Annotated in this window: 50 protein-coding genes and 2 tRNA genes (1 of these 52 running past the window's edge); 42 read left to right on the forward strand and 10 right to left on the reverse strand. The window is 60.0% G+C overall.

Annotated elements, in window-relative coordinates:
* The 8 genes from VJR29_11875 to VJR29_11910 form a co-directional block, all read left to right on the forward strand.
* The coding region (locus tag VJR29_11875; GenBank protein HKY64105.1) for a cbb3-type cytochrome c oxidase subunit I at nucleotides 1-891 on the forward strand (891 nt) is incomplete at its 5' end.
* The gene (locus VJR29_11880) at nucleotides 891-1,436 is read left to right on the forward strand and encodes a heme-copper oxidase subunit III (protein ID HKY64106.1); all 546 of its coding nucleotides are present in this window, start codon (nucleotides 891-893) and stop codon (nucleotides 1,434-1,436) included. The genes VJR29_11875 and VJR29_11880, both read left to right, overlap by 1 nt.
* On the forward strand, nucleotides 1,427-2,281 hold the full coding sequence (locus tag VJR29_11885) for a cytochrome c oxidase assembly protein (protein HKY64107.1): 855 nt from the start codon (nucleotides 1,427-1,429) through the stop codon (nucleotides 2,279-2,281). Before VJR29_11880 ends, VJR29_11885 begins: the two co-directional genes overlap by 10 nt.
* Nucleotides 2,278-2,505 carry a hypothetical protein gene (locus VJR29_11890; GenBank protein ID HKY64108.1) on the forward strand — a complete coding sequence of 76 codons (228 nt, stop codon included), beginning with the start codon at nucleotides 2,278-2,280 and terminating at the stop codon, nucleotides 2,503-2,505. Before VJR29_11885 ends, VJR29_11890 begins: the two co-directional genes overlap by 4 nt.
* On the forward strand, nucleotides 2,498-2,977 hold the full coding sequence (locus tag VJR29_11895) for a Rieske (2Fe-2S) protein (protein HKY64109.1): 480 nt from the start codon (nucleotides 2,498-2,500) through the stop codon (nucleotides 2,975-2,977). Before VJR29_11890 ends, VJR29_11895 begins: the two co-directional genes overlap by 8 nt.
* Complete coding sequence (locus VJR29_11900; GenBank protein ID HKY64110.1) at nucleotides 2,974-4,374, forward strand: cytochrome b N-terminal domain-containing protein; 1,401 nt, start codon at nucleotides 2,974-2,976, stop codon at nucleotides 4,372-4,374. Before VJR29_11895 ends, VJR29_11900 begins: the two co-directional genes overlap by 4 nt.
* Nucleotides 4,375-4,434: 60 nt before the next feature.
* Nucleotides 4,435-5,316 (forward strand): GTPase Era, encoded by an 882-nt coding sequence (gene era / locus VJR29_11905; GenBank protein ID HKY64111.1) that lies wholly within the window; start codon nucleotides 4,435-4,437, stop codon nucleotides 5,314-5,316.
* A 210-nt stretch (nucleotides 5,317-5,526) separates the two neighbouring features.
* Nucleotides 5,527-7,326 carry a DUF4215 domain-containing protein gene (locus VJR29_11910; protein ID HKY64112.1) on the forward strand — a complete coding sequence of 600 codons (1,800 nt, stop codon included), beginning with the start codon at nucleotides 5,527-5,529 and terminating at the stop codon, nucleotides 7,324-7,326.
* A gap of 180 nt (nucleotides 7,327-7,506) precedes the next feature.
* On the opposite strand, the gene VJR29_11915 is transcribed toward VJR29_11910, so the two are convergent.
* Both VJR29_11915 and VJR29_11920 read right to left on the reverse strand, forming a co-directional pair.
* Entirely contained in the window at nucleotides 7,507-7,779 is a 273-nt protein-coding gene (locus VJR29_11915) for a hypothetical protein (protein HKY64113.1), read from the reverse strand.
* Between the two features lie 32 nt (nucleotides 7,780-7,811).
* Entirely contained in the window at nucleotides 7,812-8,111 is a 300-nt protein-coding gene (locus tag VJR29_11920; protein HKY64114.1) for a hypothetical protein, read from the reverse strand.
* Between the two features lie 88 nt (nucleotides 8,112-8,199).
* On the opposite strand from VJR29_11920, the gene VJR29_11925 reads away from it, so the two are divergent.
* The 17 genes from VJR29_11925 (at nucleotide 8,200) to VJR29_12005 (ending at nucleotide 34,927) form a co-directional block, all read left to right on the forward strand.
* Nucleotides 8,200-11,007 carry a hypothetical protein gene (locus VJR29_11925; protein ID HKY64115.1) on the forward strand — a complete coding sequence of 936 codons (2,808 nt, stop codon included), beginning with the start codon at nucleotides 8,200-8,202 and terminating at the stop codon, nucleotides 11,005-11,007.
* Nucleotides 11,008-11,009: 2 nt separating this feature from the next.
* Entirely contained in the window at nucleotides 11,010-13,688 is a 2,679-nt protein-coding gene (locus VJR29_11930) for a hypothetical protein (GenBank protein ID HKY64116.1), read from the forward strand.
* A 57-nt stretch (nucleotides 13,689-13,745) separates the two neighbouring features.
* Nucleotides 13,746-16,340, forward strand: coding sequence for a DNA mismatch repair protein MutS (gene mutS / locus VJR29_11935; protein ID HKY64117.1), 2,595 nt, complete (start codon nucleotides 13,746-13,748; stop codon nucleotides 16,338-16,340).
* 133 nt (nucleotides 16,341-16,473) lie between these two features.
* Complete coding sequence (glnD, locus tag VJR29_11940) at nucleotides 16,474-19,209, forward strand: [protein-PII] uridylyltransferase (GenBank protein ID HKY64118.1); 2,736 nt, start codon at nucleotides 16,474-16,476, stop codon at nucleotides 19,207-19,209.
* On the forward strand, nucleotides 19,202-19,420 hold the full coding sequence (locus VJR29_11945) for a hypothetical protein (protein HKY64119.1): 219 nt from the start codon (nucleotides 19,202-19,204) through the stop codon (nucleotides 19,418-19,420). The genes glnD and VJR29_11945 overlap by 8 nt, the downstream gene beginning before the upstream one ends.
* Nucleotides 19,421-19,512: 92 nt before the next feature.
* Entirely contained in the window at nucleotides 19,513-19,857 is a 345-nt protein-coding gene (locus tag VJR29_11950) for a hypothetical protein (GenBank protein ID HKY64120.1), read from the forward strand.
* Nucleotides 19,858-19,890: 33 nt separating this feature from the next.
* A complete protein-coding gene (locus VJR29_11955) occupies nucleotides 19,891-21,108 on the forward strand; it encodes an aspartate kinase (protein HKY64121.1) in 1,218 nt (405 codons plus the stop codon).
* Between the two features lie 32 nt (nucleotides 21,109-21,140).
* A complete protein-coding gene (cimA, locus tag VJR29_11960) occupies nucleotides 21,141-22,727 on the forward strand; it encodes a citramalate synthase (GenBank protein ID HKY64122.1) in 1,587 nt (528 codons plus the stop codon).
* 195 nt (nucleotides 22,728-22,922) lie between these two features.
* Nucleotides 22,923-25,265, forward strand: a complete 2,343-nt coding sequence (locus VJR29_11965; protein ID HKY64123.1) for a VCBS repeat-containing protein — start codon at nucleotides 22,923-22,925, stop codon at nucleotides 25,263-25,265.
* 298 nt (nucleotides 25,266-25,563) lie between these two features.
* Complete coding sequence (locus tag VJR29_11970; protein ID HKY64124.1) at nucleotides 25,564-26,883, forward strand: OmpA family protein; 1,320 nt, start codon at nucleotides 25,564-25,566, stop codon at nucleotides 26,881-26,883.
* A 229-nt stretch (nucleotides 26,884-27,112) separates the two neighbouring features.
* Nucleotides 27,113-29,254 carry an ATP-dependent DNA helicase RecG gene (recG, locus tag VJR29_11975; protein HKY64125.1) on the forward strand — a complete coding sequence of 714 codons (2,142 nt, stop codon included), beginning with the start codon at nucleotides 27,113-27,115 and terminating at the stop codon, nucleotides 29,252-29,254.
* A 61-nt stretch (nucleotides 29,255-29,315) separates the two neighbouring features.
* Nucleotides 29,316-30,488, forward strand: a complete 1,173-nt coding sequence (locus tag VJR29_11980) for an aminotransferase class I/II-fold pyridoxal phosphate-dependent enzyme (GenBank protein HKY64126.1) — start codon at nucleotides 29,316-29,318, stop codon at nucleotides 30,486-30,488.
* On the forward strand, nucleotides 30,485-31,798 hold the full coding sequence (locus VJR29_11985; GenBank protein HKY64127.1) for a homoserine dehydrogenase: 1,314 nt from the start codon (nucleotides 30,485-30,487) through the stop codon (nucleotides 31,796-31,798). The genes VJR29_11980 and VJR29_11985 overlap by 4 nt, the downstream gene beginning before the upstream one ends.
* A 134-nt stretch (nucleotides 31,799-31,932) precedes the next feature.
* Entirely contained in the window at nucleotides 31,933-32,982 is a 1,050-nt protein-coding gene (gene thrC / locus VJR29_11990; GenBank protein ID HKY64128.1) for a threonine synthase, read from the forward strand.
* A 160-nt stretch (nucleotides 32,983-33,142) separates the two neighbouring features.
* Nucleotides 33,143-34,102: a class II fructose-bisphosphatase gene (glpX, locus tag VJR29_11995; GenBank protein HKY64129.1), complete on the forward strand. Its 960-nt coding sequence runs from the start codon at nucleotides 33,143-33,145 to the stop codon at nucleotides 34,100-34,102.
* A gap of 14 nt (nucleotides 34,103-34,116) precedes the next feature.
* A complete protein-coding gene (locus VJR29_12000) occupies nucleotides 34,117-34,545 on the forward strand; it encodes an SRPBCC family protein (GenBank protein HKY64130.1) in 429 nt (142 codons plus the stop codon).
* 13 nt (nucleotides 34,546-34,558) lie between these two features.
* On the forward strand, nucleotides 34,559-34,927 hold the full coding sequence (locus VJR29_12005; GenBank protein HKY64131.1) for a hypothetical protein: 369 nt from the start codon (nucleotides 34,559-34,561) through the stop codon (nucleotides 34,925-34,927).
* 6 nt (nucleotides 34,928-34,933) lie between these two features.
* Here the strand turns inward: VJR29_12005 and VJR29_12010 are convergent, their stop codons facing one another.
* Complete coding sequence (locus VJR29_12010) at nucleotides 34,934-36,262, reverse strand: radical SAM protein (GenBank protein HKY64132.1); 1,329 nt, start codon at nucleotides 36,260-36,262, stop codon at nucleotides 34,934-34,936.
* A 171-nt stretch (nucleotides 36,263-36,433) separates the two neighbouring features.
* Between VJR29_12010 and VJR29_12015 the strand changes: the two genes are divergently transcribed.
* Nucleotides 36,434-38,017, forward strand: a complete 1,584-nt coding sequence (locus tag VJR29_12015; protein ID HKY64133.1) for a radical SAM protein — start codon at nucleotides 36,434-36,436, stop codon at nucleotides 38,015-38,017.
* A gap of 10 nt (nucleotides 38,018-38,027) precedes the next feature.
* Here the strand turns inward: VJR29_12015 and VJR29_12020 are convergent, their stop codons facing one another.
* The 7 genes from VJR29_12020 to VJR29_12050 form a co-directional block, all read right to left on the reverse strand.
* Entirely contained in the window at nucleotides 38,028-39,335 is a 1,308-nt protein-coding gene (locus tag VJR29_12020) for a radical SAM protein (GenBank protein ID HKY64134.1), read from the reverse strand.
* A 55-nt stretch (nucleotides 39,336-39,390) separates the two neighbouring features.
* On the reverse strand, nucleotides 39,391-40,908 hold the full coding sequence (locus VJR29_12025; GenBank protein HKY64135.1) for a radical SAM protein: 1,518 nt from the start codon (nucleotides 40,906-40,908) through the stop codon (nucleotides 39,391-39,393).
* Nucleotides 40,908-41,972, reverse strand: a complete 1,065-nt coding sequence (locus VJR29_12030) for a hypothetical protein (protein HKY64136.1) — start codon at nucleotides 41,970-41,972, stop codon at nucleotides 40,908-40,910. Before VJR29_12030 ends, VJR29_12025 begins: the two co-directional genes overlap by 1 nt.
* Nucleotides 41,969-43,003, reverse strand: coding sequence for a hypothetical protein (locus tag VJR29_12035; GenBank protein ID HKY64137.1), 1,035 nt, complete (start codon nucleotides 43,001-43,003; stop codon nucleotides 41,969-41,971). The genes VJR29_12030 and VJR29_12035 overlap by 4 nt, the downstream gene beginning before the upstream one ends.
* Before the next feature lie 15 nt (nucleotides 43,004-43,018).
* Nucleotides 43,019-43,867 carry a hypothetical protein gene (locus tag VJR29_12040; GenBank protein HKY64138.1) on the reverse strand — a complete coding sequence of 283 codons (849 nt, stop codon included), beginning with the start codon at nucleotides 43,865-43,867 and terminating at the stop codon, nucleotides 43,019-43,021.
* Between the two features lie 25 nt (nucleotides 43,868-43,892).
* Nucleotides 43,893-44,366, reverse strand: a complete 474-nt coding sequence (locus VJR29_12045; GenBank protein HKY64139.1) for a hypothetical protein — start codon at nucleotides 44,364-44,366, stop codon at nucleotides 43,893-43,895.
* A gap of 84 nt (nucleotides 44,367-44,450) precedes the next feature.
* Entirely contained in the window at nucleotides 44,451-44,867 is a 417-nt protein-coding gene (locus VJR29_12050; protein HKY64140.1) for a hypothetical protein, read from the reverse strand.
* A 324-nt stretch (nucleotides 44,868-45,191) separates the two neighbouring features.
* On the opposite strand from VJR29_12050, the gene VJR29_12055 reads away from it, so the two are divergent.
* From VJR29_12055 to VJR29_12130, 16 genes are all read left to right on the forward strand, one after another.
* On the forward strand, nucleotides 45,192-45,398 hold the full coding sequence (locus tag VJR29_12055; GenBank protein ID HKY64141.1) for a hypothetical protein: 207 nt from the start codon (nucleotides 45,192-45,194) through the stop codon (nucleotides 45,396-45,398).
* A gap of 53 nt (nucleotides 45,399-45,451) precedes the next feature.
* On the forward strand, nucleotides 45,452-46,819 hold the full coding sequence (locus VJR29_12060) for a radical SAM protein (GenBank protein HKY64142.1): 1,368 nt from the start codon (nucleotides 45,452-45,454) through the stop codon (nucleotides 46,817-46,819).
* 66 nt (nucleotides 46,820-46,885) lie between these two features.
* Nucleotides 46,886-47,833, forward strand: coding sequence for a methylmalonyl Co-A mutase-associated GTPase MeaB (gene meaB / locus VJR29_12065; GenBank protein HKY64143.1), 948 nt, complete (start codon nucleotides 46,886-46,888; stop codon nucleotides 47,831-47,833).
* Between the two features lie 345 nt (nucleotides 47,834-48,178).
* Nucleotides 48,179-48,252 (forward strand) — tRNA-Val (locus VJR29_12070).
* 99 nt (nucleotides 48,253-48,351) lie between these two features.
* Nucleotides 48,352-50,097 carry a threonine--tRNA ligase gene (thrS, locus tag VJR29_12075; protein HKY64144.1) on the forward strand — a complete coding sequence of 582 codons (1,746 nt, stop codon included), beginning with the start codon at nucleotides 48,352-48,354 and terminating at the stop codon, nucleotides 50,095-50,097.
* 27 nt (nucleotides 50,098-50,124) lie between these two features.
* On the forward strand, nucleotides 50,125-50,655 hold the full coding sequence (gene infC, locus VJR29_12080) for a translation initiation factor IF-3 (protein HKY64145.1): 531 nt from the start codon (nucleotides 50,125-50,127) through the stop codon (nucleotides 50,653-50,655).
* Nucleotides 50,656-50,682: 27 nt separating this feature from the next.
* Nucleotides 50,683-50,877 (forward strand): 50S ribosomal protein L35, encoded by a 195-nt coding sequence (gene rpmI / locus VJR29_12085; GenBank protein ID HKY64146.1) that lies wholly within the window; start codon nucleotides 50,683-50,685, stop codon nucleotides 50,875-50,877.
* Nucleotides 50,878-50,980: 103 nt separating this feature from the next.
* On the forward strand, nucleotides 50,981-51,331 hold the full coding sequence (gene rplT, locus VJR29_12090; GenBank protein ID HKY64147.1) for a 50S ribosomal protein L20: 351 nt from the start codon (nucleotides 50,981-50,983) through the stop codon (nucleotides 51,329-51,331).
* Nucleotides 51,328-52,359, forward strand: a complete 1,032-nt coding sequence (gene pheS, locus VJR29_12095; protein ID HKY64148.1) for a phenylalanine--tRNA ligase subunit alpha — start codon at nucleotides 51,328-51,330, stop codon at nucleotides 52,357-52,359. The genes rplT and pheS overlap by 4 nt, the downstream gene beginning before the upstream one ends.
* 195 nt (nucleotides 52,360-52,554) lie before the next feature.
* Complete coding sequence (pheT, locus tag VJR29_12100) at nucleotides 52,555-54,951, forward strand: phenylalanine--tRNA ligase subunit beta (protein ID HKY64149.1); 2,397 nt, start codon at nucleotides 52,555-52,557, stop codon at nucleotides 54,949-54,951.
* A gap of 17 nt (nucleotides 54,952-54,968) precedes the next feature.
* Nucleotides 54,969-55,247 (forward strand): integration host factor subunit alpha, encoded by a 279-nt coding sequence (locus VJR29_12105; GenBank protein HKY64150.1) that lies wholly within the window; start codon nucleotides 54,969-54,971, stop codon nucleotides 55,245-55,247.
* Nucleotides 55,248-55,316: 69 nt separating this feature from the next.
* Complete coding sequence (locus VJR29_12110; GenBank protein ID HKY64151.1) at nucleotides 55,317-55,742, forward strand: MerR family transcriptional regulator; 426 nt, start codon at nucleotides 55,317-55,319, stop codon at nucleotides 55,740-55,742.
* A 146-nt stretch (nucleotides 55,743-55,888) separates the two neighbouring features.
* A tRNA-Pro gene (locus VJR29_12115) sits at nucleotides 55,889-55,962 on the forward strand.
* 203 nt (nucleotides 55,963-56,165) lie between these two features.
* Entirely contained in the window at nucleotides 56,166-56,912 is a 747-nt protein-coding gene (gene surE / locus VJR29_12120; GenBank protein ID HKY64152.1) for a 5'/3'-nucleotidase SurE, read from the forward strand.
* 13 nt (nucleotides 56,913-56,925) lie between these two features.
* Nucleotides 56,926-57,600 carry a protein-L-isoaspartate(D-aspartate) O-methyltransferase gene (locus tag VJR29_12125; GenBank protein HKY64153.1) on the forward strand — a complete coding sequence of 225 codons (675 nt, stop codon included), beginning with the start codon at nucleotides 56,926-56,928 and terminating at the stop codon, nucleotides 57,598-57,600.
* A protein-coding gene (locus tag VJR29_12130) for a M23 family metallopeptidase (protein ID HKY64154.1) crosses the window boundary here: on the forward strand, nucleotides 57,581-57,671 show its 5' portion. The gene runs 467 nt beyond the window's last position; the window shows 91 of its 558 coding nt (coding positions 1-91); the start codon lies at nucleotides 57,581-57,583; the stop codon falls past the right edge of the window. The genes VJR29_12125 and VJR29_12130 overlap by 20 nt, the downstream gene beginning before the upstream one ends.

The following is a 57,671-nucleotide window of genomic DNA, read 5'->3' on the forward strand; positions in this document are numbered from 1 at the left end:
TCCGAGGTCATCCCGGTCTTCTCGCGCAAGCCGATCTTTGGCTACGAGTTCATCGCCGGCTCGACCCTGGCCATCGCCTTCCTGAGCTTCGGCGTCTGGGCTCATCACATGTTCACGGTCGGTTTGGGGCAGGGGCTCAACTACGTCTTCGCCTTGGCCAGCATGCTGATCGCGGTCCCAACCGGGGTGAAGATTTTCAATTGGATCGCCACGATGTGGGGCGGGAAGATTCTCTACAGCACGGCGATGCTTTTCGCCATCGCCTTCCTGCTCGAGTTCACCATCGGCGGCTTGAGCGGCGTGGCCTTCGCGGCGGCGCCCATCGACCAGCAGCTCACCGACAGCTACTTCGTCGTCGCCCATTTCCATTACGTCATGTTCGGCGGCTCGGCCTTCGCGGTCTTCGCCGGCACCTATTATTGGTATCCCAAGGCGACCGGCCGCATGATGAGCGAGCGCCTTGGCCGCTGGCATTTCTGGTTGATGGTGCTCGGCTTCAACCTGACCTTCTTCGTCCAGCATTTCCTGGGCCTGCTCGGCATGCCGCGCCGGGTTTACACCTATTTGTCCGATCCCTGGTGGAACCTTTTCAATCTGCTCTCCAGCGTCGGCGCGATCTTGATGGGGCTGGCGACCTTGATCTTCGTGGTCAATTTCCTCTGGAGCCTGAAGCGGGGCCCCAAATCCGGCGACAATCCCTGGAATGGCTGGACCCTGGAATGGCTGACCGCCTCGCCGCCGCCCGAGACCAATTTCGACCGGGTGCCGCGGATTCGGGGCCGCCGTCCGCTTTGGGATCTAGCCCATCCCGACCAAGCCGATTGGAAGTCTTTCACCCTCCCCCCTGGCGGGGGAGGGTGGCCGGAGGCCGGGAGAGGGGGAGACGGGTGATGGATAAAAACAAACTTGCCATGCTGCTCTTTCTCGGCTCGGAGGCGCTCTTCTTCCTGCTGCTGATCTTGGTTTACGGGATTTTCCACGGCACGCCGGGCTGGGGCAGGGGAGGGAGCGAGCTGCTCGACCCGGGGCGGACCGCGATCTTCAGCGCCTTCCTGATCGCCAGCAGCCTGACCGTCGGTTTGGCCCACCGGGCTTGGCGAGAGAAGCCCAGCCGGGCGGTGTCCTTCTGGCTGCTGGTCACGATTTTGCTCGGCGCGGTTTTCCTTTATGGCCAAGCCACCGAATGGTGGGAGCTGGTGCACCGCGAGGTGAGCGTGAGCCGGGATCTCTTCGGCGCCAGCTTTTTCACCTTGACCGGCTTCCACGGCTTCCATGTCCTGATCGGCCTGACCATGATCGGCATCCTGCTGGCCTTTTCGCTGAGCCCCCAGGCCCAAAGGGTCAAGCCGGCGGCGGTCGATTCGATTTCGATGTTCTGGCATTTCGTCGACGGAGTTTGGATCGTCATCTTCACGGTGGTGTATCTATGGTACTAGCCCATTTATCGGCCCATCCGCCGGCCCTCGAGCCGGGATTTTGGGAGCTGCTTCGCCAAGGCTGGTTCCGCGAGCCCTGGGCGGTGGCCGGAATTCTGGCGACGGCCTTGATCTACTTCGGCTTGCGCCGCGGCACTTGGGATCGCCACTCGCTCCACTTTAGTTTGGGCTGCGGGGTCCTCTTCCTGGCCCTGGCCTCGCCGATCGCGGCCATCGCCGAGGATTATCTCTTCAGCGTCCACATGCTTCAGCATCTCCTGCTGGAAGTGGTCGCGGTGCCCTTGCTCCTGATCGGAATCCCCAAGTCCGGCGCCCGCCGGCTCTTGCGCTATCCCTGGCTTCGGAAGGTGGCCGGGATCCTCGGCGATCCGATCGTCGCTTGGACGATCGGGGTCGGCATGATGTGGATTTGGCACTGGCCGGCGCTCTTCAACTGGACCTTGGAGAGCCGGGCGGCCCATGCCTTCGAACACTTCTGCTTCATCGCCGCCGCCACCGTCTTTTGGAACGCCGTTCTCGATCCCATCGAGAGCTTTCGGCTCAAGCCTTTCGCGGCGGTGGCTTATCTGTTCAGCGCCTGCGCCGCTCACACGCTGTTGGCGGTGCTCATCACCTTCGCCCCGCCGGGCCTCTATCCGAAGTACAGCCAGCTCGGCGATCCGCTCGGCCTGGGCGCGATGCTCCGCCAGCGCTGGGGCCTCGATCCGGCCACCGATCAGCAGCTCGGCGGCGCTTTTCTCTGGATGATGGGCTGCTTCATCTTCATTCTTTTCATCTTGGCGGTCTTGGCCCGTTATTACCGCCAACCGGAGCGGGATTTGCCGCTGGAAGGGAGCCGACCATGAGCCACGAATTCACCGCCGCCGAGCCGGTCCCCCAGGAAGACCCGGAATGGGCCGAGCCCTTGCCCGAGAAAATTCCGCCGCCGAGCTATGCCCCCGCGGTGCTGGCGCTCGGCTTGGTCCTCATCCTCTGGGGATTGATCGCGGGCTGGATGATCTCGGTGGTGGGCGCGTTTCTGACGGTGTTCGCGCTGTCCTATTGGATTCGGGAGTTGCTTTATGGTTGAGCCGGGGCGCCGCCGCTTCCTCTATATATTCAGCACCGCCTTGGCGGCCTTGGCCGGCTTGATCGCCGGCCTGCCGATCGTCTCCTTCTTCATTGCGCCGGCTTATCGCAAGCAGCCGCGGGAGTGGCGGCCGGTGGGCAAGGTCGACGGCTTCAAGATCGGCGAGACCGTCCAGGTGAAGTTCCTCGAATCCGATCCGCTGCCCTGGGTCGGCCAGGTCGGCACCAGCGCGGCTTGGCTGCGCCGAGTCGACGAGACGGAGTTCATCGCCTTCGCGATCAACTGCACCCACCTCGGCTGCCCGGTGCGCTGGTTGCCCAAGGCCGAGCTTTTCATGTGCCCTTGCCACGGCGGGGTTTTCTACAAGGACGGCGCGGTCGCGGCCGGGCCGCCGCCCCGGCCGCTGCATCGTTACGAGATCCGAGTGGTCGGCGACCAAGTGGAGATTCGCACCAGCCCGGTGCCGATATGATCAAACGACTGAAAAAATTTCGGGCCTGGCTCGATTCGCGGGGGGGCTTGCTCAAGATGGCCGAGCCCTTGCTGAATCACCCGGTGCCGCCGCGGCTGGGCTGGATGTACGTCCTCGGCTCGATGACCTTGATCGCGCTGGTGATCCAGATCTTCACCGGCATCGCCCTGGCGACGATGTATATCCCCTCGGTCTCCCAGGCCTACGAGACCTTGCAGTTCCTCACCAATGAGGACGCCACCGGCCGTCTGCTCCGGGGCATGCACTATTGGGGCGCTTCGGCGATGGTGCTCTGCGTGGGGATGCACATGATCCAGGTCTTCCTCACCGGCGCTTACAAATATCCGCGGGAGCTGAATTGGATCAGCGGCGTGATCTTGCTTTTCCTGATCCTGGCCCTCGGCTTCACCGGCCAGCTCCTGCGCTGGGACCAGAACGCGGTCTGGTCGGTCATCGTGGGCGCCAAGCAGGCCGGCAAGGTGCCGGTGGTCGGCGACGCGATGGCGCGGTTCATCCTCGGCGGCGAAAACTTGGGCGGCACCACCTTGAGCCGCTTCTTCTCGATCCACGTCTTCATCCTGCCGGCGACGATGATTTTGCTGCTCACCTATCATCTCTACTTGGTGATCCGGAACGGCATCAGCGAGCCGCCCAAGATCGGCCGGCCGGTCGACCCCCAGGAATACAAGGCCTGGTATCACCGGCTCTTGAAAGAGGAGGGCGTGCCTTTCTGGCCCGATCCGGCCTGGCGCGACCTCATCGCCTGCGCCGGCGTGATCATCTCGGTGGCGCTCCTGGCCTGGTTTTTGGGCCCGCCCGAATTGGGCCAGCCACCCGACCCGACGCTGGTCGCCGCCGACCCGCGGCCCGACTGGTATTTGATCTGGTACTTCGCCTTGCTGGCCCTGGCTCCGCCGGAGCTGGAAAACCTGATCATCGTCGGCGCGCCGGCGCTGGCCGGCATCGTCCTCTTGGCGCTGCCGCTCTTGTTCAACAAGGGCGAGCGCCACCCGCTGCGCCGGCCCTGGTCGGTGGCGGTAGTGATCCTGACCTGCCTGGCCATCGCCACTCTTTGGGTGAAGGGCCAAGAGTCCCACTGGTCGCCCGATTTCGACACCAAGCCCTTGCCGGTCGCCGTGATCGGCGTCGACTCCGGCCCGGCCTTCGAGGGCGCCCGCGTCTTCCACGAGCGCGGCTGTCAGTACTGCCACGCCATCGACGGCTACGGCGGCAAACGCGGTCCCGACCTCAGCACCATCGGCGACCGGTTGGATGCGGCCCAACTGACGCTGCGCATCCTCAACGGCGCGAATAACATGCCGGCTTATGCGTCGAGCCTTTCGCAACGGGATCTGGAGCTGCTGGTGGATTTTCTGCTGACCAGGAAAACCAGGTAATGGAATTCCGAATTCAAGATGAGTCTTGCGAAAGCCCCAATCCTCGACTAGGGACGCGAAATGTTCCACTCCGGCTACATCGCCATCGTCGGCGTCCCCAACGTCGGCAAATCGACCCTGCTCAACGCCCTGCTCGGCGAAAAACTCTCCATCGTCACCGACAAGCCCCAGACGACGCGCCACCGCATCCTCGGCATCCTCAATCGCCCCAAGGCCCAATTGCTCTTCCTCGACACCCCCGGCATCCACTCTTCGGCCAAGCTCTTGAACGAGACCATCGTCGACACCGCCCTCCAGGCGATGGGCGACGCCGACGTCGTGCTCCACCTGGTGAACCCCAAGCCGGAGCTGAACGAAGCGGACCAAAAGATCGCCGCCCGCGCCAAGGACTTGGGCAAGCCCCATCTCGTCGTCATCAATAAAGTCGACCGGGTCGCCAAGGAAGCCCTGCTGCCCTTGATCCAAAAAATTCAGGAAGAATGGTCGCCGCAGGAAATCATCCCGGTGTCGGCCCTGCAGCGCGACGGCCTCGAGATCGTCGTGAAGGCCATCGTCGCCCGCTTGCCCGAGGGGCCGGCCTACTACCCGACCGACATCTACACCGAGCACGACCTTCGCTTTCTCTCGGCCGAGATCGTCCGCGAGAAGGCGATGGACCTGCTGCACCAAGAATTGCCTTACTCCCTGGCCACCCAAACCGAGGCCTTCGACGAATCCGGCAAGATCCCCCATATCAACGTCGCCCTGATCGTCGAGAAGGACTCGCAGAAGGGCATCGTGATCGGCGCCAAGGGAGCCATGATCAAGCGCATCGGCGAGCTGGCCCGGCCCGACATCGAGGCCATGGTCGGGAAGAAGGTTTTCCTCGAGCTCTTCGTCAAGGTGGTCGACGATTGGACCAAAAGCCAGCATCGGCTGCGCGAGCTCGGCATCCTGTCTTAGCCTTCGCCAGAAAACGCCAGAAAACACTTAGGCATCCCCAGCCGGGTCCGGCCGTTGACATTTCGCGTCACACCGAATAACGCGCTGCGAAATTCGGCGCGATCCAGTGTCGAATGTGACGGGCTAAGGAATAAAATGACTAAGGATCTCGACGTTTTCCGAGCGGGGCGACGCACTTCTGCATTCAAACTTTTCTTCACGGCATTCGCCGTGGCTACCGTATGGCTGGGAATTCCGGCCTTAAGCGAGGCGGCGGTTCGAGCCTGCTTCTGCCACAATATCCTCAATAACCCGAACGAGATTTGCACCGACAACCAGGCGCTGATCGAAGGCCACGGCAATCACGTCCTCGACGGGACCGACACCCGTGGCAAATGCAACGGCTGCGGCAACGGCGTCCTCGAGCCCGGCGAGTCCTGCGACGACACCAACAACCAGAACGGCGACGGTTGCGACGAGAACTGCGAGCTCGAGGCCTGCGGCAACGGCACCGTCAACGTCTATGAGGAATGCGACGTCGGCAGCGGCGCCGCCGACACCTGCGACCCCGGCACCACCTGCGTGGCCCCGGGGCTCTCCGGCGAGTGTAGCTGCCAAGCTCCGCCGCCGGCCTGCGGCGACGGCAATGTCGACGCCGGCGAGCAATGCGACGACGGCGGGACCGCTCCCGGCGACGGATGTAACGAGCTTTGTCAGAGCGAGGCTTGCGGCAACGGCGTCCTCGATGCCGGCGAGTCCTGCGACGATGGCAATCTCTCCGATGGGGACGGCTGCCTCTCGACCTGCGTGCCGGCCAGCTGCGGCGACGGCTTCGTCGAAGCCGGAGTGGAAGGCTGCGATGACGGCAACTCCGATAACAGCGACGCTTGCCTCGATACCTGCGTTCCCGCCGACTGCGGCGACGGCGAAGTCGAAGCCGGAGTCGAGGAATGCGACGACGGCAACGCCGACGACAGCGACGACTGCCTTAGCATTTGCGTGGCCGCCTTCTGCGGCGACGGCTCGGTTCAAACCGGGGTCGAGGAGTGCGACGACGGGAACGTGGATGACAGCGACGCTTGTCTCTCCAATTGCGTCGCGGCCAGCTGCGGCGATGGAGTGGTTCAGGTCGGCATCGAAGCTTGCGACGACGGCAACGCCGACGAGACCGACGATTGTTTGAGCAGCTGCGCCCAAGCCGGCTGCGGCGACGGCCAAGTTCAAGCCGGAGTCGAGGCATGCGATGACGGCAACGCCGACGAAACCGACGGCTGCCTCAGCACCTGCGAGTCGGCCAGTTGCGGCGACGGCGAAGTTCAAGCCGGAGTCGAAGCCTGCGACGACGGCAACGCCGACAACACCGATGACTGCCTCGACAATTGCGCGCTTCCGGCCTGCGGCGACGGCAACGTTCATGCCGGGGCGGAGGAGTGCGACGACGGCAACGCCGATGACGACGACGCCTGTCTTTCCAACTGCGAATCGGCCTTCTGCGGGGATGGGGTGGTCCAAGCCGGGGTCGAGGCCTGCGACGACGGGAATTCCGACGACGGCGACCTTTGCCTGTCGAATTGCAGCTCGGCCAGCTGCGGCGACGGGGTGGTCCAGGGCGGCTTCGAGGAGTGCGACGACGGCAATGCCGACAACACCGACGGCTGTCTCGACAATTGCTTGGCCGCCCGCTGCGGCGACGGCGCGGTCCAAAGCGGCGCCGAGGAATGCGATGGCGAGGCTAACCTGGCCTGCGGCGGCTTGGGCTGCGACGTCGATTGTAATTGCCTGACGCCGGTCGATCCGACGCCGACCCCCACTCCAACGGCCACTCCGAGTCCCAGCGCCGAGCCCGAGGAGCCGGGTGAGGAGCCTTCCGACGGTTCCGAGGACCCGCTCCAACCGGGAGCGCCGGCTCCATTCACGGCGTTGATCGAGGGAGGCGGCTGCAGTTTGGCTGCTCTGCCGGCGGCTTCACTTTCCGGCGATGCTTTGGCCCTGGCCATCGCCGGACTGTGGTTCCTGCGTCGCCGACGCTAAAATTGTTTCTTGCTCAGGGGCGGCCTTCGGGCCGCCTTTTTTTTGGGGGCCCTCTACGAGCTTAAGTCTCGGATTGCAGCAACCTTTCTTCCGGGCTAGCGATAAGGTCGCGAAGGCTCGGGACAGGGGTCCCGAAAAGCAGCTCACCACCTTTTCTCCCCCCTGAAAATTCAGATTGGATCATTCATGGGCACTTCTGTCGCGCCAAGCCGTGGCGCTCGACCTTTCGACGTCCTTTGGACTCATTTCGAAACGGCTCCCGAAGCCTTGAATCCTGGCCAGAAAGCGGAGCTCCAAGCTCTGCTCAAGGAAAAGGACCCGGAGCTTCTCGCCGAGGGCTTGTCCAACCTCGCCTCGCGCTTGGAGAAGGCCGGCCGAGCCGAAGCGGCGGTTCAAATCTACAGCGCCGTTCTCGAATCGCTGCCGGAAGGAGCCGATTCCCGTTTCCGTCATAAAGTCCGAAGCCGTCTGGAAGGCATCCAAGGTCAGGGCGCTTTGGGGCCCCGAGCCGAGTTTCTTCTCAATCGCTTCACCAAGGACGCCTTCGATCCCAAGGTCATCGCTCCGATGATGCTGGGAACCTCGGTCTTCTCCCTGACCCGGACCTTGGCTCTGGGCCGCTTGGGATCTTCGGCCTTGTTTCGCGCGGTCGGTCCGCGCTTCGCGGCTTCGAGCTTGGGCTTTGCCGCCGAAGTCCCGGCCTTCGCGCTGAGCAGCCGGGCGCTGCGGCCGGCCTCGAGCCAAGAGCCTTCGGTCGGCCAGGAGTTGGCCGGTGCGGCGATCACTTTGGGTTTCTTGAAAACCTTCGGTCACGGCACCCAAACTTTGAGCGCGACAACGGCCCTTCGCAACGGCTCGCGATTCCAGCAGCACTTGCTCGCCCAAACCGCCATGTTTGGTGGCTTGATGACCGCCCATATGGTGGAAGAGCGACTGGGTCTGAGACAGCACGTCGACGGCGCGACCACCATCACCGATACCTTGGCTTCAATGTTCAGTCTGGGCATCGGCGCCAGCTTGGCTCACCGGGCCTTGGGTCCGCGCTATGCGGCCATGCAGGGCGAGCTGAATTGGCGGTTCAAGGCTTACTCCAATCCTGTCAAGCTGAGCGAATCGCCGCTTGCTCTTCAGCCCATGATGATGGCGGCGGCTGGCGGCCGTGGCGATGGCTCGAGCGGTTCGGGGCATGCCGGAAAACCTGCTGAGCCGTTACCGGGCTTCCAGGGCAGTTTGCCCAAGGTGGCTTCGAGGGTGGGGAAGTCTTTCAGCGATTTAGGCTTCAGTTCAGAATTGATCGAGGCCCTGAAGGCCGAGGGTTTCCGAGACGCTTCGGATATTCCTCGCGGCGATGTGGAAAATCCATCTTATTGGCTCGGAAAAACTCAGATGAAGTGGAGTTTGTACCGCGAATTAAAAGAAAAATATCTCGGACCTTTTGAAGCTATTACAGAGCCGCTTTGGACCGGGGTGGCGATCGAGAAAATGCAGTTTTCTCCCGAGACCACCGCGGCCCTGAAATCCGCCGGGATCGAGGAGGTCCGCCAACTGCAAACGAAGACTTGGCTGGGCGTCTTGAATATTCCAGGGATCTCCCGCCAAAGCGCATTCGAATTGAAAGACCGAATGGCGGAAGCAGGACATGGCTTCCCCCCTCCTTTCATCTTCCCTGAACCCGATGTTTCACCGGAAAGACTGCAATTCCCCGAGCTCTTAAAAAAGGCTTTGGAAAGGGCCGGACTCTGGTCGATGAAAAGATTGACCAATGTTACCAAAAGCCATCTGCTTGCGACGAGTACGTTGAGTAGGGAAGAAATTCGCGCTGTAGACGAACATTTAAAGGGCTGGGGTTTTGAAATAAAGGATAACCACACTCCGACCTGGCCCCCAGGTTCTCCGGAACGCCTGCCGTTCAGCTCGGAGGCTCCGGATCTATTTCCTCCCTTGTCTCGGCAGCTTCCATTGAAAGCGCTAAAACTTCCAAGAATTGTGCATCGAGCCATCCGCGAGTCTGGCATCCGAGGGGTCGAGGAGTTGGTTGGAGTTTCCAGCAAGTGGTTGCTGGAAAGGACGACCTTGAGTTGGCGCGATCTTCAAGACTTGAACAAGCGCCTGAGAGCCTTCGGTCTTCGACTCAACGATCCAAGAGATGGCCATGGCGAGATTCCGGCCGTGGCTCCGGAACGCCTGCCTTTCAGCAGGGGGGCATTAATCGCTCTGCAAAAAATGAAGATCCGCAATCTTGAGCGCCTGGAAAAGAGAGCGCCGGGCTACCTCATCTACACCGATCAAGTGACGCTCCCCGACCTATGGGGGATTCAGAAGGAGATCGAAGACATGGGGTTCTTTTGGTCGATGGAAATTCCAGAGACCGAGGCGGCATATCGGATGCCGGCGTCGAAGTGGGCTCCGGCCTGGGCCCAAAAGAGATTGGCTGAGGACGGAATCCGCACTCTCGAGGATTTGCTGATGCTTAGCAGCGAGGACCTCGCCCGCCGCCATTATCTCCAGGATTCCGATCTCGCGCGGCTGCTGGATATGGCGGAAAACCTCATTGTAGACCACGAAATGAGTCTTCTTGGCAGCAAGCTCGACCCAATGCGGGATCGAGATGAAGTATTTAGATTTTTCCAGGAAGCGGTGGAAGAGGCCGAGAGGCGTGGGAATGTCTTGCGGCCTGCTGAGGTAGCCGCGCGGGCCATCCGACTCTACATGATCGACGCACCTGGATACGGGATCCATTGGGACACATTCAAGGCGGCGGCCAATGAGCCGGACTTCCGGACTCGGAAGCTTTTCGACGAGTCTTCCGCGGTCCGAACGGGAAGGCGACTCGTCATCTTCGATGGAAGCGCGATCAGAGCATACAAACGGGTGATTCAGGAAGCCGAGGCCAAAGGAGAGCAAATCACCCTCTCCGAATGGGGCAACCGGGCCTACGCCCTCTACTGCGAAGGACTGACGCCAGGGAGTCTGCCGAGCCGAACCGCTTTTAACAACCGAATTAGCGGTAGCCGCAAGAACCCCGAATTGGTGGCTATCGCCATGGCTTCGCCGGCGATCGATCGCAGTGGCTTGAAAGGACGTTCGCATGGCCGCCCTCGAATCACGGATGCCGACCTATTGCGGGCACAAAAATGGTTGGAGGATTTGAATATTCCCGAGCTCTCCGACCCCGGCCTTCGCCGAGTGATGAAGCAAATGGGAAAAGCGGAAGTCCCTCCCGCTTCCCAGGATAACGAAGCGGCTAAAATTCCGTCGGATGGAATTCCACCGGTCCATCCTTCGCTCTTTCCCTTCAGCCCGGAGGCCTTGAACATCCTCGAAAGGTTGGGAATCCAGCAGCTCAATCAAATCGAGGGCAGCGCCCCAGGATATGCCGCCTTCAATGCTTACACCGCCATGAAGGGGGGAGTGACCCTGCCCGAAATTTGGAAGGTCCAAGACGAGATATTGAACCTTGGCTTTCCCTGCTTCGTGACCATCCCCCATTTCGAGGAGGCCTATCGATTGCCGGCCGAAAAATGGGCCCCGCCGGCCGCCCAAGCGAAGTTGACCCGGGATGGAGTCCACACCCTCGGTGATTTGCTGAAGATTCCCAAATCCGAGCTCGTCCAAAGAGAATACTTCGTGGCTTCCGAATTAGAGCGGCTGTTGCAGGCGGTCGAAAAGCTGGAGAATTAGTTGTGACGGCCCTGGCCACAAAAAATGGGTTCCTTTGGACTCATCTCGAATCGGCTCCCGAAGCCTTGAATCCCGGGCAGAAAGCGGAGCTCCAAGCCCTGCTCAAGGAAAAGGATCCCGAGCTTCTTGCCGAAGGGCTGTCCAATCTCGCCTCGCGCTTGGAGAAGGCTGGCCAAGCCGAAGCGGCGGCCCAGATCTACACCACCGTTCTCGAATCGCTGCCGGAAGAGGCCGATTGCCGTTTCCGCCATAAGGTCCAAAGTCGTTTGGAAGGCATCCAAGGCCAGGGAGCTTTGGGTCCCCGAGCCGAGTTTCTCCTCAACCGTTTCACCAAGGATGCCTTTGATCCCAAGGTCATCGCTCCGATGATGCTCGGGACTTCGGTATTTTCTTTGACAAGGACCTTGGCTTTGGGTCGTTTCGGATCTTCGGCGCTGTTTCGCGCCGTTGGTCCGCGCTTCGCGGCTTCGAGCTTGGGCTTTGTCGCCGAAGTCCCGGCTTTCGCGCTGAGCAGTCGGGCATTGCGACCGGCCTCAAGCCAAGAGCCATCGATCGGCCAGGAGTTGGCTGGGGCGGCCATCACCTTGGGATTTTTGAAGGCCTTCGGCCATGGAGCCCAGACCCTGGGGGCGACGTCGGCCTTTCGCAATGGCCCGCAACTTCAGCGGCATTTGCTTTCTCAAACCGCGATGTTCGGCGGCTTGATGACGGCTCATAAGGTGGAAGAAGGACTCGGCCTTCGCCCTCACGTCGATGGCGCGACCACGGTCACCGACACTTTGGCTTCGATGCTGAGCCTTGGAATCGGAGCTAGCCTGGCTCATCGCGCCTTGGGTCCGCGCTATGCGGCTTTGCAGGGCGAACTGAACTGGCGTTTCCGGACTTACTCCAATGAATCCAAGCTCAAGCTTGCGCCTTCCCTGGCCATTTCCGCGGTCGGAGCGCCGAAGGGCTTCGCCCATCCCGCCATGCAGATGAGCGGCCTCGATCGCCCTGGAAAAGGTGAGGCAGAGCCTCGCCCGAAAGCGGAAGGGCCAATGAGGGAGGAGGATCGTCAGCGGACGATCGGGGACCTAGTCGGACAAATTCGGGATTTTAAGCTCGATATTAACTCGACAAATCAAGACCTGAATAGGTTGGAAACTATTGTCGTCAGTTTCCTGAAATCACTGATCGGCGCTGAGTCTTCGGTAAAATACTCGGCGATACTGACGTTGTATCAGGGTCTTCATAACGATGCCTATAAGGGACTCTTTTCTGGAGGAGTCGTTGAGAGAAAGCTAGTTGATTTGAGAGCCCGAGAGGTTCGGGAACTCTTAAGGGATTTCGTCGAATTAGGCCAGAATCCGGATTGGTTCGCCCTTCATCTCTCCCTCATTGCCCGTCATTTGGGGAAGCTCAGTGCGAAAAGCAGGAAACAGTGGCTTCAGCAATTGGACTTATTTCTTTCGAAAGAAGACAAGAAATTCGGCAAGCTCGAAGCTCGAGCCCTTGGACCGAACCTAAAGCCCGCGGAGCTCTCACGAGTCATCGACGCTTTGGGCCGAAGTCTGGAACAGCCGGAAAGCGAGATGAGTGCGGAAAGGTTGGAGGCGCTCGCCGAAATTCTGGAATATTCCGATGGGGCGACGCAGCTTGCTTGGATCGAGCGAGTGGAAGATATCCTTGGCCAACCGACCTTGGTGACGGGGGCTGGGCAGGCGAAGGAGTTGGCTTCCCTTTTATACCGGAAAACTCTGGAGTGGTCCCAGGCGTTTCACCGCTATTGGGACAAAGTGGGAATTTTTGGTTCCTTGAGAAGCAAAACCGATTTGGGGACATCTTTAGGGCATCTTTACACTCTCAAGGCGCTCAATGGAGAGCTGGATTCGAGTCTCTTTTTTGAAACCATGCTGGAAACCTCCCAAGAAACACGCGAAACGACCGCAAGCATCATGTTTCGGCGGTTGGCGCATTTAGGATTCAATCAGCCTCCCTTGCTCTACTTCGCATCATTATCCGTGCGACCGCCCTCTGAAGTTCTAGGAGAAAAAGCGGCCGAATGGAGGGAGCTGGTCGACCGCCGCAGCCTTCCCTCGGAATTAAAGATCAAAGGGAACGCTGTTTCGAAAATTCCTGATTGGCAGTATCGTATTGGATGGGCTTTCGACAAACGCAGCAGTTATATAGCAAAAAATTATCAGCCGGCCTTTTGGGATTTACGGAAGATCGTTCCAATCCATGGACTTACCAAAGAATCCCAGCACTCTCATGTGAAAAAGATTGAGGAGCTTCGGCAAAAGATCATCCTTCGGCTATTGCACACGGGCTGGAAGAAGGGCGAGCTCCCCGACCTTGCGGCGTCGCGCGAAATTCTGACCTCGGAAGATCAGTATAAGAACGCTCCTCTCATCAGCGTGCCAACGGCCCATGGCGATGTCATGCTGGTTAACGGCGTGCACCGCACGATAGCTTTCATTACCTTGGTGGGAGACGGGTATTTCCCATTCGAAGCCCTCTATCAGTATCCCGTGCAGGTGGCCCCCGAGTTTAACCCCCTGACGATCACGAAAGAAGCTTTTCCGAGAGGCAAAGTCGCGGATTACAGTTGGCGAGACGTCCTGCATTGGCATCCGCCTTCTTTGAAAGTATTGGGTGTTAATTTCGTCGCGAGCTTAAATCGGTTCCGACATACGCCATAATTCAGGCATAGTTCAGCTTCCCTTGCCAATTTTCCACACTTCCTCTATGGCCCGAAAATGGCTGGTCCCGGCCCCGCGGCCCTCGAAAATCTCACCCCGATGCTGCGCCAGTACCTGGAGATCAAGCAGCAGCACCAGGATTCGATCCTTTTCTTCCGCTTGGGCGATTTCTACGAGATGTTCTTCGAGGATGCGGTCAAGGCCAGCGAGATCCTCGAGATCACGCTCACCAGCCGCAATAAGAATTCCGAGGAAGCGGTTCCGCTCTGCGGCGTGCCTTACCACTCCGCGGCCGGCTACATCCGCAAACTGATCGAAAGCGGCAACAAGGTCGCGATCTGCGAGCAGGTCGAGGACCCCAAGGCCGCCAAGGGCATCGTCCGCCGCGAGGTGATCCGAGTCATCACCCCCGGCCTCTTGGTGGAGGAAGACAGCCTGAGCTCCTCCGAGCCCAACTACCTGGCGGCCCTCGACTGGGAAGGGGAGCAGGTCCACGTCGCGATGGTCGACATTTCCACCGGCGAGGTCTTCCTCGGGCTCTACGATTCCGAAGAGCTGGCCTTGCAGGAATTGACCAAGCACGGGGTGAAGGAGATTCTGATCGCCCCGGCCGACTTGCAACGGCCCTTGGTGCCGAAGGCTAAGTCCCTCCTGCCCAAGCTTTTGATCAGCCATGTCTTGGCGGAGCTGCCCAACGAAGACGGCAAGGGCGTCTTCTCCGAGGCTTTCTTGAAGTCCCGGGCCAAGGTCGAGGGCCCGGCCGCCCTCGGCTTACTTGACCGTCTCCTCAACTACGCCCGCTCGACTCAGAAAGCCCCGCTCAAGCACCTGAGCGAGATCCACTTCGTCCGCGGCCGCCAATACTTGGGCATGGACGGCCGGACCTTCCGCCATCTCGAGCTGACCCAGAATTCCCGCGGCGAGGGCTCCCGCCACACCTTATATTGGGCTTTGAACCAGACCCAGACCGCGATGGGCGCCCGGCGCTTGAAGAAGTGGATCCATTATCCTTTGCTCGACCCGGCCGCGATCCGGCTTCGCCAAGAGGCCCTGGCCGAGCTCTTGGCGGCGCCCGAGCTCTTGGTCGGCGTCCAAGAAGGCTTGAAGAAGCTCCAGGACGTCGAGCGGATGCTCGGCAAGCTCTCGCTCGGCACGGTGAATGCCCGAGATCTGCGTGGTCTGGCCCTTTCGCTGGAAGCGGCCCAGGCCTTGGTCGATCAGTATCGCTCCAGCTTTAGCTCGGAATTCTTGCACGGGCTGGTCGAGGATTATCCCGATTTCAGCGAGCTCTGCCGAAATTTGCTGAGCTGCCTCCAGGCCGAGCTGCCCCTGACCATCCGCGAGGGCGGGATGATCGCCGAGGGCGTCAGCGCCGAGCTCGACGAGCTGCGGGCCATCAGCCGCGACGGCAAGTCCTTCATCGCCGCGATGGAGGAGGGTGAGCGCAAGCGGACCAAGATTCCCTCGCTCAAGATCCGCTACAACAAGGTCTTCGGCTATTACATCGAGATCACCAACACCCATCGCGACCTGGTTCCGGCCGACTACATCCGCAAGCAGACCGTGGCCAACGCCGAGCGTTACATCACCTCCCAGCTCAAGGAATACGAGAACAAGGTCCTCGGCGCCGAAGAGCGGATCAAGGCGCTGGAGTATGAATTGTTTTGCCGCTTGCGCGAGGCCTGCGGCGCCGAGATCGAGGCGATCCGCCAGGCGGCCCAAGCCTTGGGCACTTTGGACGTCGTGGCCGCGCTGGCCCGCGTCGCCCGCGAACATCGCTACGTCAGGCCGGAGCTGGTCGAAGAGAAGATTTTGGATCTGAAAGACGCCCGCCATCCGGTGCTGGAGCAGATGCGCAGCGAGGAGCGCTTCATCCCCAACGATTTAAAGATGGACGAGGAGACCGGCACGCTCTTCCTCATCACCGGCCCCAACATGGCCGGCAAGTCGACGGTCATGCGCCAGGCCGCGCTGATCGTCCTGCTGGCCCAGATGGGATCCTATGTTCCGGCCTCGGCGGCCAAGATCGGCATCGTCGACCAGCTTTTCACCCGGATCGGCGCCAGCGATGACCTTTCGCAGGGCCAATCGACCTTCATGGTCGAGATGCTGGAGACCGCCGGCATCCTGGCCGCCGCCACCGAGCGGAGCTTCATCGTCCTCGACGAGATCGGCCGCGGCACTTCGACCTACGACGGCATGTCGATCGCCTGGGCGGTGGCCGAGCACGTCGCCAAGGAGCTGCGCTGCCGGGCCCTCTTCGCGACCCACTACCATGAGCTGACCGACTTGGCGGAGCAGGTGAAGTCGGTGGCCAACTACCAGGTGGCGGTGAAGGAGTGGAACCAGCAGATCCTCTTCCTTCGCAAGCTCCTGCCGGGCGGGGCGTCCCGCAGCTACGGCATCGAGGTGGCTCGCCTGGCCGGCCTGCCCGAAAGCCTGCTCACTCGAGCCCGCGAAGTCTTGCGCCGGCTCGAAAGCGCCGAAGACGGGGCCTTGGAGAAGCTCGGCCCCCGGCCCGAATCGCCTCAAATGGGATTATTCGCGGCCCGGGAAGACCCGATCCGGGCCGAATTGCGGGACCTCCAGCCCGAGCTGCTCAGTCCCATCGAGGCTTTGAACTATTTGTTTGAATTGAAGAAGAAGGTATAAAAGATCTTACCCCCTCCTTTGTAAGGAGGGGGCAGGGGGAGGTAGAGGGCCGGCTTGAATACCGGCGTTTGCGACCTTGCCGACGCTCTACCCCTCCCTGACCCTCCCCTTACAAAGGGGAGGGAACCGAAGCATGCCAAACGCTGTTGAAAAACTCCCCCTCAAAACCCTGGCCGAAACCTCGCCGAAGTACCTCACCGACGAGCTGATTCCCTTCAAGATCGGTTCCGACGTCACCACCTCGGTCAAGGAATACCTCCAGAATTGCCGGACCACCCTGGTCCGCAAGATGGAGGAGGGCACGCCGATGGACCGGATCGTCCGGCTCCAGAGCCTAATGACCGACAAGATGGTGGTCGACCTCTACAAGTACGCTTTCGAGCAGAGCCAGGCCGAGGGCGTCTTGCCGATTCCCTTGGCCCTCTTCGCCCTGGGCGGCTACGGCCGGGCCGAGCTCAACCTTTATTCCGACATCGATTTGCTCTTCCTCTATGAAGGCAAGGCCGGCAACCGGCTCGAGGCCGTCACCAAGAAGATGCTCTATCCCTTCTGGGACGCCGGGGCCGAGCTGGGCTACGCGATCCGCACGATGGGTGACTGCAAGAAGGTGATGAAGGAAGACATCCGGGCGATGAGCTCGATGATCGACGCCCGCTTCCTGGCCGGCGACCGCGAGTTGGCCGCCAAGTTTTTGGAGTTCCTCGAAAGCAAGTTCGCCTCGTCCCGGGCCCTCAGTCAATTCGTCGAGGCCAAGTCCAAGGAAACCCAAGAGCGGGTGAAGCGCTTCGGCTCCTCGGTCTACATGCTCGAGCCCAATCTCAAGGAGAGCGAGGGCGGGCTGCGCGATTGGCATTTGCTGCGTTACTACGCCCGGATCGCCCTCAAGACGCCGGCGATCTCGGAGTGGGTGCGCAGGGAGCTGATTTCCGAGGAGGAGGCCGATGGCCTGCGCCGGGCCCTCGATTTCCTTTGGGCGGTGCGCAACCGGCTCCACGCCAAGGTCGGGCGCTGCATGGACCAGCTCACCTTCGAGGTCCAGGAGCCGATCGCCGCCGAGCTGGGTTTTCAGGACGCGCTGGGGACCCGCGGGGTCGAGAAGTTCCGCCAAACCTATTACAGCCACGCCGCCAACCTGCACCGGCTGCTTTCCGAAGTGACCCGGCGCTTGCTCAAGCCGCCGGACTCGCTGCTCCAGCTCATCAAGCGGCGGCTCAAGACCAGCCTCAACGATTTTTTTTACAACATCGACGACGTGGTGGTGCCCAAGGACTATGCCGAGCTTGAGAAGAACCCGGTCGAGTTCCTCCGCGCTTTCCATCTGGCCCAGTTCCAGAAATTGGGCGTCAACGAGGACCTGAAATCCTTCATCGGCCGCCGGCTCTATTTGGTCGACGACGTCTACCGCCGCAATCCCGAAGTCAACGCGATGTTGAAGGAGATGTTCTCGGATTTGGGCGGGATCGGGAAGAGCCTGAAGGAGATGCACGATTGCCGCTTCCTGGGCGCGATCCTGCCGGAGTTCGGCGACATCCTCTTTCAGACCCAGCACGACGTCTATCACATCTACACCGTCGACACCCACTCGATCTACGCGGTGAACGAGCTCTCCAAGCTGATGAACGGCGAGTACGACGAGGCCTTCCCGCTTTTCAAGCAAACCATGCTCGAGCTGAAGCGGTCGGACCTGCTGGCCTTCAGCGTCCTGTTCCACGACATCGGGAAAGGGAAGGGCGGCAATCACTCCGAGAAGGGCGCCGAGATCGCTCAGAATGTCCTCCAGCGGATGGGCTACCCCGAGGCCGACATCGCCGAGGTCGAATTCCAGGTGCGCTCCCACTTGCTGATGCCGCACCTTTCGCAGCGGCGGGACCTCGAGGACTACAACTTGATCTCGGCCTTCGCCCGCTCGATGGAAACGCTGGACCGCTTGGGCATGCTCTTCGTTCTGACCTGGGCCGACATCCGGGCCGTCGGCCCCGACGTCTGGACGCCTTGGAAGGGGAACCTGCTCCAAGACCTCTATTTAAAGACCCGCCGGGTGATCGAATCCGGCGACTTCAGCCCCGAGCGGGCCCTGACCTTAATGAAGCAGGCCAAGCAGAAGATCCTGGGCATGGCCGGCGAGACCGACACCAAGGCCCTGAAGGCCTACCTCGACGGCATGCCGCCGCGCTATTTTTTGGCCAATTCGGCGACCGCCATCCTCGGCCACTTCGAGACCGTCCAGCACCGGCCGGCCGACGGCTTTTTGCTCACCTCCCAGAACGACCTTGGCGAGCGGGTCAACCGCATCTTGATTGACACCGTGAACACCCAGCGGCTCTTCGAGCAGGTCACCGGGGTGATGGCCGCCAACCAGGTCAACATTCTGGCTTTCGAGCAGTTCTTCAGCTCCAGTGGCGAGGCCCTGCTGCTCTTGAAGGTCACCGATCACCGCGGCCTCCCGATCGAGGAAGAGCGGAAGATCGACACCCTGCGTCGCGATCTCCGCGAAGTGGTTCAGGGCAAGGTCCCGATGGAGCGCTATTCCCAGCTCCATCAGGGCCAGCTCTACCTCGGTCGCCGCCCCTCGGGCGGCCGGCCGCCCCGGGTCGAGATCGACAACGACGTTTCGGCCTACTACACGGTCATCGACGTCTACGCTAACGACCGGGTCGGCATCCTCCACGATATCGCCCGGGTCATCCGCTCCCTGGGCCTCTACATCGAGGTCTCCAAGATCTCGACCAAGGTCGACCAGGTCGCCGACGTCTTCTACGTGAAGGACATTTTCGGGCATAAGATCACGGATTCCCGGAAGGTTCAGGGCATCAAGAAGGCCTTGCTGGAGGGGCTGGCCGAAGCTCCCAAGGAGGCGGCCGGTGCCTAACAAGGTCCTGGACGTCATTCTTTGGCTGGTCCTGTTCGCGGTGGTGGTCGGGCTTTTGGTCTGGCTGCGGATCCGGGAAAACCGTTATCTCAAGAAAAAGACCAAGGATGCCGTGCGGCCCCAGATTCGATTGGAAATCGAAGCCGAAAAAGAAGACACCCTGCGTCGAAAAAAGGCATTCCAGGACCGGCTCGACAAGTGGAAGCAATAAATCGTGTAAAATCTTGGTAACAGGGCGTTTTCCCGATTGCGGGGGCACAGGCTCGCTGGTATAGGCAAAATAAGAGCCAACGAGCGTACACAATGTCCCCCAAGATCAAGCTGTGCAAAGAACCGGGTTGCAATAATCAACAAACGACCTCGGGCTTTTGCCGCCTGCACTACCTCAAGAATTGGAAAAAGCTCCAAGCCGACAAGAAGCGCAAGGCCGCCAAAAATCTGAACAAGTACATCGAGAGCATCGTGCGCAGCAATCCGGACCGGGCCCGGGAGAAGCTGCGGGACAATCTCCGCGACGAGATGTCGCTGGAGAAATCGATGGAAGAAGTGTTCTACGGCGATTCGGTCCGCGAGATGATGGCCGACCTGGGCTATCGAGAAGATCTTGACAAGATGATCGTATCCATTCAAGTCGACGAGGATTTCTAATTAGCGGGGCTGAAGCCCCTGGCTACATAATTTATGTCCCTCGTCGTCCAAAAATACGGCGGAACTTCCGTCGGTAACATCGAACGCATTAAAAACGTCGCCAGCCGGGTGATCCGGGAGCGGGAGAAGGGCCACCAGATGGTGGTCGTGGTCAGCGCCATGTCCGGCGAGACCAATCGGCTCGTCGCCTTCAGCAAGGCGATCATGGATCCGCCCGAAGGCCGGGAATACGACGTCTTGGTTTCGACCGGCGAGCAGGTCACCATCGCCCTTTTGGCCCTGGCCATCCAGAGCATGGGGGTGCCGGCGGTCAGCTATCTCGGCCATCAGGTCCGCATCCTGACCGACGACGCCTTCAGCAAGGCCCGGATCCGGTCCATCGATTCGGATCGAATCCATCGCGACTTGAAGGACGGCAAGGTGGTCGTGGTGGCCGGCTTTCAGGGGGTGGACGAGAAGGGCAACCTGACCACCCTCGGCCGCGGCGGCTCCGACACCACCGCGGTGGCGATCGCGGCCGCGCTCAAGGCCGACGCCTGCGAGATTTACACCGACGTCGACGGGGTCTACACCACTGACCCCAACGTCGTCCCCGAGGCCCGCAAGATCGACCGCATTTCCTACGAGGAAATGCTGGAGATGGCCTCCACTGGCGCCAAAGTATTACAGATTCGGTCCGTAGAACTGGCCGCCAAATACCAGGTGCCGGTCGAGGTTCGATCCTCGTTCAACGACAATCCCGGCACTTGGGTGACCAAGGAGGAAACTCAGATGGAAAGCCGCATGGTAACCGGCGTCAGCTATCAAAAAGACGAGGCCAAGATCGCGGTCCGCCAGGTGCCGGACAAGCCGGGCATCGCCGGCCGGATCTTCGGGCCGATCTCCGACGCCAACGTCAACGTCGACATGATCGTCCAGAACATCAGCTCCGAGGGCACCACCGACCTGACTTTCACCGTCCCCAAGAGCGACCTCAAGCGGGCCCTGGCCATCATCGAGAAGGTGGCCGCCGAGATCGGCGCCAAGAAGGTCGAATCCAGCGAGAACATCGCCAAGGTCTCGGTCATTGGCATCGGGATGCGCTCCCATGCCGGCATCGCCAGCAAGATGTTCACGACCCTTGCCCAGGAGAACATCAATATCCAGATGATCTCCACCTCCGAGATCAAGATCTCGATCATCGTGGACGAGAAGTACACCGAGCTGGCGGTTCGCGTCCTCCATGACGCCTTCGAGCTCGACAAGAAATAGTAGGGGCGCCCCTTGCGGGTGCCCGGTGCACAATGCCCGTTAAACCGGAAAAAAAATCAGTCACCCTCTACGACACGACCCTGCGCGACGGCTCCCAGGGCGAAGAGATCTCCTTTACCGTCGAGGACAAGCTGCGCATCGCCGAGAAGCTCGACGAGCTGGGCATCGACTATATCGAGGCCGGCTGGCCCGGCTCCAACCCCAAGGACGTCGAGTTCTTCCGGAAGGCGCCGAGCCTCAAGTTGAAGCATGCCAAGATCACCGCCTTCGGCTCGACCCGCCATGCCAGCAAGACCCCGGGCAAGGACGAGAACCTCAAGGCGCTGCTCGACTCCGAGACTCCGGTGGTCACCATCTTCGGCAAGTCCTGGGACTTCCACGTCCATGACGCCCTCAAGGTCGGCCTCAACCAGAACCTCGAGCTCATCGCCGACTCGCTGCAATTCTTGAAGAAGCGGGTGAACGAGGTGATCTATGACGCCGAGCATTTCTTCGACGGCTTCAAGGCCAACCCCGAATACGCGATGAAGACGCTGGAGGCCGCCCGTCAGGGCGGCGCCGACTTGATCGTCCTCTGCGACACCAACGGCGGGACCTTGCCCGATGAGGTCGAGCGGATCTTCCGCCAGGTCCAGCGGATGCAGCCCGGCAGCTATGGCGCCCATTGCCATAACGATTGCGAGGTCGGCGTCGCCAACTCGCTGGCCGCGGTCCGGGCCGGCGCGGTCCAGGTTCACGGCACGATCAACGGCTTCGGCGAGCGCTGCGGCAACGCCAACCTGGTTTCGATCATCCCCAATCTCCAATTGAAGATGGGGATCGCGGTGGTTCCGCCCAAGCAATTGACCCGGCTGCAGGAGGTTTCCCATTTCGTCAGCGAGCTGGCCAACCTCAAGCCCGACACCCATCAGCCCTACGTCGGCCAGAGCGCCTTCGCCCACAAAGGCGGCATCCACGTCAGCGCGGTCCAGAAGAATCCCAAGACCTACGAGCACGTCGAGCCCGAGGCCGTCGGCAACCGCCGCCGCATTTTGCTCAGCGACTTGTCGGGCACCAGCAACGTCCTGCACAAGGCCGAGGAGTTCGGCCTCGACCTCGACCGCAAGGACCCGCTGGTCAAGCAGCTGGTCAAGGACCTGAAGGAATTGGAGAACCAGGGCTACGAGTTCGAGGGCGCCGAGGCCAGCTTCGAGATCCTGATGAAGAAGGCGATGGGGAAATATAAAAATTTCTTCAAGCTCATCGGTTTCCGGGTGCTCGACGAAAAGCTCACCCATGACGATCCGCCCCACGCCGAGGCCACCATCCAGCTCGAGGTCGACGGCAAGATCGAGCACACCGCGGCCCTCGGCCGCGGCCCGATCAATGCGCTGGACAACGCCCTGCGCCGGGCGCTGGAGCGCTTCTTTCCCCAAATCCGCGAGGTCCAGCTCATCGACTACAAGGTTCGGGTCCTGCCCAGCGACAGCGGCACCGGGTCTAAGGTCCGAGTGCTGATCGAGTCGACCGACGGCAAGCGCAAGTGGGGCACGGTCGGCGTCCATGAGAACATCATCCAAGCCAGCTGGATGGCCTTGGTCGATTCGCTCGAATACAAGCTGATGGAAAAATCCCGCTAAATCCCAGCAAATCTCGGTATTTATCAAGAGAGGCGCAACTCGGAGCCCTATTGTAGCCGATAATCCAGGTGGGAAGGGGCTCGCCCGAGAGCTGGACCTTCTCGTCCCGCCTCCGGCGAAACCACTCCAAAACCTGGTGTTATGAACCGCAAGGCCGCACTTCCGCCTGCGGTGTATGGGATGAAGGGAAAAATCATGAAACGCTTTCTCCAAGCGGCCGCCGTGGCTGTATCGGTGGTCTATGCCGCGCTCGCGGCCGCGGCCATCAGCTTCGACGGGCCCAAGATCACCGACTCGAAGATCGACGGACCCGGCGATTTCGCCGTCTATCAATTCATTGGCAACGACAAGGTCGACGCCGCGGTTCCCCAATTGCGGAAGGTCTGGGGCCTCGACAACAAGAACAACTGGGCCAGCGTCGCGCCCAACACTTACTTCAACCAAAACGCCCACACCGACGGCGGCTACAATCGCCAGATCGTCGCCGGTCAGTTCGACGGCGACGCCGGCGTCCGCGACTTGCTGGTCGCCGACGATAGCGTGCTCCATCTTTGCTACAACTACAGCGGCGGCGCTTGCGGCGCCGAGTCCGATCCGATTCCGGTGAAGATCGACGAGGAGCGCTACCTGCGGATCTGGGCGGTCGGCGTGGCCGACTTCAACGGCGACGGCAAGGACGACGTGGCCGTCATCGGCTACGAGCCGAAATCCTGGGTCGGCTACCTGGCGGTCTTCGCCGGCAGCGGCGCCGGCGGCGCCAACCCGCTGGGCGTCCCTTATTATTTGAAGGACATCAAGAACGGCATCCCGCTTTCGCTGGCCATCGGCCAATTCGGCGGCGACGCCAAGCTCGACCTGGTGGTGGCGACGATGACCGGCAACCAAGCGCTGGAAGACGGCGCCTTCGGCAACACCTTCATCAACGGCGGCGCCGGCTTCACGCTGACCGACCACACTTTCGAATTCCCGAAGAAGGAGTGCTACCACCCGAGCGGCTTGATCGCCTACGATCCCGACGGGGCCGGCAACAGCGACTTGCTGCTGACCTGCTATGACTTCTACGAGACCGGCTGCAACATTACCGAAACGACCGCCGCCGCCGGCGATGGGCCGATCGGCGCCTGCTACGCGATCTACGGCAGCGGCCCGGTGATCTCGCTCAAGAACAGCGGCGACGGCAGCTCTTTCGCGGTTCAGCAAACTTTAACGGACCTCAAATTCCCCTATACTTCGACGGTCGGGGATTATGACGGCGATTCGAAGCTCGACGTGGCGGTGGCCTCGAACGGCGGCCAGAGCGTCGTGACCTTCGTCGGCACCGGGCCTTTCCAGGTCGACGTCGCTTCGCGCAACGACATCGCGACTTTGAGCTACAAGCCCAAGTTCATCCAGACCCACGACATGAACGGCGATACCTTGCCCGACCTCATCCTGAGCGCCGATCAAGTCGAGTTTCCGGTGCAAGAGCCCCAGGTCGTCGGCATCGCCGACACCGTCATCGGCTGGGACCGCTTCGACAGCCTGACTTACCGGGCGGCGGCCGCGATCGGCGGCACTTACTACAGCGGCGACTATGGAGCTTACGCCCAGGACGTCAGCGCCTCGAATTTCGCCGAGTTCAGCGGCTTCCGCAGCTACGCGAGCGAGAGTCCGAACCATTCGACTCACCAATACTTGGTCAATGCCGAGGGCCCGACCAGCTCGGTCCTGGTCACCGACCGGACCGACCTCGCGGTCGCGACCCATCCGCTCGGCGAAGTCGGGGTCGACCAGGCCCTGCCGACCGACGGCGTGCTGGTTCTGATCAACCACCGTCCGACCGTCTCGATTGAGGATCCGGAATGCGGCGGCGGCGAGATCGATTACCGTTGCACCGCTTCGGAAGGGCGGACCATCGTCGAATGCAGTTTCGCCAGCTCCGACTCGAGCCTAAGCTCAACGCCGGCCGTGGCGGGCCCCGGCGGCAAGGAATGGACCGGCCAAGTCACTTTGCCCAATGACCAGGGCGTCCACAGCTTCACCGTCACGGCCAAGGACGACCTCGGCACGGTCCATACCGGCGAGTTCACCGTCGACTACAGCAAATGCCCGGGCAGCGGTGGGAATGCCTGCCCGGCCAAGCCGATCGAGAAGCAGCTCTCGCCCAAGGACCCGGTGATGATCTGCGCCTTCGAATCGGACCCCAACCTGGCCGCCCTCAACAGCGGCAAGGTGGTGACCTGGACCCAGGTCGGCGAGGAGGGCGGCTTGGACGTCAGCCTGCTGACCGTCCAAGGCCAATGCTTGGTCGGCCCCAAGGTCCCGCTCTCCTTCGAGCAAAACCGGACGATCGAGCTCAAGTATAGCGTCGAGCCGGACGGGCCCAAGGACTGCCCGGCCCGGATGGTCTATCCCAAGGCCGTTGTCGAGGGATCCGGCCTGCTGAGCTGCAGCCTGAGCGAGTCGGCGCCGCGCTCGACCGCGTTGGGTTTGCTGGCAATGACGCTGCTCGGCGGCGCGGCGTGGCTCGGTCTTCGCCGCGATCGCGTCGATGAATAAAGCCTAGACTCTGTTTTCGATGAAACAAAAACTCCCTTCGCCTATCGGCGGAGGGAGTTTTTTTTCGGGCTTAAGTGAAGATAAAGAAGGGGGATTTTGTGGAATACTATTGTGTTTTTTTGTTTGACAGGGGCTAAGGTCGCGTTTACATTCCCGTCATCTTTTTGGTTAGAAGTGTCGTTCGTGTTTCCGCTGTCTGGGAAACGCGATCATAAAATATAAAGTTTTTGAAAATTTTAAACGCTGTTAAACGACGTTTTTTTAGTGTCGAACTTCATCCTGGAAAGGGGATAGATGTATGAGAAAAAGTCTAAAAACCATGTGCGCCGCCGTCGGTTTGATGATGGCCACTGCGATTTCGCCTAAGGCGAACGCTGTACCCGGCCCGCTCGATTCAAACTTCGACGCCGTCAACTTTGACCCGGCGATCTCCAATAAGACCGACTATTTCACTGTGTATTCCAGCCAAACGGTTGCGAAGCACGGTTGGAACACCGGTTTCTATGTGGATTTTGCCCACAATCCTCTCGAGATTGCTTTCCCGACCTTGGGTGAGCGTTTCGACGGCGTCGTGGACAACACCATCATCGGCAACTTCTACGCCACTTACGGCTTGCTCGACTGGTGGTCCATCGGCATGAACCTGCCGGTCCTCTTCTGGTTGGATTATGTGAACTCGCTGCCCCCGCCCTTCGGCGATGGCACCGGTAGCTCCCAAAGCCTGACCGAGCTCGGCGACATCCGTTTCGAGCTGAAGTTCCGCATCCGCAACAACGAAGACAAGCTCATTGGTATCGCCCTGTTGCCCTTCGTCACCCTGCCGACCGGTCCTTCGACCGTTTTCGCCGGCAACGGTGCGGTCACCGGCGGTCTCAAGATCGTCCTCGACTTCAACATTCATGACCGTGTGAAACTGGCCTTGAACGTCGGCTACCTCAACCGTGACGACGTCACCCTGGCCAACGTTCGCATGGACGACCAGCTCCTCCTCGGCTTGGGTCTCTCGATCAAGATCATCGAGCGCTTGAGCTTCCTGGTGGAAGGTCACACTGAGCCGGTCCTTCGCGACTTGTTCGACAGCGAAGTCCAGACCCCGGCCGAAGTCCTCGGCGGTTTCCGGATCAAGGTTGCCGAGCACTGGGATGTCAACGTCGGCGGTGGCGCCGGTCTGACCCTGGGCGTCGGGACCCCCGACTTCCGCGCCTTCTTGGGCGTCAACTACAACTGGGCTCCGGAGCCTTGCCCCGCTTGCGAACGTGCCCCTCAAGTCGAAGCTCGCCAGATCACCATCGATCAGGTCATCCACTTCGAGTTTGACAAGGCCAACATTCGCCCGCAAAGCTACCCGATCCTCGACGACGTCGTCTCGATCATCAAGAGCAACCCTGGCATCAAGCAGGTCCGCATCGAAGGTCACACCGACTCGATCGGTTCGGACGCTTACAACCAGAAGCTCTCGGAACGCCGCGCTAACTCGGTCAAGCAATACCTGATCAACAAGGGTATCAGCGCCGGCATCCTGGATGCGGTCGGTTACGGCGAAAGCCGCCCGGTCGCCAGCAACGAGACTGCGGAAGGCCGCGCGAAGAACCGTCGCGTCGAATTCCACGTCGAATAGCTGATGTCCGATTGAAATTCGGGTTGAGGTTCAATCCAAGGCCCTCCGTGAAAACGGAGGGCCTTTTTATTTATTTCCCTCTCCCCTTGTGGGAGAGGGTGGTTCGGCGAAGCCGAACCGGGAGAGGGGGCGTGGCAAAAAGAGCATTTTCTTTGTGCCACGCCACCCTCTCCCGCCCTTCGGGCACCCTCCCCCGCGAGGGGGGAGGGCAACTGCCCTAACTTTTACCGTGAACCAAGAATCTAAAATCGAAGCTATCGAGCAAAGCCTCCACTGGCTGAAGTCGCCGGTGCAATACTTGAAAGGCGTCGGTCCCTATCTCGCCAAGCTTTTCGAGAAGCTCGGAGTCTCGACCTTCGAGGACCTGCTCTATCATCTGCCGTTTCGATATTTAGACCGGCGGACGCTGGCCTCGATCGCCAAGACCGAGCCTGGGAAGCAGCGGGTGGTCTACGGCCAGGTCGATGCGGTGGGCGAGGTTCGCTTGGGCCGGCGAGGGCGCAAGGTCTTCGAGATCATCGTCACCGACGGCAAGGGCTACTTGACCGCCAAGTGGTTCCATTATCCGAAGAAGTTCTTCGAGCAGCGCTTCAAGAAAGGCGAACGCTTCCTCTTCTTCGGCGAGGTTTCGCTTTATCGGGGCGAGAAGCAGATGGTTCACCCCGAGGTGACGCCGCTCAAGGAGTTCTTCGAGGAGGAAGATTTCCAGCGGCATCTGGGCCTGGTGCCGGTCTATTCGAGCACCGAAGGGCTTTACCAGCGCCAGATTCGCAAGGCGATCGAAGGTTTGCTCGAAGAGCTGCCCACGAAGCTGACCGAGACCTTGCCCGCAGCCCTCCGCGAGCGCTTGGAGCTGGCGCCGCTGATCGAGTCCTTCCGCCGCATCCACCAGCCGGCCGAGGAGGACTCGCCGGTGGAGCTCAGCGCCCATCGCTCGCCATTCCACCGCCGCCTCATCTTCGAGGAGTTCTTCTACCTTCAGGTCGGGCTGGCCTTCCGCCGCCGCAAGGCCAAGCTAGCCGAAGGCTTCGCCCATGCCCCCCGCCTCAAGCGCCGGGAGGAGTTTTTGCAAAAGCTTCCCTTCGAATTGACCGCCGGCCAGATTCGGGCCATCGAGGAGATCACCCGCGACATGTGCCAGCCCAAGCCGATGAACCGCCTGCTCCAAGGCGACGTTGGCAGCGGCAAGACCCTGGTCAGCATGGTCGCGGCCCTCCTGGCCATCGAGAATCGCCGCCAGGTGGCGGTCATGGCCCCGACCGAGATCTTGGCCGAGCAGCATTTCCGAAATTTCTCCCGCTGGTTCGAAGGAGTGGCGCCGGTGCGCCTCCTCACCGCCTCGACCAAGGGACCGGCCCGCGGGGAGGTCCTTTCGGGCCTCGCTTCCGGCGAAGCCCAGGTCCTGATCGGAACCCATGCCTTGCTCGAGGATCCGGTGACCTTCGACAACCTGAGCTTGGTCATCATCGACGAGCAGCATCGTTTCGGCGTTCGGCAGCGAATGCAGCTCATGAAGAAATCGACCCAGCCTGACGTCCTGGTCATGACCGCAACGCCCATTCCGCGTTCCCTGGCCATGACCCTCTACGGCGACCTCGATCTTTCCCTGATGACCGAGATGCCGCCGGGACGGCAGCCCATCCTCTCTCGCATCATGTTCGAGAAGGATCGGCCCAAGCTCGAAGATTTCGTCCGGCAAAAGATCGCGGAGGGGCAGCAGGCTTATTTCGTCTTCCCCTTGATCGAGGAAAGTGAAAAGCTTGACTTGAAAAATGCGAAGCAAGGCTATGAAAAACTTAAGGAAGTTTTTAAAGAATTTTCCGTAGAAATGCTTCACGGCCGGCTGAAGAATGCCCAGAAGGAAGAGGTGATGCGGCGTTTCGCCAAGGGCGAAGTTCAGATCCTGGTCGCGACCACAGTCATCGAAGTCGGCATCGACGTGCCCAACGCGACCCTGATGGTCATCGAGCACGCCGAGCGTTTCGGCCTTTCCCAATTGCACCAACTTCGGGGGCGGGTGGGGCGGGGAGCCAAGAAGTCCTATTGCATCCTGGCCGCCGACTATCGCCGCTCCGACTTGGCCAAGGAAAGACTGCGCGTCATGGAAGAGTCCTCCGACGGATTTCGGATCGCTGAGGAGGACCTCAAGATCCGGGGGCCCGGCGATTTCCTCGGCACCCGCCAATCGGGGCTGCCGGATTTCCGGGTCGGCAATTTAATCAGCGACTTAAGTTTGCTGGAGGCGGCGAGGGAAGCGGCCCGCGAGCTATTGGATTCCGATCCGGAACTGCAGGCCGAGGAGCACCGCTGGATGCGGCCGATTCTCGAGCACCGCTGGAAGGGCCGGCTCAGCCTCGCCCAGGTGGGCTAAAACCCCCGATCTCATTTGACAATTCCGGTGCCTCCAGGCAGAGCCAATAACGAGGATCTTCATGGATTTCGAGCGCATCCGCCGCCTGCCGCCCTATACCCTCGGCGTCGTCACCCAGCTGATGACCGAGGCCCGCCGGCGCGGCGAGGACATCATTAACTTGGGCATGGGCAACCCCGATTTGCCGACGCCGCCCCACATTGTCGAGAAGCTGGTCCAGGCCGCCAAGAACACCAAGAACCACCGCTACTCGGTGTCGCGCGGCATTCCCAAGCTGCGGCTCGCGATCTGCGATTGGTACAAGCGGAATTACGACGTCGAGCTCAACTTCGACACCGAGGCCATCGCCACCATCGGCGCCAAGGAAGGCCTTTCCCATTTGATGCTGGCGACCACGACTCCCGGCGACGTGGTCATCGTGCAGAACCCCTCCTATCCGATACACATCTACTCGACCGTCATCGCCGGCGCCGACGCCCGGAGCGTGCGGACCGACGACGAGACCGATTTCTTCGAGAACCTGGAGCGGGCGACCAAAAGCATTTGGCCCAAGCCCAAGCTGCTCCTCTTGAGCTTCCCTTCCAACCCGACCGGCCAAACCGTCGACTTGGCTTTCTTCGAGCGGGTCATCGCCTTCGCCAAGGAAAACGAGATGACGGTGGTCCACGATTTCGCCTATGCCGATCTCTACTTCGAGGGGCCGCGGCCGCCGAGCATCCTGCAAGTGAAAGGCGCCAAGGACGTTGCGGTCGAGTTCTACACGCTCTCGAAAAGCTACAGCATGCCGGGTTGGCGGGTCGGTTTCTGCGTCGGGAATAAGGAGATCATCGCGGCTTTGGCCAAGATCAAGAGCTATATGGACTACGGCATGTTCCAGCCGATCCAGATCGCGGCGACCGTCGCCTTGAACGGCCCCACCAAGTGCGTCGAAGAGATCATCCAGACCTACCGCGAGCGCCGCGACGCCCTTTGCGACGGGCTTAACCGGGTCGGCTGGCCGATCGTGAAGCCGCGGGCGACGATGTTCGTTTGGGCCAGGATTCCCGAAGCCTTCGCCGCGATGGGCAGCCTCGAATTCAGCAAGTACTTGCTCAAAGAGGCCCAGGTCGCGGTGTCGCCCGGCATCGGCTTCGGCGAGTACGGCGAAGGCTACGTCCGCTTCGCCTTGGTTGAGAACGTCAAGCGGATCAAGCAGGCGGTTGCCGGGATCAAGAAAGCGTTGGCCAAGAAATGAATCGCAAACCCATCAAAATCGGCATGGTCGGCTTCGGCACCGTCGGCCGCGGGGTCTGGGAGATCCTTGAGGAGCACGGAGCTTTGCTCTCGCGCCGGGTCGGCGCGCCGCTCGAAATCAAGAAGATCGCCGTCCGCTCTAAGGGCAAGAAGCGCGGCGCCGCGCCGGCCAAAATTTTCACCGAAAATTTCCGAGAGCTCTTGGCCGATCCCGAAATCGCGATGATCGTCGAGGTGATGGGCGGAACCAAGGAGGCGAAGTCCTTGGCCCTGGCCGCGATCAAGGCCGGCAAACATTTGGTCACCGCCAACAAGGCCTTGCTGGCGATGCACGGCCGCGAGGTCTTCGGCGCGGCCCGGGCCGCCCAAGTCGACGTTTGCTTCGAGGCCGCGGTCGGCGGGGGAATTCCCATCCTCCGGGCCCTGCGCGAGGGTTACGTCGCCAACCGCGTCACCTCGCTTTTCGGCATCGTCAACGGCACCTGCAATTTCATCCTGAGCGAGATGTCCCAGAACGGCGCCGGCTTCCAAGAGACACTGCGCCGAGCCCAGGAGCTGGGCTACGCCGAAGCCGACCCGAGCTTCGACATCGACGGCTGGGATGCCGCTCACAAGCTGGCCATCCTGATCTCGATCGCCCACGGCGTCCATGTGCCGCTCGACAAGATCTACGTCGAAGGCCTGCGCCGGCTGACGCCTTACGATCTGGAATGCGCCAAGCGCTTCGGCTTCGAGATCAAGCTTTTGGCCATCGCCAAGATGTCGGGCGGCAAGATTCAGGCCCGGGTCCACCCGACGATGGTCCCGGCCGGCTCGATGCTGGCCGCGGTTCGCGGCGTGCACAACGCCATCGCGATCGACGGCGATTCGGTGGGCGAGGGGATGCTCTACGGCCGGGGGGCCGGCAGCCGGCCGACCGCCTCGGCGGTGGTCGGCGACATCGTCGAAGTGGCCCGCAACCTGGTTCAAGGCGTGGCCTACACGGTGCCGCCGCTCGGACTCTACGCCGACAAGATCCAGGACGCCGCGATCGAGCCGATCGCCGCCCTGCGAAGCCCTTATTACCTGCGTTTCCAGGCCCTCGACCGCCCGGGAGTCCTGGCCAAGATCACCGCCATCCTCGGTCGCCATCGGATCAGCATCTCCTCGGTTTATCAGAACGTTCGGGAAGAGGGCAAAGCCGTGCCGATCGTGATCTTGACTCACGAGGCCTTGGAAAGGGATATTCAAACCGCCATCGCCAAGATCGATCGGCTTGAAGTGATGAAGGATAAGAGCGTGTTAATTCGAGTGGAAGAGAAAGCTCGCTAATAGATGATTCCCCCTCCTTTGTAAGGAGGGGGCAGGGGAGGCAGAGCGCTGGCGTCATGCATGGTTTATCGCAAGGCGCCGACTTTCTACCCCTCCCTAACCCTCCCCTTACAAAGGGGAGGGAAAGGACTGAAATGTATTCCGGCATTATTCGTCAATACCGTCAATACCTCCAGGTCGCCGAGGGCTCGGTGATCACTTTGAACGAGGGCAACACGCCGCTCTTGCCTTCGATCCGCTTGGTCGAGCAATTCAAGCTCGATATCCAGCTTTACTACAAGCTCGAAGGGCTCAACCCCACCGGCTCCTTCAAGGACCGGGGCATGACCTACGCCGTGAGCAAGGCCCACGAGGCCGGATCGCGTGCCGTCATTTGCGCCTCCACCGGCAACACCTCGGCGGCGGCCGCGGCCTACGCCACTCGGGCCGGGATGGAGGCCATCGTGGTCATCCCTCAGGGCAAGATCGCTTACGGCAAGCTTTCCCAGGCGATGATCCACGGCGCCAAGGTTTTTCAGGTGAAGGGGAACTTCGACGAGGCGTTGGAGGTCGTGAAGGAAGTCGCGGCCAATCCCAAGGTGACCTTGGTCAACAGCATCAATCCCTTCCGCATCGAAGGTCAAAAGACCGCGGCCTATGAAATCGTCGAGGCCTTGGGGAGGGCCCCCGATTTCCATTTCATCCCGGTCGGCAACGCCGGCAACATCACCGCCTACTGGGCCGGTTACCAGCGCTATCATGAGGCCGGCAAATCCAAGGTCCTTCCCCAGATGTGCGGCTATCAAGCCGCCGGCGCCGCCCCCATCGTCCTCGGTCACCGGGTGAAGAACCCCGAGACCGTGGCCAGCGCCATCCGCATCGGCAATCCGGCCAGTTGGCAACCGGCGCTTCGCGCCATCGAAGCGTCCCGGGGCCACATCGACTCGGTCAGCGACGAGGAGATCCTTGAGGCTTTCCGGCTGGTCGCTTCGCTCGATGGGTATTTTTGCGAGCCGGCCTCGGCGGCCTCGATCGCCGGCGTCTTGAAGGCGGCCAAGAAGGGGATCTTCAAGAAAGGCGATACGGTGGTCTGCACCTTGACCGGCCACGGCCTCAAGGACCCCGACACCGCAATCAAGGTTTGCCCGGCGCCTTTCGAAATCGAGCCCAAGGCCGAACAGGTCCTGGAGAAGTTGTCTCTGTAGGGGCGACCCTTGCGGTCGCCCGCCGGCGCCGATCGCAATCGGCTTGCTCGGGCACCCGCAAGGGGTGCCCCTACAATTGCCAAAATCTTGGGTTTTTCCTTGATTTTCCAAGGGGCTCGGCTATTAGCACAGAAAATTCCATTATTCTGAAGGGTTGTCCATGGATCGCAATTTAGCTCTCGAAATGGTGCGAGTCACCGAGGCCGCCGCCCTAAGCTGCGCCCGGCTGATGGGCACCGGCGACGCCAATGCCGCCGACCAGGCGGCCGTCGATGCGATGCGCCGGGCCTTGAACGGCATCGATTTCGACGGCACCGTCGTCATCGGCGAGGGCGAGCGCGACGAGGCGCCGATGCTCTACATCGGTGAGAAGGTCGGGAAGGGCGGCAACATCAAGGTCGATATCGCGCTCGATCCGCTCGAAGGCACCAGCCTCTGCGCCACCGGCGGCCCCAACGCCATCTCGGTCATCGCCATCGCCGAGCAGGGGCATTTCCTCCATGCCCCCGATACTTACATGGACAAAATCGCGGTCGGTCCCGAGGGCGTCGGCATCATTGACATCAACAAATCGCCGACTTGGAACCTCCAAGAGCTGGCCCGGGCCAAGGAATACAAAGTCCAGGATCTCACCGCCATCGTCCTCGACCGCGACCGCCACAAGGAGCTGATCCGCGAGATCCGCGAGGCCGGCGCCCGCATCAAGCTCATCGGCGACGGCGACGTCTCGGCCGCGATCTCGACCTGCGAACCCAAGTCCGGCGTCGACATTCTCTTCGGCATCGGCGGCGCTCCCGAGGGAGTTCTCGGCGCGGCGGCCCTGCGCTGCCTCGGCGGCGACTTCCAAGGCCGGCTCAAGCCCCGCAATAATGAAGAGATCGAGCGGGCCCGAAAGATGGGCATCGACGACATCAACCGGGTTTTCAAGATCAATGAGCTCGCCCAGGGCAAGGACGTCATGTTCGCCGCCACCGGCGTGACCAACGGCGACTACCTGAAAGGCGTCCGGTTCTTCGGCGGTGGGGCCCATACCCATTCCTTGGTGATGCGCTCGTTCTCCCGCACCGTCCGTTACATCGAGGCCACCCACCACTTCGACACTAAACCCAATTACTCTTAAGGCTCACTTCATCTATGTCCGTTACGACCGCTTCCATCCATATCGAGGCTCCCATCAAAACGGTTTTCGAGGTCATCAGCGACTTCGAGGCTTATCCCGAGTTCCTTCCCGAGACCAAAGAAGTGGTCATCGATAAGAAGTCCGGCAAGAGCCTCCGCGTGACTTTCTCGATCAACCTGATCAAGAGGATCCGCTATACTCTCGACATCAAGCTGAGCCCGCCCAGCGGCCTTTCTTGGGAGCTGGTCGAGGGCGACCTGATGAAGAGCAACTCCGGCAAGTGGAAGCTCAAGGAAAGCAAGAAGGGCCTGACCGAGGCCCACTATGAGATCGACATGGACTTGGGCGCGATGGTGCCGAAGGCGATTTCCAACAAGCTGATCGGCACCAACTTGCCGACGATGATGAAGCAGTTCAAGGAAAGGGCCGAAGAGCTGGCCTAGAAGGAGTCACGCAATGGGCTTCGACGAGGAAAAATCCGGCAAGAAGGGCGGGCTGCCCGAGGTGGCCAAACGGATCCTGCTGACCGGCCTGGGCGCCATCTTCATGACCGAGGAGGGCATCCGCAAATCCTTGGGCGAGATGAAGATGCCCAAGGAGGCCATGGGCTACGTCCTCGACACCGTCCTCAAGCAGAAGGATGAGCTACTGACCTTGGTCGGCGGCGAGCTCTCCAAGTTCCTCTCCAAGATCAAGGTCCATGAGGAGGTCCAGAAGGCGCTCTCGGGCCTTCAGCTTCACCTCGACGCCAAGCTGACCTTCGACAAAAAGATCCACGCCCACCAAGCGAAGGTGGCCGTCAAAAAATCCAGCCATCGCGACTGAGCCCAATCAATAAATCGCCTGGGAAAGGGCCTGCTCCGGCCTTCTGGCCGAGAGGCTCTTCTTGATCCGAAGGTATTGGCGGAGGTGGTCGTATTCCGACCGGATGCCGATGAATTCCTCGTAGAGCTCCTCTTTCGACATGCCGGTCGGCTCGAAGACCAGGTTGAAGAGGTTGTAGTCCTGCCAAGTCTTGTCGGGCCGCAGCCGGCCTTGGCGATCGAGCTGCTCGCGGTAAGGGGTGCCCGGGAAGGGCGTGAAGAAGAGCAGGTTGTAGAGGACCGGGAACTCCTCGAGGAAGCTGCGGATATTGGAGAAAAGCCGGTGGTCGGTGCCGTCGGAGCCGACCATGAAATTCACCGCCGGCATGATGCCGTAATCGAAGAAAGCCCGGAGGTTGCGCTCGACTTTTCGGCGCTGGGCCTTCTTCCATTGGCCGAGGTCCTCGAGGATGTTGACCTCGAGGCTCTCCAAGCCGATCGAGACGACCTTGCAGCCGCTGGCGCTGAGCAGCTCCAGCACCTCGGGGTCGTCGGAGGCGGCGATGTCCAGCGAGGCGGTATAGCCGATCTTTTCGTCGACCATCGCGGCCAGCAATTCCTTGGTCCGCCGGCGGTCGATGATGAAGTTGTCGTCGCAAAATTCGACATGGTAATTTTCGAGGCCGAGCTCGGCCGCGGTCGTCTTGATCGATCGGATTTCGGCCAGGACCCGGTCGATGGCCTTTTTGCGGTATTTGCCCTCGAAAAGATAGGTCGCGCTGCAGTAATCGCAGCCTCGGGGGCAGCCGCGGGTGCTCATCACCGGAAAGTAATGGAAGCTCCCGGCTTGCCGGGGCTGAACCCAAGGTTTGACCAGCTCGAAGCGGGGCATCGGCTCATCCTCGAGCTGGGCTAGCCCGCCGCGATAGAATTGGCGGGGCGATCCCCGGGCGACGTCGCCGAGGTACTCGGACCAGATCGACTCGACTTCGCCGACGCAGACCGAGTCGAAACGGAGGGCCGCTTCCTCGGCCGCGACCGAGGCGTGGATCCCGCCGAGGATGGTCCAGCACCGGCCTCGGGCCTTGAATTCGGCGGCGATTTCGTAGGCCCTTTCGGCTTGGTAGGTCATCGCGGTGACCGCGACGATGTCGAAGGCTTCGTCGAAATCGAGACTCTCGTAATTTTCGTCGATAAGCCGAACCTGGTGCTCATCGGACGTCAACGAGCCGAGGCGCAGCAGGTTCAAGTTGAAGGCCCGGGAGAAAATGTCGCGGTACCACCGGTTGACGTATTCCTGGATCGCCGGGTTTTCGCAGCGATAGCGGATTCGGGGATGGATGAGGGCAATCTTCATGGGGGGATCTGGGCTCTATTTTACGGGCCGAAGGACCCGATTCCAAGGACTCTCTAGGGTTTATCGGGGGTCGGAGGGCTCAAAGTTACCTAAAATTGGGGTATTTTGGCGTTATTTCGCAATTGCCGCTAGCGGTGCTGCCGATAGATAATGGGAGATGGGACGAATTCGATGAAATTCCTCTTCATTTACGTCGATGACATTCGGGATGCGGTCCGCTGCCAGTTGGAAAAGGTGATGCCGGACCTTTCCGACCGCCAAGTCGAAGAAACGATGGACCGGGTCAAGCGGATCCACGGCCCCCGCAATCCCATCGGAGGCAACCCCCGGCTCGGCATCCTCACCCTGGCGTCCATCCTCCGCAAAACCTTCCCCGGCATCGACATTCAATACTGCGACATGGCTTTCGAATGCCTGGAAGCCGAGGATTTGCGCGCGAAAATCAAGAAGGCCAAGCCCGACTTCATCGGGCTCTCTTCGATGCTGCCCTTCGCCCATGTTTTCCATCAAGTCACCAAGATCGCCAAGGAAGAGGCGCCCCAAGCCACAGTCTTGGGAGGCGGCCCGTATTTGTCTTCTTCGCCGCGTCGAGCCTTGGAGGATCCTTGCCTCGATGTCGGGGTTTTGTTCGAAGCCGAAGAGACCCTGCCCGAATTGATGCGGGTTTTGCTGGAAAAGGGCGATTTGTCGCAGGTCCAGGGGATCGGTTACCGCGGGGAAGACGGCGAGGTGCGCCTGACCTCGACCCGCCCGATGGTCAAGGATCTCAATCAAGTTCCGTGGCCGGCCATCGACCTCATCAATCTCGATCACTATAAGCGCGCCTACCGGATCATTACGCCGCCGCTCAAGAGCATGCCGATTTTCAGCTCGCGGGGCTGCTCCTACGAATGCACCTACTGCCACAACCTCAGCGGCAAAACCGTCCGCTGGCGCTCGGCCGAGAACGTTTTCGAGGAGATGTCCTATTACTACCGTGAGCACGAAGTCCGGGAGTTTTTCTTCTGGGATGACATCTTCAATCTCAACATCAAGCGGGCCCATCAGCTTTGCGATCTCATTCTTAAAAGCGGAATGAAGATCCGCTTCTCTTTTCCTCGGGGAATGCGCGGCGACATCCTCACCCATGAGCTGATCGACAAGATGGTTGACGCCGGGCTCTGCCAAAGCTCCTTCGCAGTGGAATCGGCTTCGCCCCGCATTCAGAAGATGATTAAAAAATACAATAATTTCAATAAATTATCAGACACGATCGCTTATTGCGTGGAGCGCGGGGTTTTGGTGACGACTTTCAACATGGTCGATTTCCCGGAAGAAACCGAAGAAGAGATGGCGATGACCTTAGACTACAACCTCGGCCTGCGCCACCACGACGTCACGCTGTTTAAGCTGAGCCCCTTCGAAGGCACTCCGATCTACGATCAAGTCGGGGGTTACGATCATCACGAGAACTTGGGCGCCGCGACTTTCTATAAGTACACGAAGCGGATGATCAGCTCGGTCGGCCCCGAATTCCTCCAGGGCTTCGTCAAGGAATTCGGATTGCGCTTTTACTTCTCCAAGGAAAGGATGAAGCGAGCCTTGGAGTTTTCCTCGCCCCATATCCCATCCGAAGACCTTCGGGAACATTTCCAAAACATGTATTCGGTCGCCAAGATGCACTACGGCATTGAAGAGAAAGACTTGGCCGATGCCGAGGCGGTCCGATTGATGAATGTCTTGCTGAATCCTGGGAAAGTCGCTTTGGCTTCTTGACGGGATTTGGCTACATCTTAAGCATGCGGCTTTGGTTGTCGCGGCTGTCGCTGGCACTGGCCAGTTTTCGGCTGATCCAATAGGTCCCTTCGAGGAGCTCGTCGACGGTGAGATCGCGCGGGCGATACAGGGGGTAGGCCCCGCTGCACTTATCCCAATACTTGTCGAAGAGAAGGCGGTTTTCGGCCTTCAGTTGGTCGTAAATGGCGGTCTGAGGATAGGGCACCAGCATCGAAACCGAAGACTTGGGAAAGCCATGTTTCATGGTGAACTCGAAGATCCGATGGAAGGTTCGCTCGTCGTCGCCGTCGAAGCCGACGATGAAAGACCCGAAAATAGGGAGCCCGGCATCCATGATCCGATCGACACATTCGCCGTAGTTGTTCTTGAAATACTTGGCCTTGAAGGGATCCACCGTCTCCAGGATCGTCCCATCCAGCGATTCCAGGCCGACGATGACGGCCTCGCAATTGGCCTTCGCCATCGAGCTCATGAGCTCGGGATCGTCGGAGATGGCGATGTCGGCGCAGCCGACCCATTTCAAGGGGAAGTCGGCCAGCCGGTTGAAAAGCTCGATCGAGGCCTTGCGCTTGATGGTGATATCGTCGTCGGCGAAGAAAAGAACGAAGTCGCCCTTGGCCCGCTCGGCCGCGCTCTCCACGCTGGCGATGAAGTGATCGACGCTCTTGGTCCGGTACTTCTTGCCATAGGCCTTGGAACTCGCGCAAAAATTGCAGCGGTGCGGACAGCCCCGGGAGTATTGGAAGCTGTAGACCTCTTTCTGGAACAGCGGGCTGTAGAAATAATCGTTCGGCAGCAGATCGTAGCGGGGCGGGGGCGATTCATCGAGGTTCATCGAGCCGCCGTAATAATAGGGCTGAGGCTTGCCGGCCTCGAAATCGGCCAGGAATTGCTGCCAAGCTTCCTCGCCTTCGCCGGCCACGACGGTGTCGGCGTGCTCTTTGGCCTCGGCCGGCGCCAGCGTCGCGTGAATGCCGCCGATGATGACATGGCAGCCTTGGGCCCGGAAACGGTCGGCGATCTCGTAACCCCGGAAGGCATTGACGGTCATGATGCTGATGGCGACGATATCGTAGCTCTTGCCGAAGTCGATGGGGGCATATTGCTCGTCGACGTAGTCGATTTCGTAACGGTCATCGAGGTAGCTGGCGAGGGTCAAAAGGCTGACGTTGGGGCGTCGGAAGAAATGCTTGCGATAGTTGACCCGCAGCATGTGGTCGAGGCCGGAGTGGGGCGAGAAGATATAATCGTCCCGCAGGAACACGAAAGGGGTGACAAAGGCGATGGTACGACGCATGGGGCCTCTCAAAGATTATCGAAGGCTCAGGGGGCGAAAGTTTCCTTCCCCCAGTTTAAAAGCATTCAACCACGGTGTCCAAGACATAAGGCTTGGTTAAAAGCCGGGAATACTCGGTCTGACGGTTTTGGGCATACCATCCTTGGTAAAAGCCCACCGGGCTCACGTTCCTCTTCTTGAGGTAGCCGTAAAGCGGGGCGCCGATGTCATTGACCAGGGCATGGTAAAAATTGCTGAAGCAAAACATGTCGATATCCGGGACGGCCGGCATCGGAATTTCAAAAAAAGAGGAAAACAGGGAAGGATGGCGATTGATTTTCCGGAGCAGGCCGAAGTCCGACATGATGATGATCGACATGTCCGAGACGACGGGGCTGAACCGCAAATTTCCGGAATTTTTGGCGTAAACCTTGGTGCTCGCCAAAGGCGAAAGCCGGTGAAACTGGACTTCGCGGGCCCCGGCGTACTTCGACCAGAGGCCCAAGGAGATCGTGGCGTCGAGCTCCTCGACCGTTTCCTCGGGGAAGCCGACGATGAAGGAAGTCGTAACCGGGATCCCCAATTTCACGGCCTCGAGCAGAATGCTTTTGAACTCTTCAAGATCGAGATGCTTGTCGATCAAGTCCTGGATTCTCGGCGAGCCTGAATCGACTCCAAAGAACAATCCCCGGCAACCGGCTCGATGCATGAGATCCAAGTCGTCGATCGTCACGGTGTCGGTCCGAGCGCTGGCATCCCAAGAGAAGCCCTTGCGGTTGTTCTCCAAAAACCAGCGGCAAAATTTTCGGTTGTAGACCGGCGAAGTGGTGAAATTGTCGTGGGTCAGGGAGAAATAGCCCATCCCGTATTCGGCGTTGAGAATCTCCATCTCCCGGTAGATCCGCTGGGGGCTCTTCACGCGATATTTGCGCACCCACATTTCGGCGGTCGAGCAGAAGTTGCACCGGAAAGGGCAGCCTCGGCCGGCTTCGATCATGGCGGGCCAAACATGGCCGTGCTTATAAGCTCTCAAATCGACCAAGCTGAAGTCCGGAATCGGCAGCGAGTCGAGATCCTCGAGCAACGGGCGGGGCGGGGTCGAGCGCAGCTCTCCGTTCTCCCGGTAGCAAATCCCCAAAATTTTGCTGAGGGAGTCGGGGCTCCAATCCGACCGGAGCAACTCCAGGAAGCCGACTTCACCCTCGCCCACGACGATGACGTCGATGGAAGGATAGGCTTCCATGGTCGCCGGCGCCACCGAGGAGGGTTGGGGGCCGCCAAAGACGATCTTGGCGTCGGGCCGCTCTTGCCGGATCCACTCGCCGATTTCCAAGGCGTAGGGATAATTGCTGCAAATGCTCGAGATTCCGAAAACCCGGGCTTCCCGGTTGCGGGCTTCCCGGCGAACGTAGGCTTCGAAGGCCGCGAAATCGTGCCGGAGCTCGGGTTGGCGCCTGAGCTCCAAGTCGAGGTCCAGGATTTCGATGTCGAAACCGCCTTCGCGGGCGGCGGTGCCGATGGCCACCAGTCCCATCGGGAAGAACAGCTCATCTTGAACACGGCTGGTGGGAGGGCTGATGAGGCATACCTTCATCAGGACGAGGCCTCCACGTCGGGGATGCGGCCGGTCTTGATGAATTCGAGCACGACGTCGAAATCCAGGTTTTGTTGGGCGAGAAACTCCCGCAGGTCGATTTCCTTGAGTCGCAAGCGATCGCCTTTGACCGCATCGAGCTGGGCCAGCATCATCTCCAAGTCCATCTCGAGGATGCCGGCCAGCCGCTCCAGGAATTCCACCGGATAGTAATCGAGTTTGCGCTTGGAGAGGAGGAGGTCGGCGCTGCGCAAGCTCGGCAAATATCGCATTGCCGGCAAGGCATACCAACGTCCGGTCAGGCAAAGCTGCTTGAGGTCGAGGCGGAGCTTTTTGGGCAGCCGGGGCGCCAGGGCCGCCAAGGTCTCCAGCGCCGCCATTCCGCCCGAGGGCCCGAGGCCCAGGAGGGAAGCGTCCAGCGATTCGGCGCCGGCGTCGAGGGCGGCCAAGCTGTTGCCGATGGCTCGGCCGGTGGTGTCGAAGCCTTGGAAACCCAGGGGCAAAGAGGTCTTGCGGCGCAGCTCCTCGAAATACTTTCGGACGTCGTCGGAGGTCATGCTGCCGAAAGTGTCGGCCAAACAGAAGGCCTTGGCCCCGGCCTCCTCGAGCTTGGCGGCGACTTCGACGACCTTTTCGGGATCCAGCCGGTGGGCCCGCTCCAGCAAGGCAGTCACCGGGACGCCGGTTTTGGCCACGGCCCGGACGTTTTCAACGCTCTTGCTGGCATCGTCCAGGTCGATGCTGAGGCGAAAGGCGTCGACCAGCTTGGCGACCGATTCCACGTCGAGAATGCTGTAAGGATAGGGGCTGAGGTACCCGCTCAATTTCATTTTGGGAGCGGCTTTGCGGGCGGCCTTCAGCAGCTCGCTGTCGGGGAACAGGCCCGGATAGCCGGCCCGCTTGGCGCCGATGCCGCGGCCGTGGCTAACTTCCATCCAAGAGACCCCGGCTTCCTCGAGGCCCTTGGCGATGTCCGCCACCTGCTCCTTGAGCACGTTGTTGTGGACCATGAATCCGCCCTGGCGGATGGTGACATCGATGATTTGGAGGTTTTCGCCGTTCATTGTCCCTTCAAGACCTCCACCAATTTTTGGTAGTCGACGCCGTATTCGTTCAAGGTTTCCTTCAGATGATCCTCGGTCATGACCAAGGATCCCTTCATCTTGTGATGGGTCTGCATGATGAAGTCCTCGAGCGAGGTTCCGGCCGCGTGGGCGCAGAGATCCAAGAAAGAAACGGGGCTGAAGTCGATTCGCTCGATGGATAAAAGCAGCTCGCCGTAGTTCACCGAGGGGGGTCTGCCGAAAATCCCCAGTAGGGACTCGGCGGCCCGGGCCAGCCGGTCGAGATGGACGGCGGAATGGCTTCCTCTTTCTTGCAGGGCGGCCACCAGCTTCTCGAGCGATGCGTTGCCGGAGCCCCGGCCCACCCCCATCAGGGAGGCGTCGACCCAGGCGACCCCTTCATCGACGGCCGCCAGCGCATTCGGAATGGCGACACCCGAGGTATTGTGACCGTGAAATCCAATCGGGACTTTCACTTCGGCTTTGACCGCCTTCAGGTAGGCCCGAACGTCTTCGGGCAGCATGCTTCCGAAGGTGTCGACCACATAGACGATATCGGCGCCGAGCTCCACCGCCTGCTTCGCTCCCTTGGCGGCTTCCTCGGGCGGGAGGGCGTGGCAGCGTGAAAGCTGAATGGAGGCGGTCTTGCCGTATTTCTTCAGCTTCTGGACGTATTTTTCGGCCTCGGACACTTGGTTGACGTTGCAACCGATCCGCCCGATTTCGAAGAAGTCCAGCAAGCCCGGCAAAATGGGCAAGGCGATTTCAACCGGCGAGATGAAAATGGTGAGGTTGAGATTGGGCGCGGCTTCCTTGGCGGCTTCGAGGAGCTGTTCGTCGTCGACCAGACCCGGGAAGCCCATCATTCGGCCGCCGATGCCGACTCCATGGGAGATCTCGGCGTGGGTGATGCCGGCTTCCTGGAGGCCGACCGCGATTTGGGCCACTTTTTCGGGCGTATATTTGTGACTGATGAGATAGCCGCCGTCGCGGACGGTCACATCGAGGATGTTAGGATCCTGTTTTTGCATGGCCTTGGTTTCGAATCAGAATTTAGTCGGCCGCTTATTTTGGAGGCTTTTAACGTCAATCACTTCGCCGGTCGGCTTGCGGCCGGCGGTGACGTTTTCGGAGGCCTTGACGAGCATGTCCTTCAAGCTCTTCTTAGTGGTTTCGCGGAAGTCTTTGCCTGCCTCGAAGCTGCTCTTCTGCGGATTTTTTGCGACGTCCGACAATTGTTGCAGTCGATCCAGCCGGCTTTGCTCGACGGACATCTCAAGCTTGCGGCGCGGAGAAGGGTAGGTGTCCAGCGTTTGTTTCAGGCGCTGTAAATGCTCCTTGGTCAACTCGACGAAAGTCTCGTTTCCGACAACCTCCACTTGGGGCATGCCGTCCAAACTGTCCTCGTTGAAGTCGGCGCCCTTGTCCTTGATGTTCTTGAGGTCTTTTTCGAAGAGCTTCTTGAGGTTCTTCTTCTGACGGAACATCTGGTCGAAGACGTTCCTTAAAAAGAGCGGAGGCAAGGAGCAGGAAGGGATGACCGAGGCTTCGAACAATCTCCAAAGGCGATCGACCGGATACTTCCCGACCCGCATTTTGAGGGGATCGAAGGGCTCGCTGACGGTTTTGCAATAGCGAAAACGTCCCAGCCAAATCATTTTCTCGTGGCTGATCCAGTAACGGCCGTCCTCGCCCAGGCAATCTTCGAACGCCGCTTCCCATTCCTTGCGGGAATACTTGCTGGTGTCGACCAAGCCCGAGTAATAGAGGAACGGGATGTCGGTAGCGACATAGGTCACGTACTCGACGCCGCCTTTCTCTTCCTTTGGAACTTTGTTCCAAATGAATTCCATTGCCCGCTTATTGACTTCGATGAGGGGATCTTTGCCTTCCAAGGGATCCTCCTAAGATTTTGTGTTTTTAAGAGTAAGCGTCGGAATAGGGGCCTTCACCGCCGCCCGTACCCGTGCCGCCGGTGTCGTAGCCATAATCGTAAGAAGCCTCGGTGCCCAAGCCCCAAGAGCCTTCCGAGCTGTAATACATGTCGATGGAGTCAATTTGTGATTGGGTGTTTTGCCAGTAGGATTGGTTGTCATCCTCGCGCTGGGCCAGCCACTTGTCTTGTTTCAGGTACTCCATTTCGGTTTCGTGGGCGACGTCGGCCTCGTGTTGGCGAGCCTGCATATCGTACATGGCGGAGGTTTTTTGGGCGTCGGCCGCCTCAGTGGCTGCCGCGACCGTGGCCCTCGCATTGGCATCGGCAACGTATTTTTGCGCTTCGGCATTGGCCTCGGCCGCATCACTGGCCGCCGACGCGGAGACGCCGGCCGCGATGGCCGCACCGGCCGCAACCACGACTGCGGCGACGACAACTGCTGCTCCTACTCCAACCATAAGTATTCTCCTATTAGTGCTCAGCCCATTCTATTCAAATGCTGAAAGTCCGTCTATAAATACATCGGGAGCCCAAGTTGATTTCTAGCTAAAATCAATGGTCTCGCCGTCGTCCATCCCATAGTCGTAGTCCGACTCGGATCCCAAGCCCCAAGAGCCTTCGCCCCCATAATACATGTCGATGGAGTCGATTTGATCCTGGGTGTTCTGCCAGTAAGCTTGGTTGTCGTCCTCGCGGATCGCCAGCCACTTGTCTTGCTTTAGGTACTCCATCTCGGTCTCATGAGCGACGTCGGCCTCATGCTGGCGAGCCTGCATGTCGTGCATGGCGGAGGTCTTTTGGGCTTCAGCCGCTTGCTTGGCGGCCTCGACGGTGGCTCGGGCGTTGGCATCGGCGACGTATTTTTGGGCCTCGGCATTGGCCTCGGCCGCTTCGCTGGCGGCATGAGCGGCAACGCCGGCGGCGATGCCGACTCCGGCTGCCACGACGACCGCTGCCACGACGACTGCTGCTCCTACTCCAACCAAGGTACGACCTCCCTAAATAATGCCCTTCACACGAATCCTTGGAATGTTATCGTGAGAAAAACCGGCGAAAGTTGCCAAATACGGAATAATAGCCTCATATTGATCAACGAGGCAATCCATTGAATGACTTGCCGCGTCATTCGGCAGGAACCAAGGCCTTCGCCATTTTGGCATTTTATTTGTTACTCAAATCCGCAACAATGGGGTCGCTGAAATGCGATAAATCTCGGGTATGCGAGTTTTAGGAGGAAATTTATGACCACGAGCCCAATTCCACCGGGGATGTCCCCCACCGAAATGAATAGAACCATCAGCGATGCGGCGAAGCCGAGCCAGGCTCAGGCTCAGCAAACCATCGAGTCCTCGACCGAGGCTTTGACTGATTCGGCTAATATGGCCGCCACCAAGCCGACCGAGGCCCAATCCGCCTCCGGCGCTCCGGTTTCATCCGCCGCCAGCTCCACCGCGGGCGCCAACACCGACCCGAACGCCCCTCGCGCCTAAAAGCCCGCGATTGGCGTTGGCCGTGGCGACTTGAAGGATCAAGTCCACCGACCATGAAAATCGGCCTTTTGACAGCGATCCGTGAGGATCATCGCCTGCCCGGCGAAGATTTCCCAAAACGGTACATGGCCAATTTGGCCCCGCTCTACCTCGCCGCCTACCTTCGCAAGAAGGGCTTGCCGGTGGAAATCCACATCAAAGATCGGCTGGAGGATTTGGCGGCGCTCCGTCCCGAAATCCTGGGCGTTTCCTCGGTCACCGAAAATTTCGAGTTCGCCAAGTCGGTGGCCCAACGGGCCAAGAGCACTTGGAATCCCATCACGATATTGGGCGGAGTCCATATCACCGCCTTGCCTCGAACTCTCCCTTCGGCCTTCGACGTGGGCGTCCTGGGAGAAGGAGAGGAGACTTTCTTTCAACTTGTTGCCGGGATCTTGGCGGCCGGCGCCTTGCCGGAACCGAAGGCTTTGGCGAAAATCCGGGGATTGGTTTTCCGCGACGGAGAAGTTTTGCAACAAACGCCGGCTCGGGAGAACATCGCCGAGCTCGACAGCATCCCACCGCCGGATCGAAGCTCTTTCATTCGCCAGCTCGGAACGGCTTACTTGATGACGTCGCGAGGATGTCCTTATACCTGCGGCTTTTGCGTGATTCCCGGAGTGACCGAAGGGTATCGAAAGCATAGCCCCCAATATGTCGTCGATGAAATACTTTCCATCAAGCGATCCTTTTCCGATGTGAAGTACATCCGAATTTTCGACGACCTTTACATCGTGGATCGCAAGCGCACCAAGGAGATCGCCGAGCGCGTGGCGGCCGAGGGCTTGAGCGGCGACGTTTCTTTCGGCTGTTGGGGGCGAGCGAATCTCATCGACGAAGACCTTGTCGAGTCCTTTCGCCGGATGAACATGCTGTATATCGCCTTTGGCGCCGAATCCGGCAGCTCGCGCGTCTTGTCCCAGATCAAGCCGGCTTCGACCATCGATGAGAACCAACGGGCCATCGACCTGCTTTCCGACAGTGGCATCTATCCATCCTGCTCGGTGATCTTGGGTCATCCCAACGAAAGCGAGGAAGACCTTTGGTCGACTTACGCATTCGTGGAGAGGAATCTCGACAAGCTATTGGAAATCGAATTCAACGTCGCGATTCCTTGGCCGGGAACCGACCTCTGGAAGACGGCGGCTCAGCGCGGTTTGGTCGACGAAAAGATGGACTTCAGCGTTCTCAAGGAGTGCGCCCACTTTCCCAATTACAGCACCGATCTCTATCCTTATCTCAACACGGTCATTTCGCCGGAGCGCTTCGATTTGATCCTGGTGGAATTTAAAAAGCTTCACCGTAAAATGATGAATAAAATCAGTAATTTAGAGATCAAAAGTCGAGTCGCTCCCGCCGACAGCTTCCCGGTGATGAATTAGTCTCCCGGCACCGGCGCCATTTTATTTTCCGTTGCGAGCCGAGACTTCAATTGTTAGCCACGAACCGTGGCCGATATCCTCGAAAAATTCCTCGCCGGCGATCGTCTGGCGCTCTCGCGCCTGATCACTCTGGTCGAGAACCAAAGCGACAAGCTGTCCTCGGTGATGAGCCAAATCCACGGCCATCTCGGCAAAGCCTATTACATCGGCATCACCGGTCCGCCCGGCGCCGGCAAATCGACATTGGTCAATCGCTTGATCGCCCAGGGCCGCAAGCTCGGGAAAAAGGTCGGCGTCGTCGCCATCGATCCCAGCTCGCCCTTCAGCGGCGGGGCTCTGCTCGGCGACCGGATCCGGATGCAGGATCACGCCTCCGACGAGGGCGTCTTCATCCGCAGCCTCGGCAGCCGCGGCGCCCACGGCGGCGTCTCGCGGGCGACCCGCGACGTGGTCCGGCTGATGGACGCCTTCGGCATGGACTGGATCCTGATCGAGACCGTCGGCGTCGGCCAGACCGAGCTCGACATCATGGAGATCGCCCACAGCACGGTGGTCGTCTTGACGCCGGAGTCCGGCGACACCATCCAAACGATGAAGGCCGGGCTGCTCGAGGTCGCCGACGTCTTCGTCGTCAACAAGGCCGACCGCGAGGGCGCCGACAAGATTTTCTACGAGCTGCGCTCGATGCTCGAGATGAGTCCGCAGCAGGGCGATTGGACCGTGCCGGTGCTCAAGACCCAAGCCTTCCAGAACGTCGGCATCGCCGAGCTGGTCGAGACCTTGGAAAAGCATCGCCAACACTTGGCGGGCTCATCCAAGCTCCAGGCCAAACTCCTGGCGCTCCGCGAAGCGGAATTGGAGGAGATTCTTCAAGAAGAGTTTCGAAATCACTTCCGGACCGACCGGGGGAGTTCCCCTGAGGTTGAAAAGCTGCGGGAAAGGGTCTTGAAGGGCGAAATCAGCGCCTATGAAGGCGCGGCCGCGATCTTTCCCAAACTATTCCCGGATAAATAGCGAGAGCTCCCGTAGGGGCACCTTTGCGGGTGCCCCAGGCACTGAAATTGCCGCCGCTACAGCCGGGGCGACCGCAAGGGTCGCCCCTACAAGATTCCTACTGCTAAGCCACTGTAAATACTTGTCATTCCCCGAATCTGTCCGTTTTAAAAAGAGATTGACTTCGCTTGACCGCCCGGATATGCACGGCGGCCCACGGTTTTTTCTTAGTTTTCAAACCGTTGGATGAGTTTTAGGATCCGTAGCTCAGTTGGCCGCCGCGTCTCGAAGAGACGCGGGGAGGGCGGATCATTAGGCCAAAGTTTGTTAGCTTGCTCGGCTTTGCCGAGCAAGCCTGCAGGATTAGGATCCGTAGCTCAGTTGGTTAGAGTACTTCCTTGACATGGAAGGGGTCACTGGTTCGAGTCCAGTCGGATCCACTATGAGGCGTGAAAAGTGAAATGTGAAAAGTGAAAAGTAGGGAATTCCAAAATTCCTAGGACTTTTCACGTTTCACTTTTCACGTTTCACGTTTTTTTATGTTCGAAGAAGATAAAACAGAACATTATTCTCCCCTCCAACGCCTGCGTCACTCCGCCGCCCATGTGATGGCCGACGCCGTCCAGGCGCTGTTTCCCGGCACCAAGCTCGCGATCGGACCGGCCATCGACACCGGCTTCTATTACGACATGGAAGTGCCGCGGCCGCTCACGCTCGAGGACTTGGAGAAGATCGAGGCCAAGATGGCCGAGATCGTGAAGCGCGACGAGCCCTTTCGCCGCGAGGAAGTCTCCAAGGCCGAGGCCATCGAGCTCTTCAAGAAGCGCGGCGAGATCTACAAGCTCGAGATCATCGAGGCCCTGCCCGGCGACAGGATCACGCTCTACAAGCACGGCGATTTCGTCGACCTCTGCCGCGGTCCTCACGTCGACTCGACCGGCAAGGTCGCGGCCTTCAAGCTCCTCTCGGTGGCCGGCGCCTATTGGCGGGGCGACGAGAAGAACAAAATGCTCCAACGGGTCTACGGCACCGCCTTTCCCGACCAGGCCCAGCTTGAGGCCTATCTGACCCAGCTCCGCGAGGCCGAGGCCCGCGATCACCGCAAGCTCGGCAAGGAGCTCGACCTTTTCTCGATGATGGAAGAGGAGGGCCCGGGCTTGATCCTCTGGCATCCCAAGGGCGCCCGGATCCGCCAAACCATCGAGGATTTCTGGCGCGGCGAGCATCGCCGCGAAGGCTACGAGCTGGTCTATACCCCGCACATGGCCAAGCTCGACCTCTGGCACACCAGCGGCCACACCCAGTTTTACAAAGACAACATGTTCTCGCCGATGGAAGTCGAAGGGCAGGAGTACGAGATCAAGCCGATGAACTGCCCCTTCCACATCCGGATCTATAACCACCGGATGAAGAGTTACCGCGAGCTGCCGGTCCGGCTGGGCGAGCTCGGCACGGTCTATCGCTTCGAGCGCTCCGGCGTCCTCCACGGACTGCTCCGGGTCCGGGGCTTCACCCAGGACGACGCCCACATCTTCTGCCGGCCCGACCAGCTCCAGGCCGAGGTCGAGCGGGTCCTGGAGATGACCATGCGCTTCCTGGGCCACTTCGGCTTCAAGGAATTCGAGCTTTTCCTCTCGACCCGGCCCGAAAAATCGGTCGGCAGCGACGAAAACTGGGACTTGGCGACCAAGGCTCTGAGGGGGGCTTTGGAGGCTAAGGGCTTGGCCTTTGCGGTTGACCCCGGAGAAGGGGTGTTTTACGGTCCCAAGATCGACTTGAAGATCAAGGACACCATTGGCCGGATGTGGCAATGCTCCACGGTCCAAGTCGATTTCAACAACCCGGAGCGCTTCAACCTTCACTACATGGCCGAGGATGGCAGCCGCCAACGCCCGATCATGGTGCATCGGGCGCTCATGGGCTCGTTGGAGAGGTTCTTCGGCATCCTCATCGAGCATTTCGCGGGCGCGTTTCCGACTTGGTTGGCCCCGGTTCAGGCCCTCCTGATTCCCATCACCGACCAGCAAAACGACTATGCCGCCGAACTTTTGGCCAAGCTCAAGGAGCAAGGCATCCGGGCCGAAGCCGATTATCGCTCCGAGAAGCTGGGGCACAAGATCCGGGAGGGCCAGCTCCAGAAGATCCCGCACATGCTGGTGCTGGGCAAGAAGGAGCAGGCCGAGGGCACGCTCAGCGTCCGCAGCCGCCGCGAGGGCGACAAGGGCTCGATGAGCTACGACGATTATTTGAAGTACTTGAACCAAGAAATCGAAAGCCGGGCTTAGGTCCGGCGGCAACAGGAGGTTATTCGTATTAATCACAAAGAGACGCGCATCAACCGGCGCATTCGCGTTCCCGAAATTCGCTTGATCGATGCCGAGGGAAAGCAGCTCGGCGTTTTCATCACCTCGAAGGCGATCGAAATGGCCGAAAGCCAGGGATTGGATTTGGTCGAGCTTTCGCCCAATGCCGTTCCTCCGGTCTGCAAGATCATGGACTTCGGCAAATACAAGTACCAGCAGACCAAGAAGATCAAGGAAGCGAAGAAGCATCAAGTCATCGTCTTGGTGAAGGAAGTGAAATTTCGGCCGGTGACCGACGAGCACGACCTCGATTTCAAGGTTCGTAACATGGAAGGCTTCATTGCCGAGGGTCACAAGGTGAAAGCGACGGTGGTCTTCCGGGGCCGCGAGATGAGCTACCGGGAAGGCGGCCATAAAATTCTGAAGCAGATTTTGGAAAAGCTCGGCGACAAGGTGACGGTGGAAGTTCCGCCGAAAATGGAAGGCCGGCAGCTGACGATGCTCCTGATCCCGGCCAAGCACCCGGGCAAGAAGGACTGATTTTCAAATTTAGGAATTGGAGACGATATGCCGAAATTAAAATCGAAACGCGGCGCCAAGAAGCGCTTCAAGGTCACCGGCACCGGCAAGGTGAAGGCGGCCAAGTCGAACCGCCGCCACATCCTGACGACCAAGACCCGGAAGTCGAAGCGTCATTCGCGCAAGGCCAACATTCTCAATAAGTCGGATTCGGCGCGGATGCGCCTGGCCGTTTTAGGATAATTTGAACATGTAGGGGCACCCCTTGCGGGTGCCTTATCTACGGGTGTGGCAATCGCCTCGCCCAGGGCGACCGCGAGGGTCGCCCCTACGAAGGAGAATACCAATGCCAAGAGTAAAACGCGGCTTTAAAGCCCGCCGCCGTCGCAATAAAGTCCTGAAGCAGGCCAAAGGCTACCGCGGAGGCCATTCCAAGCTTTTCCGCACCGCCCAGGAATCGGTCGACAAGGGTTTGACCTACGCTTATGTCGGACGCCGGCTCAAGAAGCGCGACGCCCGCAGCCTGTGGATCCAGCGCATCGGCGCCGCCGCCGAGGGCCTGGGGCTCTCCTACAGCAAGCTGATGGGCGGCCTGAAGAAGGCCAAGATCGCGCTGGATCGCAAGGTTCTCGCCTTCCTGGCCGCCGAAGACCCCTCGGTCTTCGCGAGAATCGTCGACGCCGCCAAGAAGGCGTGAAAGATTCGCTGCTGAACAACCTCGAAAGCCTGAAGTCCGATTTCCATCGGGCCCTGGCCTCCGTTCAAGGCGAAAGCGCCTTATTCGAGCTCAAGACCGAGTTCCTCGGCAAGAAGGGCCGTCTCACCGAAATCCTGAAGGGCATGGGCAAGCTGAGTGCCGAGGAGCGCCCGTTGGTCGGCGCCAAAGCCAACGAGGTCAAGGAGACTATCGAAGCGGCCTTGGAGTCGGCGCTGCGCGCCGCCAAGAGCCGGGCCATCGACGCCGAACTGGCCGGCGACGTCTTCGACCCGACGCTGCCCGGCCGGCCGGTCGAGCTGGGCCATCTTCATCCGCTGACCCGCATCTACACGATGACCCGCGATCTCTTCGAGCGCTTGGGTTTCGTCACCCACACCGGCCCCGAGATCGAGGACGAGTACCATAACTTCGAGGCCCTCAACATTCCGGCCGACCACCCGGCCCGTGACGTCCAGGACACCTTTTTCTTGAAAGACAAGAAGTGGCTGCTCCGGACTCACACCTCCAATGTCCAGATTCGGGTCATGGAGAAGCAGAAGCCGCCGCTGCGGATGATCGCGCCCGGCGCCGTCTACCGCAACGACTACGACGCCACCCACAGCCCGATGTTCCACCAGATCGAGGGGCTTTGGGTCGACGAGCAGGTCAGCTTCGCCGACTTGAAGGGCGTGCTCCAGCTTTTCATTCAAGGGATGTTCGGCAAAGACAGCCGGGTCCGCTTTCGGCCCAGCTTCTTTCCCTTCACCGAGCCCAGTGCCGAGCTCGACATGAGCTGCCATGTCTGTGGTGGCAAGGGCTGTGGTCTCTGCAAGGGCACCGGTTGGATCGAGATCCTGGGCTGCGGGATGGTCGACCCGGCGGTCTTCGGCTTCGTCGGCATCGATCCCGAAAAATACAGCGGCTTCGCCTTCGGCATCGGGCTGGAGCGCTTGGCGATGCTGAAGTTCGGCGTCAACGATTTGCGATTGTTTTTCGAGAATGATGTTAGGTTTTTAAAGCAGTTCTAGTTTTCCCTCCCCTTTGTAAGGGGAGCAAGGAGGCAAACTGGCGCCTTAATGGCGCCAGGCAAACTCCGCGATAGTGTGAAAGACCTTGTCCGAACTTGTTGAGGGAGGGGTAGAGAGTCCGCGTCATGCACTTGCATGTCGCCCCCTCTCTACCTCCCCCCAGCCCCCTCCTTACAAAGGAGGGGGAGGAAGAGTATGAAAGCCTCGCTCAACTGGATCAAAGAATTCGTCTCGGTCTCGGCCTCGCCCCAGGAGATCGCCGACCGGCTGAGCCTCGCCGGCTTGGAGATCGAAGGCTTGAAAGAGCAGGGGAAGGGCTTGGAGAAGGTCGTCACCGCCACCTTGCTCAAGGTCGACAAGCATCCCAACGCCGACCGGCTCACGCTCTGCGAGGTGCGGACCGGCGATCAAGTCCACCAGATCGTCTGCGGCGCCAAGAACCACAAGGCCGGCGACCGGGTCGCACTGGCCTTGCCGGGGGCCAAGCTGCCCAACGGGATGGAGATTCAGAACTCGGTGATCCGCAAGGTCGCTTCCGCCGGCATGCTCTGCTCCGAGAAGGAATTGGGCTTCGCCGCCGAGAGCGAGGGCATCTTGATTCTGCCGCCGGAAGTCCCCGAAGATCTTCCGCTGGCCGAGGCCCTGGGGCTGGATGACGTGATTTTGGAAGTGAACGTCACGCCGAACCGCGGCGATTGCCTCTCGATGCGCGGCTTGGCCCGCGAGGTCGCGGCGGCCTTTCAAACCGAATTATTGGCCCCGCCGCCGGCGGCCGCCAAGACCGGAAATTTCAAAACAGCGGCCGAGGTGAAGCTCGAAGCCGCCGACCTCTGCCCGCGCTACACTTGCCAGATCCTGAAGGGCGTGAAGGTCGGCCCCTCGCCCCAAAAAGTGCAACGCCGGCTCGAAGCCTGCGGCATCCGCGCGATCAACAACGTCGTCGACGCCACCAACTACGTCATGCTCGAGACCGGTCAGCCGCTGCACGCTTTCGATTTGAAAGAGATTCGTGGCGGCCAAGTCCAGATTCGGCGGGCCAAGGCCGGCGAAAAGCTCAAGACCTTGGACGAGAAAGAACGGAGCCTGGCCGAAGGCGACTTGGTGATCGCCGACGCCGAGCGCATCCTGGCCCTGGCCGGGGTGATGGGCGGGCAGGGCTCGGGGGTCACCGAGAAGACCGGCGACCTCTTGTTGGAAAGCGCCCATTTCTCGCCCTCGGCGGTGCGCAAGGCCGCCAAGCGCGAAGCCCTGCAAACCGAGTCGTCCTATCGTTTCGAGCGCGGGGTCGATCCCAACGCTTGCCTGGCGGCCTTGAACCGCTTGGCCGCCCTGATCGTCGAATGGGCCGGCGGCGAAGCGGCCTCCGATGCCATCGACCGTTATCCTCAGCCGATCCAGGCCAGGGACATCCTGCTCCGCCAAAAGACTTTGACTCGGCTGCTGGGCCTGAACCTACCGGTGGCCGAGCTATTGCCGGCCCTGAGCCGGATCGGTCTCGAGGGCAAGGCCGAAGGAACCGACCTCCGGTTCAAGGTTGCGACCGCCAGGAGTGACCTGACTCGCGAAGTGGACTTGGTGGAAGAGGTGGCTCGGCTCTACGGGTATAACCGAATTCCGACGACTTTCCCGGCCCTCGGTCTCGACCAGTTTCCGCCGTTTCGGGAGCACCCCCTTGACGGTCTGCGGAACCTGCTCCGAGATTGGGGTTTCACCGAGATCCTCAACTACAGCTTCACCTCGCCCCCTTGGCTGGCCCGCTTCGGCTTCCAGGCCGAGGACGAGGTCCAGCTTCTCAATCCGATCAGCGAGGAAATGTCGGTCCTGAGACCCTCGCTTTTGCCCCAGATGGTGCAGACCCTTCAGCAGAATCAATTCAAGGGGAATAGCGATCTTCGGCTCTTCGAGATCCGCCCGGTCTACCGTCCGCAAGCCGACGCTACACCGCCCTTTCGGGAGGAATGGCGGCTTTGCCTAGGGCTGGCCGGCCAGCGACAACCGCTTCACTTTCTTAATGAAATAGAAGAGGTTTCCCTTCTAGACTTAAAAGATTACTTGAAGTTATTGGTAGGCAGCGCCGGTGAAGGAACGCTTGAAGAAAAGCCCGGCCAGAGCCCTAATTTTCACCCCAAGCGCAGGCTGGCCTTGAGCTGGCGGCGGGAGGGGAAAAGCTTCGATTTGGGCGAGCTTGGTGAGCTCCATCCGGCCCTCGCCGCGGAGCTCGATTTCAAGGGCCCGGTGGCCCTAGCTGAAATTTCTCTCGATCTCTTTTTGACAGAATCTAAAATTCCTGTAAAATTTCAACAGGTATCGCCGTTTCCCTCAGTTTGGCGCGACCTCAACTTAATCGTCGATGAGTCGGTGACTCATGGCTCGCTGGCCGCCCTGATCCGGGCTAACGGTGGTCCTTGGATGCGGCAGGCAATCTTTTTCGATCTTTACCGGGGCAAGCCCCTGGAAGAGGGCAAAAAGGCCATGACCTTCCGAATCGAATACGGCAGCCAAGAGCGGACTTTAACCGACGACGAGGTCAACCAGGCGAGGGAGCAATTGACGGCGAAGTTGAAAGAACTCAGCGGCGCGGAGTTGCGCTAGTCTCAAGGAGGCCCGTTATGACCAAAGCGGATTTGGTCGAATCGATTTACGAAAAGATCGGTTTTTCCAAGAAAGAGTCTTCCGACATCGTCGAGATGATCTTCGACACGATGAAGGACACTCTGGAACGGGGAGAGAAGATCAAGATCAGCGGCTTCGGAAATTTCGTGGTTCGCGCCAAGCGCCCCCGGATGGGGCGAAACCCCCAGACCGGCGAGGAAATCGAGATTTCGGCCCGCCGGGTTTTGACCTTCCGGCCCTCACAAGTCCTCAAACAAGCACTTAATAAAGAATAGTCTAAGTCCAGGAATTTTATCCACTCCTTGACAGCGCCGTCCTCTTTGGGCGATGTAGCGCCTGCCATTATGAGCGTCGCCGAAACATCCGAAAAACGTGCTTCCGCGTCCGCCATTCCCGACAAGGTTTACTTCAAGATCGGGGAAGTGGCCGAGATCGTCGGGGTCAAACCCTACGTGCTCCGCTATTGGGAGACCGAATTTCCTGATATTGCGCCGGCCAAGAGCAAATCCAAGCAGCGGCTCTACAAGCGCAAGGAAGTCGAGATGATCCTGCGGATCCGCGACCTCCTCTACAAGGAAAAGTTCACCATCGAGGGAGCCCGGAAGCGCCTCAAGGAGCTGAACAAGCGCGGAGGCAAGGGCAAGGAAGTCGAAAGCCAAGCCGCCCAGATCACCCTGGCCTTGCCGAAGAGTCCCGAGTCCCGCGACGATTCGCTGCTCGAGATCAAGAAATGTTTGCAGGAGCTCGGGAAGATTCTTGAAAGCCTATAAGATTTTGGATACGCAGGCGCCTGTCATCCCGAACGAAGTGAGGGATCCACTGCGGACTCCTTAGAGGATTCCTCGGCCCCTTCGGGTCCTCGGAATGACAATACAAGGCAGATTTCTAGCCGTCGAATTAACCCCAGACGGTCATTCGGGGCGTAGCGCAGCCCGGTAGCGCACTCCCTTGGGGTGGGAGTGGTCGCTGGTTCAAATCCAGTCGCCCCGACTTTAAGCCTCGGTTTGCAAGAACCGGGGCTTTTTTTATTCCCTCCCCTTTGTAAGGGGAGAGTTAGGGAGGGGTAGAGGGCGTGCGCTGTGCAAAATACTTTGCATAACGCCGGCTCTCTACCTCCCCTGACCCCCTCCTTACAAAGGAGGGGGAAGATAAGCCTGGCGCGCGCCGAAAAAATCCTGTAATAACAACGGATAATGCTCATTCTAGTCTCGAACGACGACGGGATTTACGCCGAGGGGATACGAACGCTAGCCGAAACCTTGAAAAAGATCGCCAGGGTCGTGGTGGTGGCGCCGGATCGCGAGAAATCGGCCGCCAGCCATTCGCTGACTCTGCACCGGCCGCTGCGCATCCTCGATGTGAAGAAGAACTACTACGGCGTCACCGGCACGCCCACCGACTGCATCAACTTGGGCATCAACAAGGTCCTCAAGCCGAAGCGCCCCGACTTGATCGTCTCGGGCATCAATCACGGCGGCAATCTGGGCGACGACGTTCATTATTCGGGCACGGTCTCGGCAGCGCTTGAAGGCGCGATCATGGGAATCCCTTCGATCGCCATTTCGCTGGTGGCGCGTTTCGAGCGCCCGATTTTCAAGCCGGCGGCCAACTTCGCGGCCAAGCTGGCCAAGGCGGTGTTGAAATATCGGCTGCCGCCTGGCATGGTCCTCAATGTCAACGTGCCGAACGTTCCTCAGAACCGGCTCAAGGGCTACGCTTTCGGCAAGCTGGGCAAGCGCAATTACGGCGATGTGATCGTCGAGAAGCTCGATCCGCGGAAGAAGAAATACTATTGGATCGGCGGCGATGAAGTCGGCTATGAAAACATCCCGGGCAGCGACTGCAATGCGATTTTGGAGAGGAAGATATCGATCACTCCACTCAAAGTGGACATGACCGACTATCCGTTTTTGGAAAAGATCCGGACCTGGAAGCTATAAAATGCGGCATGCGATGTCGTTGAAGAAAACCAGCAGCGAAGGTGGGGATTACTACATCTCGCGCAAGCGAATGGTGCGGGAGCAGCTCCTCGACCGCGGCATCCGCGACGAGCGGATCCTGCAGGCCTTTCTCAAGGTGCCGCGGCATTGCTTCGTCGAGCCGGGCCTCCAGCCGATGGCCTACAACGATCATCCGCTTTCGATCGGCTCGGGCCAAACCATCTCCCAACCTTACATCGTCGCCTACATGCTCGAAGCCTTGCGGCTCAAGCCGACCGATCGGGTCCTCGAAGTCGGCACCGGTTGCGGCTACCAAACCGCCATCCTGGCCGAGCTGGTCGATCAAGTCTATTCGATCGAGCGGCTCTCGGAGCTGCTGCTGAAGGCCCGCAAAAACCTCAAGGCCCTGGGCTACCGCAATATCACTCTCAAGCTCGGCGACGGAACCCTCGGCTGGCCCGAGCAGGCGCCCTTCGACGCGATCGTGGTGGCGGCCGGCTCGCCCCAAGTCCCCCGGCCCTATTTAGAGCAAAGCTCGGAGTCCGGGCGGTTGATCGTTCCGGTGGGCGACGAGTGGAGCCAAGAATTGGTGCTGATGCGGCGCGAGACCACCGGTTGGGTGCGGGAAAAGCTCAGCGGCTGCCGCTTCGTCAAATTGAAAGGGAGGCATGGCTTCGAGCCCTCGTAAGCTGGTTTCACTTTTCCTTCTCTCCCTGCTGCTCCTGCCGGGCTGCGGTGACTTTCGCGCCATTTTCAACG

The organism is bacterium, assembly GCA_035281585.1.
Classification (GTDB): Bacteria; UBA10199; UBA10199; order DSSB01; family DSSB01; genus DATEDP01.

Bases quoted from the DNA above. Each gene is read 5' to 3' on its own strand.
- VJR29_11880 (HKY64106.1), top strand. From the start codon at position 891: ATGGATAAAAACAAACTTGCCATGCTGCTCTTTCTCGGCTCGGAGGCG.
- VJR29_11885 (HKY64107.1), top strand. From the start codon at position 1,427: ATGGTACTAGCCCATTTATCGGCCCATCCGCCGGCCCTCGAGCCGGGA.
- VJR29_11890 (HKY64108.1), top strand. From the start codon at position 2,278: ATGAGCCACGAATTCACCGCCGCCGAGCCGGTCCCCCAGGAAGACCCG.
- VJR29_11895 (HKY64109.1), top strand. From the start codon at position 2,498: ATGGTTGAGCCGGGGCGCCGCCGCTTCCTCTATATATTCAGCACCGCC.
- VJR29_11900 (HKY64110.1), top strand. From the start codon at position 2,974: ATGATCAAACGACTGAAAAAATTTCGGGCCTGGCTCGATTCGCGGGGG.
- era (HKY64111.1), top strand. From the start codon at position 4,435: ATGTTCCACTCCGGCTACATCGCCATCGTCGGCGTCCCCAACGTCGGC.
- VJR29_11915 (HKY64113.1), bottom strand. From the start codon at position 7,779: ATGACGGAAACGGGAATCGGCTCCTTCCGGCAGCGATTCGAGAACGGC.
- mutS (HKY64117.1), top strand. From the start codon at position 13,746: ATGGCTGGTCCCGGCCCCGCGGCCCTCGAAAATCTCACCCCGATGCTG.
- glnD (HKY64118.1), top strand. From the start codon at position 16,474: ATGCCAAACGCTGTTGAAAAACTCCCCCTCAAAACCCTGGCCGAAACC.
- VJR29_11950 (HKY64120.1), top strand. From the start codon at position 19,513: ATGTCCCCCAAGATCAAGCTGTGCAAAGAACCGGGTTGCAATAATCAA.
- VJR29_11955 (HKY64121.1), top strand. From the start codon at position 19,891: ATGTCCCTCGTCGTCCAAAAATACGGCGGAACTTCCGTCGGTAACATC.
- cimA (HKY64122.1), top strand. From the start codon at position 21,141: ATGCCCGTTAAACCGGAAAAAAAATCAGTCACCCTCTACGACACGACC.
- VJR29_11965 (HKY64123.1), top strand. From the start codon at position 22,923: ATGAAACGCTTTCTCCAAGCGGCCGCCGTGGCTGTATCGGTGGTCTAT.
- VJR29_11970 (HKY64124.1), top strand. From the start codon at position 25,564: ATGAGAAAAAGTCTAAAAACCATGTGCGCCGCCGTCGGTTTGATGATG.
- VJR29_11980 (HKY64126.1), top strand. From the start codon at position 29,316: ATGGATTTCGAGCGCATCCGCCGCCTGCCGCCCTATACCCTCGGCGTC.
- VJR29_11985 (HKY64127.1), top strand. From the start codon at position 30,485: ATGAATCGCAAACCCATCAAAATCGGCATGGTCGGCTTCGGCACCGTC.
- thrC (HKY64128.1), top strand. From the start codon at position 31,933: ATGTATTCCGGCATTATTCGTCAATACCGTCAATACCTCCAGGTCGCC.
- glpX (HKY64129.1), top strand. From the start codon at position 33,143: ATGGATCGCAATTTAGCTCTCGAAATGGTGCGAGTCACCGAGGCCGCC.
- VJR29_12000 (HKY64130.1), top strand. From the start codon at position 34,117: ATGTCCGTTACGACCGCTTCCATCCATATCGAGGCTCCCATCAAAACG.
- VJR29_12005 (HKY64131.1), top strand. From the start codon at position 34,559: ATGGGCTTCGACGAGGAAAAATCCGGCAAGAAGGGCGGGCTGCCCGAG.
- VJR29_12010 (HKY64132.1), bottom strand. From the start codon at position 36,262: ATGAAGATTGCCCTCATCCATCCCCGAATCCGCTATCGCTGCGAAAAC.
- VJR29_12015 (HKY64133.1), top strand. From the start codon at position 36,434: ATGAAATTCCTCTTCATTTACGTCGATGACATTCGGGATGCGGTCCGC.
- VJR29_12020 (HKY64134.1), bottom strand. From the start codon at position 39,335: ATGCGTCGTACCATCGCCTTTGTCACCCCTTTCGTGTTCCTGCGGGAC.
- VJR29_12025 (HKY64135.1), bottom strand. From the start codon at position 40,908: ATGAAGGTATGCCTCATCAGCCCTCCCACCAGCCGTGTTCAAGATGAG.
- VJR29_12030 (HKY64136.1), bottom strand. From the start codon at position 41,972: ATGAACGGCGAAAACCTCCAAATCATCGATGTCACCATCCGCCAGGGC.
- VJR29_12035 (HKY64137.1), bottom strand. From the start codon at position 43,003: ATGCAAAAACAGGATCCTAACATCCTCGATGTGACCGTCCGCGACGGC.
- VJR29_12045 (HKY64139.1), bottom strand. From the start codon at position 44,366: ATGGTTGGAGTAGGAGCAGCAGTTGTCGTCGCCGCAGTCGTGGTTGCG.
- VJR29_12055 (HKY64141.1), top strand. From the start codon at position 45,192: ATGAATAGAACCATCAGCGATGCGGCGAAGCCGAGCCAGGCTCAGGCT.
- VJR29_12060 (HKY64142.1), top strand. From the start codon at position 45,452: ATGAAAATCGGCCTTTTGACAGCGATCCGTGAGGATCATCGCCTGCCC.
- thrS (HKY64144.1), top strand. From the start codon at position 48,352: ATGTTCGAAGAAGATAAAACAGAACATTATTCTCCCCTCCAACGCCTG.
- rpmI (HKY64146.1), top strand. From the start codon at position 50,683: ATGCCGAAATTAAAATCGAAACGCGGCGCCAAGAAGCGCTTCAAGGTC.
- rplT (HKY64147.1), top strand. From the start codon at position 50,981: ATGCCAAGAGTAAAACGCGGCTTTAAAGCCCGCCGCCGTCGCAATAAA.
- pheT (HKY64149.1), top strand. From the start codon at position 52,555: ATGAAAGCCTCGCTCAACTGGATCAAAGAATTCGTCTCGGTCTCGGCC.
- VJR29_12105 (HKY64150.1), top strand. From the start codon at position 54,969: ATGACCAAAGCGGATTTGGTCGAATCGATTTACGAAAAGATCGGTTTT.
- VJR29_12110 (HKY64151.1), top strand. From the start codon at position 55,317: ATGAGCGTCGCCGAAACATCCGAAAAACGTGCTTCCGCGTCCGCCATT.
- surE (HKY64152.1), top strand. From the start codon at position 56,166: ATGCTCATTCTAGTCTCGAACGACGACGGGATTTACGCCGAGGGGATA.
- VJR29_12125 (HKY64153.1), top strand. From the start codon at position 56,926: ATGTCGTTGAAGAAAACCAGCAGCGAAGGTGGGGATTACTACATCTCG.